This is a genomic window from Sphingomonas sp. GW821-FHT10C01, from assembly GCF_059415525.1.
Genome location: NZ_JBWKNK010000001.1, coordinates 1,179,145 through 1,236,429, shown reverse-complemented (window position 1 = coordinate 1,236,429; position 57,285 = coordinate 1,179,145). Strand labels below are relative to the sequence as shown.

General features: G+C 65.7%; 53 protein-coding genes and 1 tRNA gene (2 of these 54 cut by a window edge). 31 read left to right on the top strand and 23 right to left on the bottom strand.

Annotated features, from left to right (window positions below):
* Positions 1 to 1,359, top strand: partial view of an ATP-binding protein gene (locus AC07M1_RS06020; RefSeq protein ID WP_495161656.1) — the end only. 1,569 nt of this gene lie to the left of the window's left edge; 1,359 of the gene's 2,928 nt are visible here — the last part of the coding sequence; the start codon falls outside the window, past its left edge; it ends in the stop codon at positions 1,357 to 1,359.
* Here the strand turns inward: AC07M1_RS06020 and AC07M1_RS06015 are convergent.
* From AC07M1_RS06015 to AC07M1_RS06005, 3 genes are all read right to left on the bottom strand, one after another.
* Positions 1,340 to 4,903 (bottom strand): hypothetical protein, encoded by a 3,564-nt coding sequence (locus AC07M1_RS06015; protein ID WP_495161655.1) that lies wholly within the window; start codon positions 4,901 to 4,903, stop codon positions 1,340 to 1,342. The genes AC07M1_RS06020 and AC07M1_RS06015 overlap by 20 nt on opposite strands.
* 2 nt (positions 4,904 to 4,905) lie before the next feature.
* Positions 4,906 to 5,745, bottom strand: a complete 840-nt coding sequence (locus tag AC07M1_RS06010; RefSeq protein WP_495161654.1) for a hypothetical protein — start codon at positions 5,743 to 5,745, stop codon at positions 4,906 to 4,908.
* A gap of 131 nt (positions 5,746 to 5,876) precedes the next feature.
* Positions 5,877 to 6,569, bottom strand: a complete 693-nt coding sequence (locus AC07M1_RS06005; protein WP_495161653.1) for a Crp/Fnr family transcriptional regulator — start codon at positions 6,567 to 6,569, stop codon at positions 5,877 to 5,879.
* A 186-nt stretch (positions 6,570 to 6,755) separates the two neighbouring features.
* Here AC07M1_RS06005 and AC07M1_RS06000 point away from each other — a divergent pair, with 186 nt between their 5' ends.
* Genes AC07M1_RS06000 through AC07M1_RS05955 form a run of 10 tightly spaced genes read left to right on the top strand, consistent with a single transcriptional unit; the run spans position 6,756 to position 20,355 of the window.
* Positions 6,756 to 8,495, top strand: coding sequence for a DJ-1/PfpI family protein (locus tag AC07M1_RS06000; protein WP_495161652.1), 1,740 nt, complete (start codon positions 6,756 to 6,758; stop codon positions 8,493 to 8,495).
* Positions 8,496 to 8,500: 5 nt separating this feature from the next.
* Complete coding sequence (locus AC07M1_RS05995; RefSeq protein WP_495161651.1) at positions 8,501 to 9,010, top strand: gluconate 2-dehydrogenase subunit 3 family protein; 510 nt, start codon at positions 8,501 to 8,503, stop codon at positions 9,008 to 9,010.
* Between the two features lie 15 nt (positions 9,011 to 9,025).
* Positions 9,026 to 10,771: a GMC oxidoreductase gene (locus tag AC07M1_RS05990; RefSeq protein ID WP_495161650.1), complete on the top strand. Its 1,746-nt coding sequence runs from the start codon at positions 9,026 to 9,028 to the stop codon at positions 10,769 to 10,771.
* A complete protein-coding gene (locus AC07M1_RS05985; protein WP_495161649.1) occupies positions 10,768 to 11,103 on the top strand; it encodes a Dabb family protein in 336 nt (111 codons plus the stop codon). Before AC07M1_RS05990 ends, AC07M1_RS05985 begins: the two co-directional genes overlap by 4 nt.
* Positions 11,103 to 11,963, top strand: a complete 861-nt coding sequence (locus tag AC07M1_RS05980; RefSeq protein ID WP_495161648.1) for a uracil-DNA glycosylase family protein — start codon at positions 11,103 to 11,105, stop codon at positions 11,961 to 11,963. Before AC07M1_RS05985 ends, AC07M1_RS05980 begins: the two co-directional genes overlap by 1 nt.
* Positions 11,964 to 11,976: 13 nt before the next feature.
* Positions 11,977 to 13,554: a glycerophosphodiester phosphodiesterase gene (locus AC07M1_RS05975; protein ID WP_495161647.1), complete on the top strand. Its 1,578-nt coding sequence runs from the start codon at positions 11,977 to 11,979 to the stop codon at positions 13,552 to 13,554.
* Between the two features lie 3 nt (positions 13,555 to 13,557).
* Entirely contained in the window at positions 13,558 to 14,778 is a 1,221-nt protein-coding gene (locus AC07M1_RS05970; RefSeq protein ID WP_495161646.1) for a hypothetical protein, read from the top strand.
* A 1-nt stretch (position 14,779) separates the two neighbouring features.
* Positions 14,780 to 17,605 carry an amidohydrolase family protein gene (locus AC07M1_RS05965; protein ID WP_495161645.1) on the top strand — a complete coding sequence of 942 codons (2,826 nt, stop codon included), beginning with the start codon at positions 14,780 to 14,782 and terminating at the stop codon, positions 17,603 to 17,605.
* 9 nt (positions 17,606 to 17,614) lie between these two features.
* On the top strand, positions 17,615 to 19,906 hold the full coding sequence (locus AC07M1_RS05960; RefSeq protein ID WP_495161644.1) for a S8 family serine peptidase: 2,292 nt from the start codon (positions 17,615 to 17,617) through the stop codon (positions 19,904 to 19,906).
* A 29-nt stretch (positions 19,907 to 19,935) separates the two neighbouring features.
* The gene (locus AC07M1_RS05955) at positions 19,936 to 20,355 is read left to right on the top strand and encodes a GlcG/HbpS family heme-binding protein (protein ID WP_495161643.1); all 420 of its coding nucleotides are present in this window, start codon (positions 19,936 to 19,938) and stop codon (positions 20,353 to 20,355) included.
* Between the two features lie 36 nt (positions 20,356 to 20,391).
* Here the strand turns inward: AC07M1_RS05955 and AC07M1_RS05950 are convergent.
* A tRNA-Ser gene (locus tag AC07M1_RS05950) sits at positions 20,392 to 20,481 on the bottom strand.
* 131 nt (positions 20,482 to 20,612) lie between these two features.
* Here AC07M1_RS05950 and hspQ point away from each other — a divergent pair.
* The 4 genes from hspQ (at position 20,613) to AC07M1_RS05930 (ending at position 22,488) form a co-directional block, all read left to right on the top strand.
* Entirely contained in the window at positions 20,613 to 20,993 is a 381-nt protein-coding gene (gene hspQ, locus AC07M1_RS05945; RefSeq protein ID WP_495161642.1) for a heat shock protein HspQ, read from the top strand.
* A 114-nt stretch (positions 20,994 to 21,107) separates the two neighbouring features.
* On the top strand, positions 21,108 to 21,479 hold the full coding sequence (gene rplU / locus AC07M1_RS05940; protein WP_495161641.1) for a 50S ribosomal protein L21: 372 nt from the start codon (positions 21,108 to 21,110) through the stop codon (positions 21,477 to 21,479).
* Positions 21,480 to 21,492: 13 nt separating this feature from the next.
* Entirely contained in the window at positions 21,493 to 21,762 is a 270-nt protein-coding gene (gene rpmA / locus AC07M1_RS05935) for a 50S ribosomal protein L27 (RefSeq protein ID WP_495161640.1), read from the top strand.
* 171 nt (positions 21,763 to 21,933) lie between these two features.
* The gene (locus tag AC07M1_RS05930; protein ID WP_495161639.1) at positions 21,934 to 22,488 is read left to right on the top strand and encodes a GNAT family N-acetyltransferase; all 555 of its coding nucleotides are present in this window, start codon (positions 21,934 to 21,936) and stop codon (positions 22,486 to 22,488) included.
* 1 nt (position 22,489) lies between these two features.
* Here the strand turns inward: AC07M1_RS05930 and AC07M1_RS05925 are convergent, their stop codons facing one another.
* From AC07M1_RS05925 to AC07M1_RS05900, 6 genes are all read right to left on the bottom strand, one after another.
* Positions 22,490 to 23,035, bottom strand: a complete 546-nt coding sequence (locus tag AC07M1_RS05925; protein ID WP_495161638.1) for a thermonuclease family protein — start codon at positions 23,033 to 23,035, stop codon at positions 22,490 to 22,492.
* A complete protein-coding gene (locus tag AC07M1_RS05920; protein ID WP_495161637.1) occupies positions 23,032 to 24,336 on the bottom strand; it encodes an MFS transporter in 1,305 nt (434 codons plus the stop codon). The genes AC07M1_RS05925 and AC07M1_RS05920 overlap by 4 nt, the downstream gene beginning before the upstream one ends.
* A 125-nt stretch (positions 24,337 to 24,461) precedes the next feature.
* Positions 24,462 to 25,925, bottom strand: coding sequence for an efflux transporter outer membrane subunit (locus AC07M1_RS05915; protein WP_495161636.1), 1,464 nt, complete (start codon positions 25,923 to 25,925; stop codon positions 24,462 to 24,464).
* A complete protein-coding gene (locus AC07M1_RS05910; protein WP_495161635.1) occupies positions 25,922 to 29,107 on the bottom strand; it encodes an efflux RND transporter permease subunit in 3,186 nt (1,061 codons plus the stop codon). Before AC07M1_RS05910 ends, AC07M1_RS05915 begins: the two co-directional genes overlap by 4 nt.
* Before the next feature lie 12 nt (positions 29,108 to 29,119).
* On the bottom strand, positions 29,120 to 30,217 hold the full coding sequence (locus AC07M1_RS05905; protein WP_495161634.1) for an efflux RND transporter periplasmic adaptor subunit: 1,098 nt from the start codon (positions 30,215 to 30,217) through the stop codon (positions 29,120 to 29,122).
* A gap of 197 nt (positions 30,218 to 30,414) precedes the next feature.
* Positions 30,415 to 31,278: a metal-dependent hydrolase gene (locus tag AC07M1_RS05900; RefSeq protein WP_495161633.1), complete on the bottom strand. Its 864-nt coding sequence runs from the start codon at positions 31,276 to 31,278 to the stop codon at positions 30,415 to 30,417.
* Positions 31,279 to 31,324: 46 nt separating this feature from the next.
* Between AC07M1_RS05900 and AC07M1_RS05895 the strand changes: the two genes are divergently transcribed.
* From AC07M1_RS05895 to obgE, 3 genes are all read left to right on the top strand, one after another.
* Positions 31,325 to 31,948: a TetR/AcrR family transcriptional regulator gene (locus AC07M1_RS05895; protein WP_495161632.1), complete on the top strand. Its 624-nt coding sequence runs from the start codon at positions 31,325 to 31,327 to the stop codon at positions 31,946 to 31,948.
* Positions 31,949 to 31,951: 3 nt separating this feature from the next.
* The gene (locus AC07M1_RS05890) at positions 31,952 to 33,214 is read left to right on the top strand and encodes an alpha/beta hydrolase family protein (RefSeq protein ID WP_495161631.1); all 1,263 of its coding nucleotides are present in this window, start codon (positions 31,952 to 31,954) and stop codon (positions 33,212 to 33,214) included.
* A gap of 102 nt (positions 33,215 to 33,316) precedes the next feature.
* Positions 33,317 to 34,366, top strand: a complete 1,050-nt coding sequence (obgE, locus tag AC07M1_RS05885) for a GTPase ObgE (RefSeq protein ID WP_495161630.1) — start codon at positions 33,317 to 33,319, stop codon at positions 34,364 to 34,366.
* A 20-nt stretch (positions 34,367 to 34,386) separates the two neighbouring features.
* Here obgE and AC07M1_RS05880 read toward each other — a convergent pair whose 3' ends face one another.
* Positions 34,387 to 35,133: a class I SAM-dependent methyltransferase gene (locus AC07M1_RS05880; RefSeq protein ID WP_495161629.1), complete on the bottom strand. Its 747-nt coding sequence runs from the start codon at positions 35,131 to 35,133 to the stop codon at positions 34,387 to 34,389.
* 299 nt (positions 35,134 to 35,432) lie between these two features.
* Here AC07M1_RS05880 and proB point away from each other — a divergent pair, with 299 nt between their 5' ends.
* The 9 genes from proB to AC07M1_RS05835 all read left to right on the top strand — a co-directional run bounded on the left by proB (position 35,433) and on the right by AC07M1_RS05835 (position 44,413).
* Positions 35,433 to 36,536: a glutamate 5-kinase gene (gene proB / locus AC07M1_RS05875; RefSeq protein WP_495161628.1), complete on the top strand. Its 1,104-nt coding sequence runs from the start codon at positions 35,433 to 35,435 to the stop codon at positions 36,534 to 36,536.
* Positions 36,533 to 37,438: an NAD-dependent epimerase/dehydratase family protein gene (locus AC07M1_RS05870; protein WP_495161627.1), complete on the top strand. Its 906-nt coding sequence runs from the start codon at positions 36,533 to 36,535 to the stop codon at positions 37,436 to 37,438. The genes proB and AC07M1_RS05870 overlap by 4 nt, the downstream gene beginning before the upstream one ends.
* On the top strand, positions 37,435 to 37,932 hold the full coding sequence (locus AC07M1_RS05865; RefSeq protein WP_495161626.1) for a GNAT family N-acetyltransferase: 498 nt from the start codon (positions 37,435 to 37,437) through the stop codon (positions 37,930 to 37,932). The genes AC07M1_RS05870 and AC07M1_RS05865 overlap by 4 nt, the downstream gene beginning before the upstream one ends.
* Before the next feature lie 217 nt (positions 37,933 to 38,149).
* Positions 38,150 to 38,395: an acyl carrier protein gene (locus tag AC07M1_RS05860; protein ID WP_447728851.1), complete on the top strand. Its 246-nt coding sequence runs from the start codon at positions 38,150 to 38,152 to the stop codon at positions 38,393 to 38,395.
* Between the two features lies 1 nt (position 38,396).
* Positions 38,397 to 39,650 carry a serine palmitoyltransferase gene (gene spt, locus AC07M1_RS05855; RefSeq protein WP_495161625.1) on the top strand — a complete coding sequence of 418 codons (1,254 nt, stop codon included), beginning with the start codon at positions 38,397 to 38,399 and terminating at the stop codon, positions 39,648 to 39,650.
* Between the two features lie 40 nt (positions 39,651 to 39,690).
* The gene (locus AC07M1_RS05850; protein WP_495161624.1) at positions 39,691 to 41,661 is read left to right on the top strand and encodes an ATP-binding protein; all 1,971 of its coding nucleotides are present in this window, start codon (positions 39,691 to 39,693) and stop codon (positions 41,659 to 41,661) included.
* 85 nt (positions 41,662 to 41,746) lie between these two features.
* Positions 41,747 to 42,946 (top strand): LPS export ABC transporter permease LptF, encoded by a 1,200-nt coding sequence (lptF, locus tag AC07M1_RS05845; protein ID WP_495161623.1) that lies wholly within the window; start codon positions 41,747 to 41,749, stop codon positions 42,944 to 42,946.
* Positions 42,943 to 44,043, top strand: a complete 1,101-nt coding sequence (lptG, locus tag AC07M1_RS05840) for an LPS export ABC transporter permease LptG (protein ID WP_495161622.1) — start codon at positions 42,943 to 42,945, stop codon at positions 44,041 to 44,043. The genes lptF and lptG overlap by 4 nt, the downstream gene beginning before the upstream one ends.
* Positions 44,044 to 44,134: 91 nt before the next feature.
* Positions 44,135 to 44,413, top strand: coding sequence for a hypothetical protein (locus AC07M1_RS05835; RefSeq protein ID WP_495161621.1), 279 nt, complete (start codon positions 44,135 to 44,137; stop codon positions 44,411 to 44,413).
* 69 nt (positions 44,414 to 44,482) lie between these two features.
* On the opposite strand, the gene AC07M1_RS05830 is transcribed toward AC07M1_RS05835, so the two are convergent.
* Positions 44,483 to 44,974, bottom strand: a complete 492-nt coding sequence (locus AC07M1_RS05830) for a hypothetical protein (protein WP_495161620.1) — start codon at positions 44,972 to 44,974, stop codon at positions 44,483 to 44,485.
* 225 nt (positions 44,975 to 45,199) lie between these two features.
* A complete protein-coding gene (locus tag AC07M1_RS05825; protein ID WP_495161619.1) occupies positions 45,200 to 46,309 on the bottom strand; it encodes a fatty acid desaturase family protein in 1,110 nt (369 codons plus the stop codon).
* A 147-nt stretch (positions 46,310 to 46,456) separates the two neighbouring features.
* Between AC07M1_RS05825 and AC07M1_RS05820 the strand changes: the two genes are divergently transcribed.
* Entirely contained in the window at positions 46,457 to 47,614 is a 1,158-nt protein-coding gene (locus AC07M1_RS05820) for an N-acetyltransferase (RefSeq protein WP_495161618.1), read from the top strand.
* Between the two features lie 64 nt (positions 47,615 to 47,678).
* On the opposite strand, the gene AC07M1_RS05815 is transcribed toward AC07M1_RS05820, so the two are convergent.
* From AC07M1_RS05815 to AC07M1_RS05785, 7 genes are all read right to left on the bottom strand, one after another.
* On the bottom strand, positions 47,679 to 47,921 hold the full coding sequence (locus AC07M1_RS05815) for a hypothetical protein (RefSeq protein WP_495161617.1): 243 nt from the start codon (positions 47,919 to 47,921) through the stop codon (positions 47,679 to 47,681).
* A 183-nt stretch (positions 47,922 to 48,104) separates the two neighbouring features.
* Positions 48,105 to 48,878, bottom strand: coding sequence for an exodeoxyribonuclease III (gene xth / locus AC07M1_RS05810; RefSeq protein ID WP_495161616.1), 774 nt, complete (start codon positions 48,876 to 48,878; stop codon positions 48,105 to 48,107).
* 4 nt (positions 48,879 to 48,882) lie between these two features.
* A complete protein-coding gene (gene erpA / locus AC07M1_RS05805; RefSeq protein ID WP_495162818.1) occupies positions 48,883 to 49,224 on the bottom strand; it encodes an iron-sulfur cluster insertion protein ErpA in 342 nt (113 codons plus the stop codon).
* A 112-nt stretch (positions 49,225 to 49,336) separates the two neighbouring features.
* Positions 49,337 to 50,509 carry a peptidoglycan DD-metalloendopeptidase family protein gene (locus AC07M1_RS05800; RefSeq protein ID WP_495161615.1) on the bottom strand — a complete coding sequence of 391 codons (1,173 nt, stop codon included), beginning with the start codon at positions 50,507 to 50,509 and terminating at the stop codon, positions 49,337 to 49,339.
* Between the two features lie 113 nt (positions 50,510 to 50,622).
* Positions 50,623 to 51,417: a ferritin-like domain-containing protein gene (locus AC07M1_RS05795; RefSeq protein ID WP_495161614.1), complete on the bottom strand. Its 795-nt coding sequence runs from the start codon at positions 51,415 to 51,417 to the stop codon at positions 50,623 to 50,625.
* Complete coding sequence (locus tag AC07M1_RS05790; RefSeq protein ID WP_495161613.1) at positions 51,417 to 51,890, bottom strand: peroxiredoxin; 474 nt, start codon at positions 51,888 to 51,890, stop codon at positions 51,417 to 51,419. Before AC07M1_RS05790 ends, AC07M1_RS05795 begins: the two co-directional genes overlap by 1 nt.
* A complete protein-coding gene (locus tag AC07M1_RS05785) occupies positions 51,887 to 54,583 on the bottom strand; it encodes a bifunctional [glutamine synthetase] adenylyltransferase/[glutamine synthetase]-adenylyl-L-tyrosine phosphorylase (RefSeq protein ID WP_495162817.1) in 2,697 nt (898 codons plus the stop codon). Before AC07M1_RS05785 ends, AC07M1_RS05790 begins: the two co-directional genes overlap by 4 nt.
* 74 nt (positions 54,584 to 54,657) lie before the next feature.
* On the opposite strand from AC07M1_RS05785, the gene AC07M1_RS05780 reads away from it, so the two are divergent.
* Positions 54,658 to 54,846 (top strand): hypothetical protein, encoded by a 189-nt coding sequence (locus AC07M1_RS05780; protein WP_495161612.1) that lies wholly within the window; start codon positions 54,658 to 54,660, stop codon positions 54,844 to 54,846.
* Positions 54,847 to 54,868: 22 nt separating this feature from the next.
* Here the strand turns inward: AC07M1_RS05780 and AC07M1_RS05775 are convergent, their stop codons facing one another.
* The 3 genes from AC07M1_RS05775 to AC07M1_RS05765 form a co-directional block, all read right to left on the bottom strand.
* Positions 54,869 to 55,501 carry a sigma-70 family RNA polymerase sigma factor gene (locus AC07M1_RS05775; protein ID WP_495161611.1) on the bottom strand — a complete coding sequence of 211 codons (633 nt, stop codon included), beginning with the start codon at positions 55,499 to 55,501 and terminating at the stop codon, positions 54,869 to 54,871.
* A gap of 70 nt (positions 55,502 to 55,571) precedes the next feature.
* Positions 55,572 to 55,718, bottom strand: coding sequence for a hypothetical protein (locus AC07M1_RS05770; protein ID WP_495161610.1), 147 nt, complete (start codon positions 55,716 to 55,718; stop codon positions 55,572 to 55,574).
* A 60-nt stretch (positions 55,719 to 55,778) separates the two neighbouring features.
* Entirely contained in the window at positions 55,779 to 56,579 is an 801-nt protein-coding gene (locus AC07M1_RS05765; RefSeq protein WP_495161609.1) for a response regulator, read from the bottom strand.
* On the opposite strand from AC07M1_RS05765, the gene AC07M1_RS05760 reads away from it, so the two are divergent.
* On the top strand, positions 56,550 to 56,984 hold the full coding sequence (locus tag AC07M1_RS05760) for a NepR family anti-sigma factor (RefSeq protein ID WP_495161608.1): 435 nt from the start codon (positions 56,550 to 56,552) through the stop codon (positions 56,982 to 56,984). The two genes, AC07M1_RS05765 and AC07M1_RS05760, sit on opposite strands and share 30 nt — an antisense overlap.
* Positions 56,985 to 56,994: 10 nt before the next feature.
* Positions 56,995 to 57,285, top strand: partial view of a sensor histidine kinase gene (locus AC07M1_RS05755; protein ID WP_495161607.1) — the 5' portion only. It continues 1,278 nt past the right edge of the window; 291 of the gene's 1,569 nt are visible here — the first part of the coding sequence; it begins with the start codon at positions 56,995 to 56,997; the stop codon falls past the right edge of the window.

Below are 57,285 nucleotides of genomic sequence, written 5' to 3'. Positions count from 1 at the left end.
TTCACCCACCCCGCCTCGCAGCGTTCGACACATTTGCGTCATCACATCATCGCCGAGGCATGCGCGAACACGATTGGTCGCCAACGGCGGCGACAACTTCATGGCGCGGCGGTCGCGGCGCTGCTGTTGCGCCACCCCGATCTGGCGGGCCGATACGAACAGCTTGCCTTCCATGCCGAGGGTGCCGGCGACGACAGGGCGGCGCTCGACTATCTCTGGGAGGCGGGGCTGGAGGCTCGGCGGAGTTCGGCGGCGGCATCGCTCGACCTGATCTTCGACCGTGCGCTGTTGGCGATCGAGCGCATCGGCGAAGCCGCGGAGAGGAAGTATGTCGACTTCGTGCTGATGGCCTTCGCCTCGATGGTGCAGCTCGGCGAGTTCGAAAAGGTCAACCTTCACCTGCCGCAGGTGATGGAACGCGTGCGCCAGTTCGACCGGCCGGCGCTGACCTCCAGCACGCTTTCCCAGCTCGGCATGATCCGCTGGTTCGAGGGGCGGTACGAAGAAGGGCTTCGGGCCACCGAGGAAGGGATTGCCATTGCGCGGGCGCTCGAATCGCCGACGCTGATCTTCGCCAACCAGATCATGCAGTCCAACATCCTTCACGGTATGGGGGAGGTACGACGCGCGATCGCCGAGGAGCGTGCACTGTGCGACATGTTGACCGGCGATCTGGAAACCGCGCGGCTGGGCGCGGCCGGCATCCCCAGCGCGACCGCGCTGGCATTCATGAGCTGGTTTCTGGTCGATATCGGTGAACTCGACGAAGGGCTGGAGTACGCCGAACGCGCGCTGGCCATCGCCGTGCGGGAGCGAGACCCCTACTCCGAGGCGCTGGCGCGCAACGCATTGGGACGCAACCTCCTCCTCCTCGGCCGCAATGTGGAGTCGGCGGAATGCCTTGCGGTCGCGCGCGCGATCAGCGAACGTAATGGCTATGACGCGATCCGGCCCAATCTGATCGGCCGCGCCGCCGCGGCGCTATCACGCATCGGAAGGGCGGAAGAAGCGATCGAGATTGTCGAAGAATGTCTGCACCAGGGGCTGCACGAACGGACCGGACAACTCGAAGTGTACAACCTTCATATCGGCCATGCCGAGGCGCTCTATCGCAGCGGCGATATCGTGAAAGGACTGGCGAAACTCGACGAAGCGCTCGACATCGCGCGCCGGACCAACAGCCCATGCCTGATCGTCGATGGCCTGGGTCTTCGCGCCCGCCTGCTGGAGGAGACCCTGCCGGCCGATCCGCGCATCGCTGAAGACCTGGCCGAGCTCGACACGATCTGCGGCCATCACGGGCTGGTCGCAGTGCCGGCCTTCGTCCCGAACGGCGGTGTTACGAAGCAAGTCGCGTGAAACGCGCCAGCAGGCCGATCGTAACCTGAATGAGCTTCTGAGGCTCCCCCGCCCGCCCGGCCACCCGGCGAAGCCCCGTCAGGCGGCTGCACGCCCGGATACATTCCTGCAGGACAGGCATCGCGACACGGTTGCGGCCCCAGCAATCCTTGTTGCTTCCGGGAACACCGAACAGCAGATAGTCGTCGATCTTGCGCTCGGGACCTTCGCCGATCCCGGTACCCTTGAACGAGAAACGCAACGGATCGGTGAACTTGCGCGGATCTAGGTTCGCCGCGGCGACCAGCGCGGCGATCGAGTCGCCCGCGGCGATTCCCATCTGATTCGACCAGTCCGTATCGACTTCGCAATGGCGCATTCGCACAGGCAAATTGGGGTTGAGCCGTTCGGCTTCGTAGATCAGCGCCGCGATCTGATCGTTGCCAAGCGGAGGGAGCGCGGACAAAGGAATGCGCAGATTGAACAGGCTGGTCATTACCGACGCGAAGGTCAGCGGGATCACCGCCAGGGTCGATCCGATGATCTCGATCAGAATCATCGAGACGTCCTGATAATAATGGCTCCGCCAATCCTCACCGGTCGGCACCCCTTTGTAGAGGGCCTTAATCTCCTCAAGCGATTCATTCGCCACAAAGGCGCCGACCAGCGTTCCGGTAGCGTTGGCACGCCGACTCCGTACCTCCGCGAGCCGCGCATCGATATGGTTCAGCATCTCCGAACCCGCCTGACGCGACAGCGCGTGAAGTGCGCTCTGATTCTGGAGATTGCCGATCAGGTCGAGCACCATAACGGCAGACCAGACCTGCATCGTGGTGAGCCCCGGATCAGCGGTCCGCTCACCCTTGAACGCTGCTAGCCAGTCCGCGGGAAGGTCACCGACATGTTGGCGGGCGAACGGCAGCGCGACGCCAAGTTCGGTCACCCATGACGGCCCCGGAATACCGAAAAGATCGGTGACGATGCCATAGGCGGCCGGTGCGGCGACATCGGCGACTAGATCGATCCGGCGCGCCTGAGTCGTCCGCCGCAACGCCGCATCGAGCCGGCCCTTGGCGATGTCACGTAGCGCCACGTCGATTCCACCGCTTGGGTCGAAATGACGCGCCAATGATGTCCAGGCGAGGTCAAGGATCGGCCTCAACCGGTGCCGTGCCGGGCAGGTCGGGCCGCTCTCATCGGTACCGATCAGCATATCGCTGCCACGCGTGATCCGCCGCCCCGCAACATGATAGGGGCGGACCGAGAATTCGACACCGTCCTTGCCGTTCCGGTTGCTGAGAACCCGGGCGACGTCCTCGTGGCGGCCGACGAAACTGACGATCTGGCCGGTTCCCGGTGCGGTCACGCGAACGGCCCGCTTGGATGTGCCCAGCATTGTTCGCGCATAGGTCGTGAGGCGGCGTTCATTGTAGAGGGACGGCGTGAATGCGTCCCCCATGCTGTAGCCGCCATAGGGAAGCTGGTCTGCCGGCACGGCGAAGCGGTCGCCCTTGGCGAGTCCCTTCAGCGCCGCGACCCCCGGCAGAAAGAAATAATCCCCGCCCCGCGTGTGGACGAAGCGCGGAATCTCTGTGACGGGCGCGACGGCGCCGGCCTCAAAGAAACGGTCGGCAACCGTTCCGGCATTCGCACCGGTCAACGGACAGCGGCCAAGTCCAGCCTGACCCAGGAACTCGCCGTCATTGATCCAGTCCGCCTGAATCACCTCGAACTGAAGGTCGATCCGCGCATTGGCGGCCACGAACAACATGCCGCGCTTCTCGCCGTCGCCCGCCGAATTCTCGGGTAATAAGGCGCCGCCATAGCTGATCCCGCGGCGCAGGATGCGGTGCCGCCGCGTCTCGTTACGGCCACCGATGTCGCGTGGATTGGAGCGGCGGATATGCGCGCCCAGCGGGCATCGCCTGCCCTCCGGGTCGTCGACCGCGTAACGGAAGTCGTTGAGCGTCCCTTCCGCATCGGCATCGACATCGGGCTGTTGCCAGGGCGCGGTAACGAGAGGGGCCCCGTTCTTCCACCGCCCGACGATCTGGGCGCCGAGCGCGTCCTGTGCCTGCGGATCGCCAGGGCGCTGCCGGCCGAGGAACGACCGGAAACCCTGGACATCCTGTTCGAGCTTGCGGAACACGACGAAGGTCGATCCGCTGCGCAATAGCGGGTGGACGGGCAGCGCGTGCTTCTCCCCGTCCTCGTCCGGCTGGTCGAGGAATATCTCGCCCGGCGCGACCGGGGTCCAGCTGGATAGCCGTGACGCCGTGCCGCCGCCGGCCAGTGTGTCGCCAAGCCCAAGATCGACGAACGGCTGGCTCAGATTGTCGCGATAGCCGAAATGCTCGGTCCGGGGCGTCTGGCGGGTCGTCGCGTCGATCTGGGCCGCCCGGTCGTCATCATGTTGATGCGGGTCCTGGCCCAGTTCGATATGAACGATTTCCAGCCCCACCAGCCGAAACATCGCGCCGATCCATTCGCGAAGCTCCTCCTTCGCCTCGTCGGTGGCGTCATTGAAGGCGCGCACCTCGGCGCGCAGCCGCTTCCAGAAGGCTACCGAGGTTGGATAGGCACGCGTGCCGAACCCGCCGGTGAAATAGCCGTGCACGCTCTTTAGGCCGAGTTCGCCTTCCCAATATTCGGGCGCGCTGGGGCCGGTGTCCCGGAGCCGCCGCGCGCGCGCGGCCATGCCCTCCTTGAAGGCATCGGGAAAGGAGGCAAGCGTCGCCGGATCAAGTTGAAGCGTCTTCAGCCCGGCATGGGTGAAAGCGAAGCTGATCGGCATCCGATCGCCGCCGTCGTTCGTTTCACTGGCCAAAGCCTGTTGATCGGCCTCACTTCGGATCGCCGGCGGCAAGTCCTTGCCCGGCTCGAACGCCGGCGCGGACGTGCGAAGAAACTCGTAGAAGAGCAAGGCGGGCAACGCGAACCCGGTCGCCTCGTCGCTGGCAACCGCCCTGAAACTCGCCTGCGCGCGTTCAATCAGATTGGCGTAACCCGCTTCGGTCATGAAACCGCGCAACAGGCCGAGAACCGTCATCTCCGCACTGATTCCCGCGGTACCAGACGACAGATCGACATCCGCGACCATCGCAGCAGCGGTAGCCACCGCCGCCGCCGCGCCGCCGTCAGTCATCGCCGCGACGGTCAGCCCCGCTTCGAGCGCGTTGCTGAAGCCGGCGAGCGTCGCCCGCATCGGTTCGGGATCCTTCGCGATGAGCGCCGTGAGCCAGGCGCGGAACGCCTCGACTGGCGGCGCCACCGCTTCGGGATCGTCCAAAGCGGCATTGAGCATCCCCGGATGGGCGAGATCGAGCTTGAGCTTCGCCAGCGGCCCCAGCTCGCCGGGCAGTTGCTCCTTGCCGTCGTACAGTTCCAGAATCCGGTCGCGAGTGGCGGAGATCTCACCATCGTTCATGATCCGGAAGAAGACGAACAGCGACCAGTTGCGCGTCCACGGGTTCTCACCACCAGTCTTGGGAGTCCGCAATACGCTTGCCTGGATATTCGCGCGCGTCGTCGAAACCGCGTCCGGCGTTTGATCAGGCCCGTCCAAGGCTAGCCCCCTTCCGCAGCGTTGCGAGCGCGATAGACTCCGCCCGGCGACGGGAAGTCGCGGGCATATTGCTGGTTCTCGCGTAGAAACTCGTCGAACAGCTCATCCATCGACCGGACCGTTGGCCCGCTCGGCGAACGCACCCGCGCGACGAACTGGTCGAAGCGCCGTTTGAACGCCTCAAGATGCTTCAGCCGGGCGACGGATAGTTCGCCATAGGGCGCGTAGAACAGATCGGTATGGATCTGGTAGCGGCGGATCCATTGCCAGAACTGCTCGAACCGCCGCGTGCCCGGATAGTCCTCGCAATGGCGGAAGACCTTATCGAAGTCGGAATTCAGCGTGCGCGCGATGTCGCGCATATAGACTTTGAGATCGCCGTCGAACTCGACCAGCGTCAGGATCCAGGACCGGAACTGCGGAGCCAGCGAAGGCGCACTCGTCGCCATGACCTCCTGGAAATCGTCGATCTGCTGGGGAATCCGACGGCCCGGCGCGCCGGCGCGCTGCGCGGTCTCGTCCTCCTCATACGGCAGTCCTGCGATGTTCTCGGAATAGACGAGATACTGCTCGGGACGCAGGATGATCATCCGCCCGAAATGGATCGTTGGGACTTTATCGAGTTCGGAAGGCAGGCCCTGCTGCAACCGCTGCGTGATGTTGGCGATTGCCGCGCGCAGCGCTTCCTCATAGGTCGCCGTCTCCCCAGGAATACAGCCCTTCCGGATCGGTGCGAGGACCGCGATCTCCGACACATCGCCGGCGCGCTTCGACGTCGCCCATTGCATCCGCGAGCGGCCGAAATCGATCGCCTCGGGAACGGCTTTCCCTGAATCCGACATGTTGCCCCACCCCAGTCGTCATTGATTAGAGTTGCACGACGGTGGGTGAATCACAACAGGCCGCGCCACTATCAACGATGAGCCCGAGAACAGGGTCGAATAGACGACTTCTCAAGCCCTCAAGATCGCGGTTACCACCAGCCTGAATCGCCGGAAAGATCGTGGAGACTCGCCGCGACGACTTCCTCCAGTCCGGCGAGATCGACGAATTCCAGACGCCGGCGGCCGGCTCGAATGATCTTCCGCTCCGCAAGGATTGCGAGTTCCCGGGTCACCGCTTCACGATGCGTCCCGATCCGGTTCGCCAGCTCGGCGTGGCTCGGCGCGGCTTCGATGCTGTCATCGCGTGACCGGGCCAGCCGCAGCAGCTCGCAATGGAGCCGGGCGCGGACGTTGAGCGCGCTTAGCTCGAAGACGCGATCGGTCAGGCTGCGGACCTGCGCGGTCAACCGGCGGATCAGCCAGTCCGCCGCATCGGGTTGCTCCCGGATCGTTGCCCGGAACGCTTCCGCCGGAATGGCGAGCAAAGAGCCGTCGGTCGCAGCGACGATACCGATCGACCGCGCGGCGCCGTCGACTGCCGACAGCTCGCCGAACAACTGGCCTTCGCTCAGCTCGCGGAGCGAAACCTCGCGGCCATCGACCGAGTAGCGCACGACGTTGAAACGGCCTTCCTGGACGATGAATACGTCGCCCGAAGGCTCATTGCGAGCGACCACCGACTGGCCCTTTCGCACCCGGATCGTGCCCGAGCGGGCGAGCAACGCGTGGCGTGCCTGCGTACCCAGTATTTCGAGCAATCCGCGTCGTTCGTCTTGCTGCATCGCCCACCCCACCCGGCCTGAATAGACAGCAGCGGCAGGGACAAGGCAATGGCGAGCGGTCCAGTGCCGCACGCGCATTTGTCTCCGAATGTGCGAAAAATCACCGAACGAGCGTGCGCCGCCTCACCGCGCCCGGCGAACACCGCCGCTATCCCCGTTGCAGAACGCAAGCGGGGGCCGATTGCCGTGGTCAAAGCCATCTTCTTCGATGCGAAAGATACGCTGGGCTATGTCGACCGCCCGGGGCATCTCGTAACCTACAAGCCGTCGACCCAGACGCTGCTGGAAACCGTGGGCGGCACACTGGGCTGCCGAATCGGCATCATCACCAACCTGCCCAGGAACGTCGACAGCGCGGCGGGGCTGAAGATGATCACCGATGCCGGGATCGCCGGGTTCCTCGACCCGGCCGGCTTCATCACCAACCATGATGCCGGCGCCGACAAGCCTAGCGCCACGATCTACCGCTACGCAGCGGCGAAGCTGGGGCTTGCGCCCGAGGAGTGCCTGTTCGTCGGAGAGAACTTCCTCGAAGTGCTCGGCGCGCGCGCGGCCGGGATGCAGGCCGAACTCAAGCCGTGCCCGCCGGGCCGCGAGTTCCTGACCAAGGATATCGCCGCGCGCGCCTCCACCGAAACGGACAGCGGGCGGCTGGCGGAGCAGATCATGGAGGAAGATCACCTGATTGGCCGCCGGCTGGTCATGGCCTCCGCCGCGATCTCGAAGAAGATCGCCGCAGACGAGGCGCCGCCGCTGCGCGCAATGGGCCTGCTCGTCTTTCTGCTGCACGAATTCATCGATCGCTATCACCACGCGGTTGAAGAGCGCGTGCTGCTCCCGCTCGCCTTCGCCAATGGCTTTCCCGAGGCGGACGCCGCCTATGTCTATGCGGACCACGATGCCGGGCGGAAGCTGTTCGCGACGATGCGCGACACGCTGGCACGGATCCGCGCCGGCGATGCCGCGGCGACAATCCTGTTCCGCGAAGCACTGGACGCGTTCGTCGCGCTCTACCGCGAACATGCGCGCCGCGAGAATGACGAGACGTTGCCGGGGATCGGCAAGCACCTCGACGGCCATTCGGACGCGGTGATCGTCGAACTGATGGAGCGGTTCGGCCCGGGCGACCTTGGTCCCTGGCTGATGCTGATCGCCGACCTTGAACAGGAACTCCAACCGCAAACCGGGGGAAACCAGATGCCCGACATCAAGACCGTAGCCGTCATGGCCTATCATCGCTGCGGCGAGCAGGACACGCTCGTACCCTATGAGATCCTGAAGCACGCCACGATGGTGCTCGCCGAACAGGGCAAGCAGCTGCGCGTCCGGCTGCTGCGGGTCGAGGAGTCCGACCCCGAGGTGGTCGAGATGCAGATGGGCACCCGCGTCTTCACCGACGGCGCGGTCGAGCCCGAGGATCTGTTCGACCTGCTGTTCGTCCCCGGCGGCCTGGGCAGCGGCGAGGCGAGCAAGGACGAGCGACTGCTCGACATCGTCCGCAAGCATCACGCAGCCGGCAAGGTCGTCGGGACCAATTGCTCGGGCATCTCGATCCTGCATCGCGCCGGCATCCTGGGCGATACGCCGGTCACCTGCGCCGCGACGGTCTCGCGCCGGCTCAAGGAGGAAGGCGCCAACATTCTCCAGCCGCGCACGATGTGGGCGGGTCAGATCAACGGAAAGATCTGGACCTCGGCCGGCGGAAGCGGCGTCCATGGCAGCACCATCGCGATGATCGCCAATTATTTCGGGCGCGACGTCGGCCAGTATCTCGGCATGGGCTGGGACACCTACCCGGCGCTCGGCGAGCAGATCTTCGAAGAGCGCGGCCCGCAATATCTGAGTTTCCCCGCGCTTGAAGCCGGGATCCAGGACGCGCTCGAGGACATCCTGCTGCCGCGTCGCGCGCCGGCAGTGGCGGGCTGACCGTCATGGCCTGGGACATCGAATTCCGTCTTCCCGAGACGCGGTACTTCACCGATGCCGAGCGGGCGCAGCTGGCGGCGCTGTTCCGCGCGATCCAACCCCGCGACACGGCACGCGGAATCCCGGGCGCCGATGATTGCGGCGCGGTCGATTATCTCGACCGGTTCCTCGAGATGCGCGCCGACGGCCCGGTCAAGCTGCACGAGGATCTGGCGAGCTGGCAGGCGGGCTATCACGACTGGCTCGCCGCGCTCGACACCGCCGCCGCGACCCGGTTCGGGACGCCGCTGGCGCAGCTCGGGGCTGAGGACACGATCGCACTGATCGACCTGCTCGAACGCGGCGAACTCACCGGGATGGGCGCCGCGGCGGATCAGAAGCGGCTGTTCGACACGCTCTGGCGCCACTGCCTCCAGGGCTGCTGGGCCGACCCGCGATGGGGCGGGAACCGCAACCGGATCATGTGGCGCTGGCTCGGCTATCTCGGCGACGCCGAGAAGCTCGAGCTGGTCTGAAGGGGGAAGCGAACCATGCCGACCATCGACAAGCCCGATGTCATCATCGTCGGCAGCGGCGCCGGCGGATCGACCGCCGCCCGCGCGCTCACCCAGCGCGGGTTCAGCGTCCTCGTCCTCGAACGTGGCGGACCGAGCAACGCCGAGGATTTCATCCCGCTCGACGAGCTTCATTTCCTCGATCACAAGGCGATGGTCCCGTCGCGCCGCGACGATCCGATGCTCTATATCGACACGTCCAAGCCCGATGCGGAGCCGGTCTCCAGCGAGCGCTGGTGGATCACCAACATGGTCGGCGGATCGACCAACCAATGGGAAGCCAATCTTCCGCGCTACACGCAGGAGGATTTCTCGGTCACCCAGTATCTGCGCGACATCCCCGGCGATGTCAGCATGATCGACTGGCCGTGGACCTATCAGCAGTTCCAGCCCTATTTCGAGCGCGCCGAATGGGACTGGGGCGTATCCGGCCAGGCGCGGCAATCGCCGGCGCAGGAGCCGATGCGCGCGGGATACGACTATCCGATGCCGCCGATCCGCGAGCATGGATCGTCCCCGTTCCTCCGTTTCATCTTCAACAAGGCGGGAATGTTTCCCTATCGCAGCCCGCGCGGGATCAACTCGCGGACGAGCGACAGCCGTCCCGGCTGCCCCTTCTGCGGCTTCTGCCAGGGGTTCGGCTGCGCATCGAACTGCCGGTCGGGCGCCGCCGACACGGTCCTGCGCAAGGCGCTGGCATCGGGCCTTTGCGAGCTACGCACCGGCCATAATGTGCTGCGCCTGCTCCACGAGCCGGCACCGGGCAGCGAGCGCGGCCATCGCGTTGTTGGCGTCGAGTATGTGACCGAGCCGGGCGGCACGCCAAAGAGCATCACCGCGCCGATCGTGATCGTCTCGATCCAGGCGATCGAATCCGCGCGCCTCTATCTGCTGTCCGGCCTGCCCAATCCGAACGGGCTGGCGGGGCGCTATCTCACCTATCACACCAAGGGCGATCTCGAATTCACCTTCCCCAACCAGCCGGTCTGGGGATCGATGGACCCGACCTATCCCTATCAGCCGAGCACCTCGCTCGGCAGCCTTCAGCTCCGCGACCTGTACGTCATCAACGACAGCAATTCGCCGCTGAGCAAGGGCGGCAAATTCTCGATCTACGATCCGATCACGATCAATCCGCCGCTCAAGGCGCTGTACCGGACGGGGATGCCTGAAAAGGGGTCGCGCCTGTGGGGGCGGCATCTGCAGGAACGGCTGATCGAGCTACGCGAGAATGGCGGCGTTTCCTTCTCGTTCACCGGTGAGACGATGTCGAAATACGACAATCGCGTCGAGCTGGCCGACGGCCTGGGCGGGCGTCCGCTCAAGACCGATCCCTATGGTCAGCCGGTCGCGCTGACCTACTACCAACACCATCCCTATGACCTCGCGCTCAGCGCCTATGCGCTGGACCGCGTGGCCAACATCGTCGGCAATGCCGGCGGCGAACTTCGCGTCAACCGGCCGCAGACGCTTGCCAATCCGGGCTATGGCCACAACCATGGATCGCTGCGTGCCAGCAACGACCGGGCTGCGTCGGTGCTGGATGCCAATTGCCAGGCGCATGAGGTCGAGGGCCTCTACGTCATCGACGCCGCGTTCATGCCGACGGCGGGGGCCAGCAACCCGTCGCTGACGATGATCGCCAATGCCTATCGCGTCTGCGACCATATTCCCGAACCTGTCCAGCGGACCCGCGTCGGCGCAGGCGGCGGTGCGGCATGACCGCCTTGCTCTGCCACGTCGTCGTCTATCGGCTTGTCGAAGACCTCGACCCTCAGCGCCTGGCGCGGGTCGAAGCTCAGTTCGAGGCGTTGCCTAACGATATCGCCGATGTTCTTAACGTCGAAGCGGGCCGTAATGTCAGCCCGTCACGGCTCGCGCGCGGCTGGGATTTCGGCGCCATCATGACCTTTGCCGGAGCAGCAGAGCGCGATCGTTTCCTTGCCCATCCGGCGCATGACCGGCTGACCGAAGCGACCGCCAACGGCTTCTTCCGCGAAGCAATGGTGTTCGACCTTCCGATCGGCGGCACCGTGCTTCCGAGGAGGGCATGATGGTCGCGCTGCGCACCCATCTGGAGAGCTACCTCGCCAAGTGGCGAGACGATCTCAACCCCGCCTGGCTAAGCCTGTTCGACGGAGTCGAACTCGATTTCGACGCGATCCCGCAAGAGCTGACCTATGACGCGGAGCATCCGGTGATCCCGCCGCTCCGTTCCAAGCCGCTCGCGGGCACTCCAATCGGCGCGCATATCTTCCGCGCGTTCGATGGCGTCGTCCCCGACGCCGTTCGCGTGGTGCTGATCGGACAGGACCCCTACCCTCGCTTGTCGCGCGCCACCGGTCGCGCGTTCGAGGACGGCGCGCTGACCGACTGGCAAGGTTCGGTCGCGATCAGTCTGCAACGGCTGATGCAATCGGCGGTGGCGCTGCGCTATGGCGAGCCCGATTTCGCGCGGACACCCGGCGACTGGCAGAGGGTCCGGGCGGCCGCGGCCGCCGGCGACATCACGCTTGAGCCGCTCAGCACCTATTTCGACCGGCTCCAGGCAGGCGGCGTATTGTTCGTCAACGCCGGCTGGACGCTGACCCGTTTCGTCCCGGGCGGGGGCGAAGAGCAGAAAGCGCATATCGCGATGTGGCGCCCGCTGATGCGCCGTCTGCTCCAGGGGCTCGCCGAGCGGCCAGGACGCCCGACGGTGTTCCTGTTGCTCGGCGGCTTCGCCAAGAAACTGTTCGCGGAAAGCGGCGTCCAGGCCCTTGCCGAAGCCGGTGGCTATGCCGATCGCATCGCCACCGTGATCCACCCGCATCCAAACACCGTCGGGCCGACCGGTTATCTGGCGAGGGGCAATCCACTCGCGGCTGTGAATGCGGCGCTCGCCGGGCTCGGCGCGGCGGCGGTGGCCTGGTGAGGGAGGCGACAAGATGAGGATCATCGCACTGGGCGGAAACCGCCTCCATGCTCCCGCCAACAGCCTCGCGGCTTTGGTCAGCGCCTATACCGGCGGCGCCGATGCGCTGCTGATCGGGGTAAAACAAACCGCTGACGACATACTGGTTCCCGCCGGTGACGACCGCGTGCCCGGCACCACCGCGCTGATCTCGACCAGCAGCTTCGCCGATCTTCAGGCGCATGATTTCTCCGCCGGTTGGCTCCCGCGGCGGACGCCAGAGGGCAGCTTCCACTATTGCGATCCGGCGGTGCCGGCCCGTCGGCTCAAGCTTCCCCGGCTCGACGACGTCATCGACGCGCTGCCGCGCGACGCGACGCTGGTGCTCGATGCGGGCACAGCAGCCGAGCCGAGCCTCGCGCTCTGCGAAAGCCGGCGGCGGCTGGACGCGGTGATCCTTATCAGCGACTCGCTTGAACGGCTCACCGAAGCGCGAGCGCGCCGGACAACGCTTCGCACCGCGCTCTGGTCCAGCGACGCCACCGTCGCCGCCAGCGATGCTGATCTGCTGCTGCTGCCCGCCGAGCTCCTTCATGATGGCAATGGCTGGACGCCCGCCAGCGCCGATCTGCGCGACCGCAAGTTCGCGGGCGAATGGCCAATGGGCATCTGCGCGGTGCTTGACGACGACGGCACCGACGCGGCGACGCTCGACGCGCTGGCGGGTGCCGCCTGGATCTGGGGCGTCGGCACCGGGTCGACCTTCGATGTCGAGCGATTACGGCCCGGCTATATCCACACCGCGTCCGACTTCGCGGCGACCGAGATCGACCGGCGCCAATTCGCGCTCGGCTATGCCAAGGCGAACCGCTTCGCGAACGTCTATTGCGACGACGGGGTCCATCTCGACATCGTCCACTATGCCGGCCCGATGCCGGGCGGTGGCGGATCGGCGATCGAGCGCCGGGTCGATCGCCTTGAGTGGGACCTAATCAACGTCGCCAAGGAATGGCCCTTCTATTCTGGCGGCGGGGTCGGGACGGTGCGCGGCATCGGCGACGATTTCGCCGCCGAGGTGGACTATCGCGTCGCGCGCGTCGGCCAGGCGACCACGCTGGAAATGGCGATCACCAATGTCGACCCGGGTTCGCACCGGGCGGCACCGCCGCAAAGCTTCCGCGACAAGGACAGCTTCTACGATCCGCATGGGGCGCCGCCCTATGTCGGGGTGGAGCATGACGAGGATGACGGGTTCCGGATCAACTGGAACCTGGGGTCCGAATATGACAGCAACCAATATGGCCGGCCGGTGTCCGAGGGGCGCACGCCGCATGGCGGCCGCCTGCGTCTCGAACGGCGCGGCGCCTTTCACGCCGCCTATTATCGCGATCCCGTCGATGTAGAGCAGAATCCGGTGTCGCCGCGCGACTGGGTCTGCGTCGGCGTGGTCGCGAATGAGAGCCTGAACCGCACCGTCCATCTGCGCTGCGTCGGCAAGCGCTGGCGTCAGGAGCGGGAGTCGGACCCGTCGCAGTACGAACCGATCCTGCCCAACCATTTCGTCTTCCGCGACCTGCGGATCACCTGTTTTCCACCAGCCACATGGGGATAGATCATGCCGCAACCACTCCGTCCCGATCCCGCACGCGAGATCATCGACTTCGGCCTCGAGCCCGACGATTTCAGCCCGGTTGCCGTTGAGACGACACCCTTTCTCGACCTGGGTCTTCCTTGGCCCGCCGGTGCGCGCCCGATTCCCGAACCCTGGGACGCGAGCGATATGCCGCAACCCGGCGACGCCCTGCCCGAAGCCGATGTGCTGGTGGTGACCTGGACCGTGGCCGAGCATGAAGCACTCGCCGACGTGCTGACGCCGGGCTTCGGCCGCAACAGCTGGGCGCGCTATGCCCGCCGTTTCCAGGACCATTACGAGCCGCAGATCCGTAACGGCGCGCCCTCGCTGAAGGTCCGGCGTCTCGGCTCCTATTTCCGCACCACCATCGCCGGTCGCAAGATCCTCTGCTTCAAGTCGGAGCTACACCTCAACCAGGACGGCAAGCAAACCGCACCGGGCAAGGCGACCCTGCCGGTCCGCGACCTGTTCGAACAGATGATCGACGAGGTGAAGCCGTCGCTGGTGATCACCGTCGGCACGGCCGGCGCGACCTTCGCCCCCGATCAGACGCTGTCGGTCGGCGGGATGGACTGTCCGCCGCATGAGCTTGGCGACGTCATCATCACCCGCGGCGCCAAGTTCCGGCTGAGCCAGGAATTCGCCAACGAGGATTTCGCCCATACCGGCTATCGCTGCGAGAGCTTCACCATCCCGACCCAACGGCTCGATGCGGCGCGCACGTTGCTGGCACGCCATGCCGGCAAGCTGGTCGAGCCGGCCTTCGCGCCACCGCACACAAAATATCCCTGGCCACAGGGCAATCCCCTGCCGGGGTTCGCCAATGCACCCGATTTCAAGATCGACGGCGTCGACTTCCCCGCCTTCCACCCGATCCTGACGACCGACTTCTTCGAGTTCGGCACCTCGACCAATCGACTGTGGGAACAGGGCTCCGGGGTGGAAATGGGCGATGCGGTACTTGGCCTGGTGGTCGAGACGCGCCGGGCAGAGGGAAAATCCACCCCCGACTGGCTGGTCATTCGCAACGCGTCCGATCCGCAGATCAACGGGCGCCTGCCCAATCGCGAAACACCGGGGATCCCCCCCGAGCTGCGTCGCGGCCTCGACATGCAGGCGCATTGGGCGGTCTGGTATTATGAGACCTACGGCTATTGGACGAGCGTGAACAGCGCGATCGCCGTCTGGGCGATGGTCGCCTGACATGCCGCCGCCGCCCACCCGCACGCTCCCGGTGGAGGTCGAGCTGGCGCTGGAGGTGATGCCGTGCCAGGCGATGCGGCGCGCCTATGACGGCGTGGCCGCACCCCACCCTTGCGCGCATTTCGGCGAATGGGGGGCCTTCCACAGCTATGATTATCGTGAGGGCGGAGCGCCGCGGGAACCCGGCGTCGTCCAGCGGAGCGTCTATGCCGGAAAACGCCCGCTGATCCCTGAAATCCTGAGCGGCTGCCGCAAGGCGCCGATCCTCGCGGTCGGCATCAATCCGAACCTGCCGGGCTGGACCAACGGATCCCGCAATGCCGTCCACCCCTATTTTCAGGACTATCTGCAATACGCGCATCACTTCCGCTGGCGCGCGACAGAAAAGCTGCGGATCCCGATGGTGGAGTTCGATGCGCTGCTCGGCGGCCGTCCCGATGGCCCCTACGAGACACGCGGTCTGACGCGGGAGGGCGACGATATCCCGGTCGAGCCAGCACCGGTCACCATGTACCATGGCTATCAGTCGCTGCTCGACGCGTTCGCGCAGCGGATGGGCTGGACCAATCACCAACTCGCCGTCGGCGAGGACATCGCTTACGCCAATATGGTCGCGTGCGGATCGGCGCGCTGGACCACCCGGCCGGTCGCCGGCAATCCGCCGATGCCGGTAATGGGCGAAGCCGGCGCACGCGGGATCGTCAAGGAATGCTTCCATGACCGGCGCTATTTCCTGCGCCAGATGCTGCAGACGCTGCCGCGCGTCGTCATCGTGTTCAGCCAGACCACCGCCGATGCCTTTGTCATCGCGATGCGCGACCATTTCACCAAGGGCGATCCGCGCCCTGGCGAACCGATCGCCGAGCTGCTCAAGCGCGAGATCCGTCTAAGTTTCGGCCGGACGGAAGCGGGCGAGGAACTCGACGCGCGCATCGTCTTCTCGCCGCACGCCTCGGCGCGGCAGGAGGATTTCGACAAAGCGCGCGTCGCTATCGTCGATCATCTGGCGGCGGAGGTCGATGCCGGGAGACTGGCGCTCAGCCCGACCACCGGCCATCTGTCGCGCCCGCGCGGCGGATGCCTGTTCTGCGACAACGCGCTCTACCGCATCGGCGACTGTGCCTATCGCGCCGAACTACGACCGCTCGCCGGGGCGACGATCGACGCCATGGCCGATTCCGGCACTGCCGCGCCGCAGGCCGAGCGCGCCGAATATCAGCGGCTGGTGGCCGCCTTCACCCAAGGGAAGCCCGCAATGTCCGATACCGACGAGATCATGGCGTTCGACGATGCCGCACGCGACGCGCCCCGGCTGGCGCTACGCGGCAAGATCGTGCCGATGTCGGGTCCACCGATCGAGCGCGGCACCCTCTATCTCTATCGCGGATCCATCGTCGACATCCGCGACCCGGATGTGCCTGCTCCCGACGGGTTCGAGGGGGTGACGGCGGTCGATGTCGGCGGCGTGATCTATCCAGGCTTCGCCGATCTTCACAATCATCTGGCGTACAACGTCCTCAGCCTGTGGTGGCCCGACCCCAAATCGACCAACCGCTCGCAATGGCTGCGCAAGCCGTCCTATAAACGTGCCGTCGGCCTGCCGATGGAGGTGATCGCCAACCGCCAGGATTTGGTGAAGGCACTGATCCGCTATGTCGAGGTAAAGCTGTTGCTGGGCGGCGTCACCTCCGGCCAGGGGATGAAGAGCAAGTACAAGCACAGCGACAAGCTCTATCCCGGCCTCGTCCGCAATTTCGAAGCCTCCGACGACGCCGACCTGCCCTCGATCGGCCACGCCATCCTCGACCTCAAGGATCAACCCGAGGCGATCGAGAAGTTCCGCGCGTCGCTTTCGCGCGGCCGTCAGTTCTTCTTCCATCTGTCCGAGGGCGTGGATGCCAACGCGCATCGCCAGTTCGAGCTGTTGGCGAACAACAACCTGATCCAGCCGACATTGGTCGGCGTGCACAGCCTTGGCCTGAACGCACCCGATTATGCTGCGCTCGCCGCCGCGAGCGCATCGGTCGTCTGGTCGCCATTCAGCAACTCCGTCCTTTATGGCGAAACGCTCGACGTCGCGGCGATGGTCGGTTCCGGGGTGCGGTTCGCGCTCGGCAGCGACTGGACCCCGTCGGGAAGCCGCAACATCCTGGGCGAAATCAAGATCGCGTCGCTGACGGCGACCGCACAGGGGGCGCCGATCGCCGACGAGCGGCTCGCCCGTTCAATCACCTCGGATGCGTTCGCGATCGCCGGCTGGGGCGATCGGCTAGGTCAAATCCGCCCCGGCTATCACGCCGACCTAACCATCCTCGATGAGATCGATCCGGATCCCTATACGAACCTGCTACGCGCCAACGAGGCGCATGTGCGCCTAGTCGTGATCGCCGGCCATCCCCGCTATGGCGACCGCGCGCTGATGGCGGCGACGGGGTTCGACGGGCCGCGAACGGAGTCGATCATTGTCGGCGGCCGCGACCGGCTGCTCAACCTCGGCCACCCCTCCTCCCCCCTCAACCATATCGGCTTCGCGGCGGCGCGCGACGCGCTGGCGGCAGCGTTCGCCGATCTGCCGGCCGCACGCGACGCCACGGTGTTCGAACCGTTCGACGACAGTGCCGCGATCGAACTCGATCTCGACCTTCAGCCGCCCGAACCGGAATGGGGAGAGATCGAAGAGTTGGCCGACATCACCCTGCCCGACTCGGTGCCGTTCGATGCCGCCACCGTCATCGACGACCCCGACTATTGGACAATGCTCGACTCCATTCCGCACCTCCCGGCCTTCTTGAAAGGCCCAGGAGGGTTGCGGCGCTTCTACACCTAGGAGGGTTCCATGCTGGTCACCGCACTTCCGCTCAACAAGCGCGAACGCCGGATCGCTCGCGATATTCTCGGCAAGGACGCCATCGAAAACGGGCCATATCTGACCGCCAAGGCCGAGCAGTCGACGATGGCGGCGCTGCAAGCCGCCGATATCCTGTTCAACGCCAGGATGCCGTCTGAACCCAGCGACGACGCCGCGACGGCGGAAGAGATCGATGTCGGCAGGCCTCGATTTGAGAGCGCGAGCGGCGGAGCCGGCGCCGCTGCTGCGGCGGCTCCGGCTCCGATCGAGGAAAGCGCGGCAGAAGGATTGTGGGTCGCCACCGTCGAGGGACCACTTACTCCCGAGCGTCAGGCCTGGATCGAGGACCACGGCATCAGCCTCGATTCGCGGATAGGGCGGTCTCGCTTCCAGGTCCGCGCGCGCCGCGACGCCGTCAGGTCGGTCGATGCCGATGCCGACTGGCTGCGTGTGGGTTCCTACGGCTTGCGGGAAACCGTCGGCGAGCGCGTTGCCAGCGCGGTCGAGGTCACGCTGGCCGGCGGAGGGCTCATGAAGAGCGCCGACGCCCCCGAAGGACTGGCCGACATGACGGCCCCGGACGGGGAGCCCGCGCTCTACGATGTCCGCTGCACCGACGTGTCGAGGCTCGCGTCGCTGGCCGCACAACTTGAGCTCGATCCGCGCGTCGAACGGGTCGAGCGCGGCAGCGACCGGCTGCGCTATCACGTGACCCAGGGTCCCGACGCCGAGGCCGCGCTGCTCGCCGACATGGGTCGCGACGGCACGGTGGAGTTGGTCGAACGCTATGTGCCGCCCGAACCTCTGCTCGGCTATGCACTTGCCGGCTTGGTGGGTGGCAATATGCCGCTGACCGCACCGTTACCCTGGCAAGGCGCGGGCGAGACGATCGGCATCGCCGATTCGGGAATCGATGCCGGCCATCCCGATTTCGCCGGTCGCGTAACCGTCGTGCTTCGCGAAACCCCGCTCTCGCTGCGCGACCCCAAGGGACATGGCACACATGTCGCGTCGATCGCCGCAGGCAGCGGCGCGGGAAGCAACGAGCCGCTGAGCGGCGTGGCGCCCGCCGCACTTCTGTTCGTTCAGAGCATCGCCGACACGAATCTGACCTATCGCTTCGGCATCGGACTGACCGACATGCTCAAGCAAGCCTACACCGCCGGTGTGCGTATCCAGAACTACTCGTGGGGCGCCTATGTCGCGGGCCGATACACGCTCGATACGCTCGATATCGACGCGTTCGTCCATGAGAATCCCGACCTGCTCGTCGTCATCGCCGCAGGCAATAGCGGTGATCAGGACCCCAACGACCCGCATGGCCGGATCCGCCTGGGATCGCTCGCTTCGCCGGCGGGGGCCAAGAACGCGTTGACTGTGGGCGCGTGCTGTTCGCCCCGTCCGGACGGCCCATACGCCGCCTTGCGGTGGCGCGACTATGACGGGCAGCGCGCGCCCGCAAACCCGGCCATGGCGGACCTGCATCTCACCGGAGATATCAATGTCGTCGCCGCGCTCTCCTCCCGTGGGCCGTCCGACGACGGACGGATCAAACCCGACCTGGTCGCCCCCGGCGTCGGCATCGTCGCCGCCAGAAGTCACGATTCGGGCACGCCCGTTCACTCCTATCCGGCCAGCCCGGGCCTCTATCAGTACATGTCGGGGACCAGCATGGCCGCACCGCTTGTCGCCGGCGCTGCGGCGGTGGTGCGGGAATATTATCGCACGGTGCGGGGTCAGTCAGTCCCCTCTGCCGCGTTGCTCAAGGCGACATTGATCAACGGAGCCGAATGGATCGACCACGCGGTAGTCACCGACCCCGGTATCGGCAGGCCCAATTTCCATCAGGGCTTCGGTCGGTTGAACCTCGCCCATGCCATCCCGTTCGGCGACGACGCCGGCTTCGCGCTCGAGTTCGTGGACATAGATAACAACGCCCCGCAGGCATTGGTCGCGGGAACGATGGCCAGCGCGGTCTTCATCCGGAAGATCCATCTCCCGCAGCCTGGCCCGCTCTCGGTCACCATGGCCTGGACCGACCCCCCGGCGCGGTTCATCCAGCATAATCTCGATATGGTACTGATCGCGCCGGACGGCTCCAAGGTCGCCGGCAACCAAGACCTGAACCGTCTGCCGTTCGAGAAGTTCGACCGTTACAACAATGTCGAACAGGCGCGCGTGGCGGAAGCGGCCGCCGGCGACTGGACGATCAGCATTACCGCGCAGAACACATTCCGCGGACCGCAGGGTTTCGCGCTGGCGATCACCCTGCCGGCCTGATCCCCGCCGCTCGATACGAAAGGACCATCGTGCGCACCTACCTCACACTGACGCTCGACGATGCCCGAGCAATCATCGCCGCCGCCTCGGCAAAGGCGCATGCCGACAGCTTGCTCGTGTCGATCTGCGTCCTCGATGCGGGTGGGCACCTGCTGTGCTTCGAGCGGCTCGATGGCGCACCAGCCGGCTCGGTGGGTGGTGCTCAGGAAAAAGCGCGTACCGCGTTTCTCTATCGCGCACCGAGCCGGGTCCTGGAAGAAACCGTAGCCGGTGGGAGAGTCGCGATGCTGTCGCTCCCCAACGCAACCCTGCTCGAAGGCGGGCTGCCCCTGATAGTCGACGATGCCCTGGTCGGTGCGATCGGCGTATCGGGCGCCCGCGGCCCACAAGACGGGGTGATCGCTCTGGCCGGAGCCGCTGTGATCAATCGCGGTAGAAGCAAGCCCTGAGCCGTCCTCCTATCGAACGGGCCACGAGGCAGGAAGTGGCGGAGAGGGTGGGATTCGAACCCACGTTACGGTTCCCCGTAAACCGCATTTCGAGTGCGGCGCGATCGACCACTCTGCCACCTCTCCGCGAGGGGATTCGGGTACGGCGATTGCCGGTCCGATCAGTCGAGCGCGGGCCTCTAGACCAAAGATTCGAGCTGCACAAGCACCCTCCCGCACTTCTTGTGCGGCGCGCAAACCGCACTAGATTGAACGGCATGACTCGTGCCCATGACTTCGTCGACCTATCCACCGCTGGCGTGCCCGTTCCGCCGGTCGCGCACGCGCGCTTCAATGTGGGCGATGTGGTGCGGCACCGGATGTTCGATTTCCGCGGCGTGATCTTCGACATCGACCCGGTCTTCGCCAACAGCGACGAATGGTATGAGGCGATTCCCGAGGACGCCCGTCCCCGCAAGGACCAGCCCTTCTACCATCTGCTCGCCGAGAATGCCGAATCGAGCTACGTCGCCTATGTCAGCCAGCAGAATCTGGTCACCGACGACAGCGACGAGCCAGTCAATCACCCCGCAATCGGCGGACTCTTCGAACAGTATAGCGAAGGTCGCTACCAGCTGAAGCGTGAGCACCGGCACTAGGGCGGTTAAATCCACCCGCGAGGTTGACTTAGGGAAGCGATTCGCATAGTCGCGCCCTTCCTCCCGCCGGGTTTGTCCTGCGCGGGCACAAGCATTTGGAATTGAGAAAGAGCCATGTTCGCAGTCGTGCGCACGGGCGGCAAGCAGTATCGCGTTGCCGCAGGAGACAAGATCGTCGTCGAGAAGCTCGACGGTGAAGCCGGTTCGACGATCACCCTGGGTGACGTGCTGCTCGCTGGCGAAGGTTCGGAACTGAAGGCGACCGACGGCCTCACCGTCTCCGCCGAGATCCTCGCACAGGCGAAGGGCGAGAAGGTTATCGTCTTCAAGAAGCGTCGCCGTCACAACTATCGCCGTAAGAACGGCCATCGCCAGAACCACACGATCCTGAAGATCACCGCGATCGGTGCGCAGGAGAAGAAGGCGAAGGCGAAGAAGGCCGATGCGGCGCCGGCGGAAGCCGCTGCCCCGGCTGCGGAAGCGTAAGGAGTAACGCGAAATGGCACATAAGAAAGCAGGCGGCTCTTCGCGTAACGGCCGTGATTCGCAAGCAAAGCGCCTCGGCGTGAAGAAGTTCGGCGGCCAGGCGGCCATTGCCGGCAACATCCTCGTCCGCCAGCGCGGCACGCGCGTCTATCCGGGCGTCAATGTCGGCATCGGCAAGGATCATACGCTGTTCGCGCTTACCGACGGCCGCGTACGATTCCACGACGGCAAGCTCGGCCGTAAATTCTGCTCGATCGACATGATTGCGGAAGCAGCCGAGTAACATAGGGTAACCGACCGGGTTGCCCGCCAGGGCGATCCGGGTCCCCTCCTCAGGGGACCGCAAAAGGGAGACGGGTCGCCCCGGTCTCCCTTTTTCTTTGCTCCCTCCCACCCAGATCGTCGCAGTCCCGTCATCAAACCGGGCCAGTGGCGATCACGCGAGGAGAGTATGATGTTCGCGAGAACGCAAAGACTTATGCTGCGGCCCGGCTGGATCGAGGACGCGCCCGAACTGGCCCGCGCGATGGGCCATCACGAGGTGGTCCGGAATCTTGGCCGCGCGCCCTGGCCCTATGCGCTGGGCGACGCCCAGGCTTTTCTCACGGGCCAGCGGCAGGCGACCGACGCCAGCTTCCTGATCTGCGCGCTGGAGGATGGCACCAGCCGGATCGTCGGCGGCGTGGGCTTCGGCCCCTATGACGATGAGCCGTACGAGATGGGCTATTGGATCACTCCCGACGCCTGGGGCCGCGGCTATGCGACCGAGGCGGGCGAAGCGGTGGTCGCGATCGCCCGCGCGCTACGCGTCCCCCGGCTCGCCGCAGGCCACCATATCGACAACCCGGCTTCGGGCAGGGTGCTGCGCAAGCTGGGGTTCCGGCCCACGGGCCGCATCGTCCCGCGCTTCTCGCGCGGCCGCGGCGGCGAGGTGCAGTGCGTCCAGTACGAACAGCGCCTGTCGGACGAGGGCTGCAACGACGACCCTTACAGTCGAATGGCGGCCTGAACTAAGTTGCGGGAACCGATGGCGCGCTGCGCGGATGCGTGGCGCGCCATTGAGCCGGCCGCTCGAAGCTGCCGCGCCAGATCCCGTGCTTGGCGTCCCGAGCGGCCTGTTGCTGCGAAGCATAGCCTCCTTCCCGCTCACCATCGCCGCTGACCGCCCAGCCCTGCATCACCAGAGCCGCCCCAATATCCTCCACACCCCTGACCGAGCAGGTCGATAGCACTCGGCCGAACCTGTCGCTGGCATGCGCTTCGCAGGCCAGTTCGCCCTTGGCGACCAGCGTCGCCAACGCTTTGCGCGCCTCGACCCCACAGCGCCATTCAACGCCCCCTGCAGTACGGCAGGGCTGCTGATACTCCACCGCGTCGATCCCCTGCAGCCGGACGATCCGCGCGCCGACCCGCAGGCTGTCACCATCGATCGCCTGAATCGGGCCGCCATCCGCGGTGAAGCGCTCAGGCGGTGCGCGAAGCTTGGCGATCACGAACATCAGCAGGAACAACAGCGCCAGCACGGCCAATTGCCGTAGCCAGCGCCCTGCCTTCATGCGGCCGGCTCGTCCCGTGCATAGGCCGCGGACAGCTGGCGATAAGCGCGCGAATTGAACGCCGCGATCGCCACCAGCACGCCGATCACACCGGCAATGCTGAACACCAGCGCCATGCCGCGCTCAGGCCCGCGGCCATACCAGTCACCCACCGCCTCCGCGCCCGCGCCGGTCGTCATGAACGGGATGAACACGAATTGCGTCAGCGGCGCGATCAGGAAGGCGGTGAGCGGGGATGCGGCTTGCTCGATCGACTGGGCAAAGCCGAATACCCTGCCCTGCCGCTCAAACGGAACCACCTTCTGCAACGTCGTTTGCTCCGCTGCCTCGGCGTAAGGGCCAAGGAACAGCCAGATGAAACAGCCCGCCGCGAGCAGCGCGATCGAAGACTGGATCGTGAACACCGCCGCCACCGCCCACACGATCACATTGACCAGCAACAGGGTCTTCAGCGGATTCTTGCCGAGTCCGGTGCGGGAGATCAGCAGGCCTGAAAGAATGAAGGCGCATGAGGTGAACGCCCAGAGCAATCCCCATGCCTCGACCTTCATCAGTGACAGGCCGTACGCGTCCATCAGCGCCATGAACACGCCGCCGAGCAGGTTATTGAACGCCGCGAAGAAGATCAGCGCGAACAGCCCCGGCACTGCGGCCACGACCCGAATCGTGCCGGCAAGATCGACTCGCTTGGGCTCGTCTTGCGTTTCCGCCGCGACCTTCTCGTCCACCCGGATGAAGACGAGGTGGACCATCGCCAGCGCCGACAACAGAGTCGCAAAACCCAGGGTCGCCACCATCCCGCCCCACGCGACCAGGAAGCCGCTGATCGCCGACGTCGTCAGGAAACCGATGCCCGTGACCATGCCGACCAGGCCGTTGGCCTTGTCGCGCCGGCCCTCGGGCACCAGCAACGTCACCAATGTCGGCAGGGCGATATTGCGCAGATTGCCCGCGATCACGCCCAGCATCACCGCGAACAGGAACAGCCACAATGGCGCTGCCGCGATCCGCGCCATGCTGCCCTCGGGTGTCAGTAGAAAGCCGGCAAGCGAGAGCGCGTAGAGCAACAGCGATGCCGCGCTCGACACCATCATCACCCGCGTCTTGCGGTGATGATCGACCAGGCTGCCGAACCAGATCGCGAACGCGGCGGTCAACACCAGATACATGCCCGCGATCATGCCAGTCGCGAACACCGATTTGGTCTCGAGAAACACCCAGAAGGTCACCGCGAACCACACGGTGAAGTTGGTGATGTTCGCGATCAGATTGTTGATCAGCAGGTGGTGAAATGGGGTCATGGGGTCCTCGGGGTGACACGATGGCGATTTGCGCGCACCGGTGCCACCCCAAAGGACGGAGCCGGGTGCCCGCCACCGTCACGCAACACGGCGGGTATCCCTGCTCCTATGGTTCAAGGAAGAACCTATTGAGTCGTAACCGCGGCCTCGCGGCGCACCGGCGTGGGCGCGCCTTCCCAGCCGCCGCCCAGCGCCTTGAACAGCGCGACCTGCGCCTCGGCCAGAGCCGCGTTGGACTGGGCAAGCGCACCGCGCGCGCTCGCGCGATCCCGCTCGGCGTCGATCCGCTGGAGCAGGCTGTCACGGCCCGCGTCAAAGCGCAGGATTGCGATCCGCGCGGCATTGGTCGCCGCCGTATCAGCACGGCGCAGCGCGACGTTGCGCTCGATCTCGCCCGAATAGCGCGCCAGCGCCTGCTCGACCTCGCGCAGCGCGGTCAGCACAGTGCCGTCGAACGCCGCGAGCGAACCCTCGGCACCGGCCTCGGCCTGACGGATCTGCGCGCGCGCCGCGGTGATGTTCGGGAAGCTCCAGCTGAGCAACGGCCCAAGCGAGAAGTTGAACGACGAACTCTTGCCGAGGTTATCGAGGCTCTGTGAACCGAGAGATACCGACCCCAGCAAACGGATGGATGGATAGAGCGATGCGGTCGCCACCCCGACCCGCGCCGTGTCCGCCGCCAGCGCCCGCTCGGCCTGACGCACATCGGGCCGTCGCGCAAGCAGCGCCTGCCCGTCGCCAACCGGGATCAGGTCGGAAACGCCTGGGGGGGTGGCGCAAGCGTTCGCTTCGCTGTCCAGTTCGGCCGGCGGCTTGCCGGTCAGAGTCGCGAGCGCATAGAGGGCAGCGCGCCGTTCGGCCTCGAACGCCGGCACCTGCGCGCGAGCATTCTCGGTCAGCACGCGCGCCTGATCGATGTCGCGCGCGGTACCACGCCCGGCCTCGACCAACCGCTGGGTCAGGTCGAAGGTGCGCGTCTGCAACTCCACCGTCTCGCGCGCGACTTGCGCCTGCGCCGCGAAGCCACATGCCGCAGCATAAGTCCGCGCCGTTTCCGCCGCAACCGCCACGCGCGCGCCGTCCAGCGCAGCCTGCGCCGCTTCGGTATCGCCGCGCGACGCCTCAATCGAGCGGCTCACCCGCCCGAACAGGTCCACTTCGTACGACGCGTCAAAGCCCAGCCGGAAGAAGTCGTTCTCGACCCCGTTCACACCCGGCGGCAACGCACCCTGCGCGCTCTCCGCGCCCGTCCGCTGACGGGTATATTGGCCCTGCAACGTGGTGCCTGGCAGACGCTGCCCGCGCGATTCCGAGAGGATCGCCCGGGCACGCTTCAGGTTCGCCGACGCCTGACGGATGTCGGTGTTGTGGGTCAACGCCTCCACCACCAGCCGGTCGAGCACCGGGTCCTTGAACAGCCGCCACCATTCGCCCTCGACGGCGCCCGGTGACACCTTGGTCAGGCCTGGATCGACAAAGGCCGCAGCCGCGGCGGGCGGCGTCGCGGGACGCTCATAGTTCGGCCCCACCGCACAGCCCGCCAGCAGCGAGCCCGCCAGCAACGGAGCAATCAGACTGAGGCGCTTCATTCTGCAGGCTCCGCAACAGGATCTTGGGGTTTGTGACGCAGCGTCTTCATCTTGGCCGACGACCAGTCACCCAGCTTGCGACAGATGACATAGAAGGCCGGGGTGAAGAGCAGGCCGAAGATGGTCACGCCGATCATGCCGAAGAACACCGCGACGCCCAGCGCCTGGCGAAGCTCCGCCGCAGCGCCGCTTGCGATCACGAGCGGCAACACGCCCAGGATGAACGCGATCGACGTCATGATGATCGGGCGCATACGCTGGTGTGCCGCATGCTTGGCGGCCTCCCACATATCCATGCCCTCATCCTCGTTCTGGCGCGCGAACTCGACGATCAGGATCGCGTTCTTCGCCGCCAGGCCGATCAGCACGATCAGGCCGATCTGGGTCAGGATGTTGTTGTCCATCCCCATCACGTTCACGCCCAGGATCGCGGCGAGCAGACACATCGGCACGATCAGGATCACCGCCAGCGGCAGCACCAGGCTCTCATAGAGCGCGGCCAGCAGCAGGAAGACGAACACCACCGCCAGGGCAAAGGCCAGCACGCCGGTATTGCCCGCCTGACGTTGCTCGAACGCCAGCTCGGTCCATTCAAAGCCCATGCCGCGTGGCAGGGTCTTTGCCGCCAGCGCTTCCATCGATGCCAGCGTCTGACCGGTCGAATAGCCGGGCTTGGTGTCTCCCATCAGTTCGGCCGCCGGATAGAGGTTGAAGCGGACGACACGGTACGGGCCGCTATCGTTCTTCAGCGTCATCACCGAGCTCATCGGCACCATCTCACCCGATGCCGAACGCGTCTTCAACGCCTGGATATCCGACGGATCGTCGCGATAGGGCGCGTCTGCCTGTGCCGTCACACGGAAGGTGCGGCCCAGATAGTTGAAGTCGTTGACATAGGCCGAGCCCAGATACGAGCCGAGCGTCGAGAAGATGTTCTGCACCGGCACGCCCATGCGCTCCGCGCGCTCGCGGTCGACATCGGCGGTCAGGCGCGGCGTTCCGGTGTTGAACTGGGTGAAGGTGTTGGTGACGCTCTCCTGCTGGTTCGCGCCCATCATCATGCCCATCGCCGCCTGCGCCAGCGCATGATAGCCCTGCCCGCTGCGGTCCTGGACCATCATCTTGAACCCGCCGCCGGTACCGATTCCTGGCACGGGTGGCGGCGCGATGATGAACAGATTGCCACCCTTGATCCCCGCGAACGCGCCATAGAGCGCGCCCTGGATCTCATCGGCGGTCTGATCGCGGTCGGCGTGCGGCTGCAGGCCAAAGAACACGACGCCGGCGTTGGGCGCGGTCGAGAAGCTTGCACCGTCGAGGCCGGCGAAGCCCACCGAGTATTTCATCCCCGGCACCTTGTTGGCGGCGGCAATCGCCTCACGCACCACTGCATCGGTGCGCTGGAGCGACGAGCCCGGCGGCAACGACACCACGCCGATCAGGTATCCCTGATCCTGCGCCGGAATGAAGCCCGACGGGGTCGCCGTGAAGCGCCAGCCGGCGACGAGGATCAGCGCGACATAGACTACGCCGACCAGCATCAGCGCGCGAACGAGCTTCGCGGTGAGCTGGCCATACTTCTCCGACAACCAGTTGAAGCCGTCGTTGAACTTCTTCCCGGCCCGCGCGGGCAGCCCGCGCCAGCCTTGCGGCACGTCGGAATGATGCCCCTTATGCTTGAGCACGAGCGCACACATCGCCGGCGAAAGCGTGAGCGACACAAAGGCCGAGATGATCGTCGCCGAAGCGATGGTGATCGCGAACTGTTGATAGAAGGCTCCGGAAATGCCCGGGATGAACATGGTCGGGATGAACACGCCGACCAGCACCAGGCTGATCGCGATGATCGCGCCGGACACCTCGTCCATCGTCTCATGCGCGGCTTCGCGCGGAGACAGGCCCTTCTCCTCCATCAATCGTTCGACATTCTCGACCACGACGATCGCGTCGTCGACGACGATACCGATGGCCAGAACCAGGCCGAACAAGGACAGCGTGTTGAGCGAGTAGCCGAAGATGAGCAGCACCGCGAAGGCGCCGACCAGCGACACCGGGATCGCGATGATCGGGATGATCGCAGCGCGCCAGCTCTGGAGGAACACGATGACCACCAGGACCACCAGGATCAGCGCTTCGATCAGCGTCTTCTCCACTGCGGTGATCGACTCGTCGATATACTCCGTCGGGTTATAGTCGATCGAGTATTTCATCCCCTGCGGGAAGTCCTTGGCGAGGGTGTCGAGCTCGGCCTTCACCGCCGCGGCGGTTGCCAGCGCGTTCGATCCGGGCAGCTGGAACACACCCACGCCGACGGCGCGCTTGTCGTTCAGATAGCCGTTGAAGCTATAGTCCTGCGCGCCCAGCTCGATGCGGGCGACATCGCGCAGATGCGTCAACTTACCCTCGGCATCGCGCTTGATGACGACGCTGCCGAACTCTTCCGGAGTGGTCAGGCGGCCCTTGGCCTGCACGCCCAGCTCGAACGCGGGGCTGGCCTTGCCATAGGGCGGCTGGCCGACCGCGCCGGCAGCGACCTGCACGTTCTGCGCTCGGACGGCGTTGACCACCTCGTCCACGGTCATGTCGCGCGCGGCGGCAAGACCAGGATCGATCCACAGGCGCATATTGTAGTCGCGTCCACCGAACGCCTGCGCCTGGCCGACGCCCGGAATACGCGCGATGCGGTCCTGCACCTGCAGGGTCACGTAGTTCGAGATATACTGGATATCGAGGCTGTTGTCGGGCGAGGTGAAGAACGCGACCATCAGGAAGTCGGGCGAGTTCTTGTTCACCGTGATGCCCATACGCCGGACATCCTCGGGCAGGCGCGGTTCCGCCTGCTGGACGCGGTTCTGCACGAGCACCTGCGCCTGATCGACGTCGGTACCCTGCTTGAACGCGATGGTGATCTGCGTCTGGCCGTTACCCGTCGACGATGATGTCATGTACATCATATTCTCGACGCCGTTGATCGCCTGTTCGATCGGCGCGGCAACGGTCTCCGCCAGCGTTTCCGCGCTCGCGCCCGGATAGGTGGCGGTCACCACCACCGTCGGCGGGGCGATGTTCGGATATTGGGCGATCGGCAGCGACGGATACGCGATGGCGCCGACGATCACGATCAGGATCGAGAGCACCGCCGCGAAGATCGGCCGCTCGATGAAGAAATGCGGAAATTTCATCGTGTCGGTCCCTTAGCGGACGGTGGCTTGGCCGGATTCCGGTTCGGCGGTCGGGGCGGTCGGCGCAGCCTGCTTGGCGGCATCCGGCTTGATCTCGCCCTTCTTCGGCGTGACCGGCATTCCCGGCTGCAGCATGCCCATGCCGGCGATGATCACCCGGTCGGTCGGGGCAAGCCCGTCGCGGATGATGCGCAGACCTTCCACCTTTGCTCCAACCTCGACGGGACGCGGGGTCGCCTTGTTGTCCTTGCTGACGACATAGACGAGACGGCGGGTCTGGTCGGTGACGATCGCCTCATCAGGGACCAGCATCGCCTTATAGGTGCCCGATCCCAGCAGGCGCGCGCGGCCGAACATGCCCGGCGTCAGGAAGCGCGTCGGGTTCGGCACCACCGCATAGGCGCGGATCGTGCCCGAATTCGGATCGACGGCGCTGTCCAGGAACTCCATCTTGCCGTTCCAGCGATACTCGTTCTCGTCGGCGAGCTGGATCTGGACCGGGTTGGCGGTGTTGCGCGAAGAGCCGCGCTCGCCGCGCTGATCCTGGCGCAGGTTCTTGAGGTAGAAGCTCTCGGCGCCCTCGAACTCGAACCGGATCGGGTCGATCGAAACGATCCGGGTCAGCACCGTCTGGCCGTCGGCGACCGAGTCGCCGATGCTGACCTTGCGGTCCGACATGCGGCCGCTGAACGGCGCGCGCACGGTGGTGAAGCCCAGGTTGAGCTGCGCCGCATTCGCGGCTGCGCGGCCCGCCGCCAGATCGGCAGCCGCGGCACGCTCTGCCGCGACGTTGGTCTCAAGCTCTTCCTTGCTCACCGCCTGCGCACTGGCGAGGGCGCGGCTGCGCGCGGTCACCTGGCGGGCGTTGGTCAGCGCGGCCTGCGCGCGGGCGATCTGCGCCTGCGCCTGGGCGAGCTGTGCCTGATAGGGGCGGCGGTCGATCGTGAAGAGCGGCTGACCCTGCACCACGTCCTGACCGTCGCGGAAATGGACCGCGGTGATGACACCGTTGACCCGCGCGCGGATCTCGACGTCCTGCGGCGCGACGAAGCGGCCGGTATAGTCGTCCCAGTCGACGACTTCACGCTGCAAGGGGTTTGCAACCGTCACTTCCGCCGGAGGCGGCGCAGGGGGCGGCGCTGCGCCTCCGCAAGCCGAAAGCACAGTGAGAGCCAGGATGGCGATTGCAGATCGCATTGTTCTTATTCCCCTTTGCTGCGTCGCGGCAATTGGGGGGACGAAGCGGTGGTTTCAACCCCGCAACGTCTAATTTCTGAAATTTTCCGTTCAGTAATTCGAAGGCAGTGTCAGGCTGCTGCCACAACGCTGGGCATAAGTGCCGCTGAATACTCGCTTTCCGCCAGCTGGATCAGCTTGCGGTCGTCATGATTCCACGGATGGAATCCGGGCAGGAAATAGCTCGACCAGGCCGGGATCATGCGACGCACGACCCCCGGCGAGACCAGCAGATACTTCGCCAGCGCCGCCTTCGCGCGCCAGCCGGTGACCCCGTCCTGCGCCATCAGGTCCAGCGTGCCTTCGATCCGGTGCTTCCAAAAGGTGCCGCTGATCAGCAGCATCGTCAGCGACTTGATCTTCCACCGCTTCCAGCGGCTCATATGCCGGGTCGCATGAAGGAAGGTGTCGTACGCGACCCCCTTGTGCTCGATCTCCTCGAGCGCGTGCCAGCGCCACAAGTCACGGCTCTCGCTGTCGGCGCCCGCCAGATGCCTGGGATTGCTCAGCAATTCGGAGGCGATGATCGCGGTGTAATGCTCCAGCGCCATCGTCGCGGCCAGCTGGACGATTGCCGGGCGCGCGCGCGCGATCTCCAGTACCTGGTCGATCCGCGCCTCCAGCCCACTGATGTCATAGCCATGGTCCAGCACGCGCTTGTTGAACGCGACATGCTCGCGGCTGTGCACGACTTCCTGGATCGTGAACGCCTTGATCTCGCGCGCAAGCTTCTCATCGACGCCCTCGCGGAACGCCTTCACGCTCTCGATGAAGAACGCCTCGCCCTTGGGGAAGGTGACCGACAGCGCATTATAGAATGCCGTCCCCACCACATCGCCACCCAGCCAGAGCCGGTCCTGCGCCTGCCCACGTCCAAAGCGGCGGTCGCGCGGGTTGATCGTCAGATCAGCGGGAGTCTTTGCGTTCGCCACCATTTTCCTCCAAGGCAGTTGCGAGCGAAATTATGCACTACTTACACTTATGTCAATAACCACTCTTCCCGAGCGCAAACGCCTCACCCCGGAGGAATCACGCGACGCCGCGCTCGAGGCCGCGCGCGCGATCCTGATCGAGGCGGGGCCGCAGGCGGTGACGCTGAAAGCGGTGGCCGCGCGCATCAACCGCACCCACGCCAACTTGCTCCATCATTTCGGCTCGGCCGCGGGCCTCCAGCGCGCGCTCGCGCGCAGCCTGGCGGAGAGCGTCTGTACCCGCATCGCCGGACTGATCCAGGAGGCCCGTGCCGACCAGAGCGCGCGCAGCGAGGACAAGCCGCGGCAGGTCGTCGATCTGACCTTCGACGCGTTCGATCGCTCGGGCGCCGGCGCGCTGGCCAGCTGGATGATCCTCTCCGGCAACGAGGACGCGCTCGACCCGATCCTCGAGACGGTCCACCAGCTCGTCGATCAGATCGCCGAGGGCGAGGAAGAGGAATGCCGCGTCGACTTGCGCCAGGACACGCTCAGCCTGGTCCTGATGGCGCTGGGCGACGCCCTGCTCGGCGAGCCGCTCGCCAAATCGCTCGACCTTCCGCGCGGTGCGGCACGTGAGATCGCCTTGCGGCAGCTTACCGCTTCGCCGCGTTTCCAGAAGATGTGGGGCTAAACCATGTTGCTTGCCGTGATGACCGCCGGCCTGTCCGTTGCCGCGCCCGCTTCCCCGCCCTGCGTCCCCGGTGTCTATGCCGGCCCGCAGAGCCGCTACCGTGTCGTGATGGAGCGGACCGACACCGCTCAGACCGGCGCATGGCGCTGGGCTGCCGAGGATGGCCGCTTCGGCCTCACCAATGACGGCAGTGTCACCTGCAGCGGCGACACGCTTGAGGTGAAGGATGGCACAGCGGTCGTGCGCTATTCGAAGGTCGCGCTTCGCCTCACGCCGACCACGTTCAGGAGCGGTGAACTGACGCTCAACGGCCTGTTGATCGAACCGCCGGCCACATCGGGCAAGAAGCCGCCGCTGGTCGTCGCCGTCCATGGGTCGGAGCGGACCCCGGCGGTCAAATACGCCACCTACCCCTGGATGCTCGCCGCACAGGGCATTTCCGCATTCGTCTACGACAAGCGCGGCACCGGTCTGTCGCAGGGCAGCTACAATCAGAATTTCCATGCGCTCGGTGCAGATGCCGCCGCGGCCTCCAAGGAAGCGAAGCGACTCGCCGCCGGCCGCTATTCGCGCTTCGGCCTGCTCGGCGGCAGCCAGGGCGGCTGGGTCGCGCCGCGCGCCGCGAATGACGCAGGCGCCGATTTCGTCGCCATCGGCTTCGGTCTGCTGATCGATCCGCTCGAGGAAGACGCCTCGCAGGTTGCCGCCGAACTGACCGAGGCGGGCTATGGCGCCGATGTCCTTAAACAGGCGCGCGAGATCACCGACGCGACCGGCAACGTCATGGCCGAACATTTCAAGCAGGGCTATGAGCAGCTTGCGGCGGTCAAGGCGCGCTACGCTACCCAGCCCTGGTTCGCGAAGATCAAGGGCGAGTTCACCGGCGACGTCCTCGCGCTCGACGAGGCGACGCTGCGTCGCGAGGGCGCCGCCAAGTTCGACAATCTCGAACTCGACTGGCGCTATGATGCGATGGGCTGGCTGCGCAAGGTCAAGGTGCCCCAGCTCTGGGTGATCGCCGCCGAGGACCGCGAGGCGCCGCCCCAGACCACGATCGACCGCCTCCAGACGCTACGCCGCGAGGGGCACCGCATCGACATCGTCCGCTTCCCCGCCACCGATCACGGCATGGTCGAATTCACTCAGGACGCGTCGGGCGAGCGCACCACCACCCGCATCACCGACGGTTATTACCGGCTGCTCGGGGACTGGATCAAAGGCACGAGCCGCCCACCCTATGGCCGCGGCGAATTTTTGACTAAGTAAGGCCGCACCAGCCCGCTCCCCCACCCCGGCCACCCAACGCCAGTATTCTGTGGATGGCCGGGTGGGGAGCGGGCCGGTGCCGCAAGCCAATCAGGTACCACCATGCATTTTCTCGACCAGGCAAAGATCTACGTGAAATCCGGCTGGGGCGGCGGCGGCGCCGTCGGCTTCCGGCGTGAAAAGTACATCGAATATGGCGGCCCCGACGGCGGCGACGGCGGCAAGGGCGGCGATATCATCTTCGAAGCCGTGCCCGGTCTCAACACGCTGATCGACTTCCGCTACACCCAGCATTTCCGCGCCCAGCGCGGCCATGGCGGATCGGGCAGCAACAAGACCGGGGCGGGCGGCGACGATCTCGTCATCAAGCTGCCGGTCGGTACCCAGATCCTGGCCGACGACGAAGAGCGCACCCTGCTCGCCGACCTGACCAAGGCGGGCGAGCGCATCGTCTTCCTCCGGGGCGGCGACGGCGGCCGCGGCAATGCCAGCTACAAGACCAGCACCAACCGCACCCCGCGCCAGCACGGCACCGGCTGGCCGGGCGAGGAAATGTTCGTCTGGCTGCGGCTCAAGCTGCTGGCCGATGCTGGGCTGGTCGGCCTGCCCAATGCCGGCAAATCGACCTTCATCAACGCCGTCACCAACGCCCAAGCCAAGGTCGGCGCCTATGCCTTCACCACTACCCGCCCCCAGCTCGGCGTGGTGCGCCACAAGCAGAATGAATTCGTGATCGCCGACATCCCCGGCCTGATCGAGGGCGCGGCGGAAGGCGCCGGGATCGGCGACCGCTTCCTCGGCCATATCGAGCGGTGCAAGGTGCTGCTCCATCTCGTCGATGCGAACGACGAAGACGTCGCCACCAGCTACCGCATCGTCCGTGACGAACTCGAAGCCTATGGCGCGGGCCTGCTCGACAAGAAGATCATCATCGCGCTCAACAAGATCGACATGCTCGACGATGAGCTGATCGCCGCGCTGTCCGCCGAGCTGGAGGAAGCCAGCGGGGCCGAGGTCATCGCCATCTCCGGTGCGGCGGGCATCGGCGTCGACTGGGCGCTCGACAAGCTGCTTGAAGCGATCGGCCCGGACCACGCCCGCGTCACCGACGACGACGAGGGCGAGGACGAGATCGAATGGTCGCCGATCTAAAGGCTAAACCCTAGGCGGGATCAGGCCGGATTGCGCGCGGTCACGACCCAGGCCGCGCCCTGAATCATGACACGGCCGTCGCGGACCCGCTCCGCGAAGACCTCTCGCACGGCATCGATGGCGCGTTGCTGGATGCCTTCGGACTGCCCGGCCAGCGCGCGCGAAAACGCGCCGACTTCGATCACCATGTTCACCGCGTCGTCGACTGCCGCCCGGTCATCCTCACCCTGCCCGAACGTAATCGCATGATCGAAGCGGGATAGCGCAACTTCGGCGAAGCCCGCATCGCGCAGAGCCGACTCGACATAGCGCTCCTCCGCAAACGCATAAGGCCCCGGCATACCCGGCGCCGGCGGCGGAGCGGGCGGCAAGATATCGCGCGCCGCGCCCATCGGTACCCGCACCCAGTCATTCTCGCCCGCGCCGCGCCAGCACACGAATGCGAGCCGCGCGCCCGGTTTCAGCGCCGCCCGCAAATGGATGAATGCATCCACCGGTGCGTCGAAGAACATCACGCCCAAACGGGAATAGAGCAGGTCGAAACTTCCCGCTGCAAGCGGTACGGTCGCGGCATCCCCCAGCCGGAATTCGACCGGCGATCCAGCCGGCGCATCGCGTTGCGCGCGTTCGATCAGCGATGCGGAGATATCCAGCCCCAGCACCCGCCCCGTATCGCCAACGCGCTCGGCCAGGGCGAAACTGGTCGACCCGGCCCCGCATCCGATGTCGAGCACATGCTCTCCGGCCGCCGGCATCGCGGCGATCATCGCCGCATCGCCAAATGGCGCCATCATCGCATCGAGCCTTTGCTGGTGGATCACCCACCGCTCGCCGGTTACCCCGGTCCAGTCATTGGCCCGCACCGCGATCTCACCTGCCGGCTCGCCCATCTGGTTCACCCCGCCTTGTTGCGATTCAGTCGCAACACGCTTTGCCACCGATCATACGCATTGCCTAGTGCTTGCCAGGGCGTCCCGGCCATCGTCACGCGGAACAGCCAGCCTTGGTCCAACGCAGGATAACATCATTGGCGCAGGCCGTGCGTCCGCGCTAAGCGCCCCTTGTCATGCACTTGTTTCCGCCCGCTTCCTGCCCGCGTCTCGTCGTCAAGATCGGTTCGGCGCTGCTCGTCGACCCGGAGGGCGCGATCTGGCGCGACTGGCTTGAAGGGATCGCCGCCGACATCGCCGCGCGCGTCCAGGCGGGGCAACAGGTCGCCGTCGTCTCCTCGGGCGCGATCGCGCTCGGCGCGCGCCGGCTGAAGCTCGCCAAGGGCGGCCGCTCCAGCCTCGAGGACGCGCAGGCGGCCGCCGCGACCGGCCAGATCGCGCTGTCGCAGGTCTGGGCCGAAGTCCTGGCCGCCAACGGCCTCACCGCGGCGCAGATGCTCGTGACGCTCGACGATCTCGAGGATCGCCGCCGCTATTTGAACGCCTCCGCCACCCTCGGGCGACTATTGTCACTCGGCGTGGTGCCGGTGATCAACGAGAATGACAGCGTCGCCACCGCCGAAATCCGCTTCGGCGACAATGACCGGCTCGCCGCGCGTGTCGCTCAGGCTGCGGATGCCAGCGGCGTCGTGCTGCTCAGCGATATCGATGGCCTGTACGACCGCAACCCGGCGCTCCCTGGCGCGGTCCATATCCCCGTGGTCGACCGAATCGACGGTCGGATCGAGGGGATGGCCGATCGCGGCTCCGCCTCGGGCATGGGTTCGGGCGGCATGGTCTCGAAGATTGAGGCGGCGCGCATCGCCGCGTCGGCCGGCGTGTCGCTTGCCATCGCCAACGGCCGGATCGGCCGCCCGCTCTCCGCCGACGTACGCCACACCGTCTTCCTCCCCGAGAAGCGGACGCGCGCGCGCAAGGCTTGGCTCGCAGGCCGCCTGACTGCGAAGGGCAGCATCTCCGTCGACGCGGGTGCGGCGCAGGCGCTGACCGAGGGGCGCAGCTTGCTGGCGATCGGCGCGACCGCGATCCGCGGCGTGTTCTTTCGCGGCGATCTTGTGACGATCGAAGGGCCCAACGGCCCAATCGCGCGCGGCCTCTCCGAATATGATGCACCCGACGCGCAGGCGATCCTCGGCACGCGCAGCGACGATCAGGGCGACATCCTCGGCTACGCGCCCCGCTCCACGCTGGTCCACCGCAACCATATGGCGCTGCTGTGACGACGCTCGCGCTCACCGGCGCCACCGGCTTTGTCGGCAAGGCGGCGGTCGAGCATGCGCTGGCCCGGGGTATCCATGTCCGCGCGCTCACCCGGCGCGAACAGCCGGCGCGCGACGGCGTCAGTTGGATCGCAGGCGATCTGGAGCATGAAGAGGCGCTGGCCCGGCTCGCCAGCGGTGCCGATGCGGTGATCCACATCGCCGGGGTAGTCAACGCGCCCACGCCTCAGGGTTTCATTCGCGGCAATGTCGACGGCACCCGCCGCATGACCGCCGCAGCTGTATCGATGGGGGTCAGGCGCTTCGTCCATGTCTCTTCCATGTCGGCGCGCGAGCCGCAGCTTTCGCAATATGGCCACTCCAAGGAGCTGGCCGAGCGGGAGGTACGCGATTCCGGTCTCGACTGGACCATGATCCGGCCGCCCGGCGTCTATGGTCCGGGCGACATGGAGATGCGCGACATCTTCCGCATGGCGAAATCGGGGTTCGTGCTGTTGCCGCCAGCAGGCCGCATCTCGCTGGTCCATGTCGCCGATCTCGCACGGCTGCTGGTCACGCTCGCGCTCACCGATCCGGGCCGCCACATCTATGAGTGCGACGACGGGGTCGACGGCGGCTATACCCATGCGCAGTTCGCGCGTCTCGTCGGCGACGCAGTGGGCAAGCGCCCGCTCCCCCTTTCGGTGCCCCGCGGCCTGCTCCATCTGGCCGCCCGCGCCGACCGCTTCTTCCGCGAAGCGAGCGCCAAGCTGACGCCTGATCGCGCGGCCTATCTCAGCCACCCCGATTGGACGACCGACCCAAGCCGCCGTCCGCCGGTCGAGCTATGGGCACCGCAGATCGCCACCTCGGCAGGTCTCGCCCAGACCGCCGCCTGGTACCGCGCCGAAGGATTGCTGTGACCGATTTCCGGATCCGCTCGTTCGAGGATCGCGACTGGCCGGCGGTCCGCGCGATCATCGATCATGTAGTCGAGAGCGGTACCAGCTACACCTATGATTCAGACCTGTCGGACGAAGCCTATCGCGCACTCTGGGTCGCGACCGCACCGGGCGGGACCGTCGTCGCCGAGGATGCCGACGGCACGATCCTCGGCACCGCCAGGCTCAGCCGCAATCAGCAGGGGCCGGGCGATCACATCGCCAATGCCAGTTTCATGGTCGCGCCCGATGGTCGCGGCCGCGGTGTCGGGCGGCGACTTGGCGAGCATGTCGTCGCCTGGGCGAAGGAGGCCGGGTTCCGCGCGATGCAATTCAATGCGGTCGTTTCGGACAACCAAGCGGCGGTGGCCTTGTGGAAATCGCTCGGTTTCGCGGTGATCGGCACCGTCCCTGAAGCCTTCCACCACCGCGACGGTCGCTTCGCCGACCTGCTGATCATGTACCGCCGGCTCTGACCAGACTTGCAATGTTGGAGTTCGCCTGCTCCGCTTTGCTCGCCCGTGGATCCTGCAATCGGTTGACACCGCGCGCGAGAAACATGCGTTTCGTGTCAACTTCTCCAGAGAGGCCTGTCAACTTCGCTCACTTTGAGTAGGCCGATCCCGCCCCGGCTTCACCCCGTTTCCGCCGCAATCGCTTGGCACTTGGCGTTGGGCAAATTAAGGACCACCCATGAGCGACCGCAACGACATCTTCACCACCGTCTCCGGCCTGATCGAACCCTTCAACAAGAAGGGCATCGAGCTCGCCGATTCCACCACCTTCGCCGGCGACCTGGAGTGGGACAGCCTCACCGTCATGGACTTCGTCGCGGCGATCGAGGACGAATTCGACATCATCATCACGATGAACATGCAGGCCGAGATCGAGACCGTCGGCCAGCTCGTCGATGCCGTTCAGAAGCTCAAGGCCGCCTGACATGACCGATTCGATCGCGACCCCCGACGCCCCTGACGTGCCCGTCGGCGCGCAGGGCGACCTGATGAGCAAGTTCGACGGCCTGATCGCCGAGCGTCAGGCCCTGCTCGACAGCGGCGTTACCGATCCGTTCGCGATCGTGATGGAACAGGTGAAATCGCCGACCGAGGCGGTGATCAAGGGCAAGGACACGATCCTGCTCGGCACCTACAATTACATGGGCATGACCTTCGACCCGGACGTGATCCAAGCCGGCAAGGACGCGCTGGATCAGTTCGGCAGCGGCACCAATGGCAGCCGCATGCTCAACGGCACCTTCCGTGACCATATGGAGGTCGAGGAAGCGCTGCGCGATTTCTATGGCACCACCGGCGCGATCGTCTTCTCGACCGGCTACATGGCCAATCTCGGCATGATCGCGACGCTGGCCGGCAAGGGCGACTATGTCATCCTCGATGCCGACAGCCACGCCAGCATCTATGACGGCTGCAAGCAGGGCTATGCGGAAATCGTCCGCTTCCGCCACAACAGCGTCGAGGATCTCGACAAGCGCCTCGGCCGTCTGCCCCCGGAGGCAGGCAAGCTGGTGGTGCTCGAGGGCGTCTACTCGATGCTCGGCGACGTCGCGCCGCTCAAGGAAATGGTCGCGGTCGCCAAGAAGCACGGCGCGATGGTCCTCTCCGACGAAGCCCACTCGATGGGCTTTTACGGCCCCAATGGCCGCGGCGTATACGAAGCGCAGGGGTGCGAGGGCGATGTCGACTTCATCGTCGGCACCTTCTCCAAATCGGTCGGAACCGTCGGCGGCTTCTGCGTCTCGAACCACCCGAAGTTCGAGGCGATCCGCCTCGCCTGCCGCGCCTATATCTTCACCGCATCGCTGCCGCCCAGCGTCGTCGCCACCGCGGCGGCATCGATCCGCAAGCTGAAGCACGCCCACAACAAGCGCCAGCATCTGTGGGAAAACGCACGCGCGGTGCATAGCGGCCTCACCGAAATGGGCTTCAAGCTCGGCACCGAGACCTGCGACAGTGCGATCATCGCCGTGATCCTGAACGATCAGGAACAGGCGGTGATGATGTGGCAGGCGCTGCTCGACAACGGTCTGTACGTCAACATGGCGCGACCGCCAGCGACTCCGGCGGGCACCTTCCTGCTCCGCTGCTCGCTGTGCGCCGAACACACGCCGGAACAGGTCCAGCGCATCCTCGCCATGTTCAAGGCGGCGGGTCAGGCCACGGGCGTCATCGCCTGAGGGCTGGCCAGCACGGCGTTGCGGCCCTAGCATCGCCGCCATGAGCGAGAGTAACGGACTGGCGCAGCGTATCGCGCGGCTCGACTGGCGCGCCGTCATGATGATCCTGATCGCCGTTCTTGGGATCGGGGTGCTCGCGGCGCTGATCACCAACCAGCGCGCCGCCGATGCCGAACGCGACGCGGCGCTCGCGCGCCAGTCGCAAAGCTATGAGGTGATGATCCTCGCCCAGAGCCTCGCCGGTACGATCGCGAGCGCGGAGGCGACGCTGGCCCGCTATGTCGTCAGCGGCGAGGAAAGCGTCGGCCGGGATTATGTCGCCGAATGGCAGCGCGCCGAAGGCCAGCTCACCCTCCTCACCCGCCGCACCCGCGATCACGATCCCGAAAAGAGCCTGATCGTCGACCTCCGCGCCGCGGTGGAAGCGCGTGGCAAGGAACTGTCACAGATCGCGCTCAACACCCGCTTCAAGCGCAACCAGGCGGCCTATGCCTATTTCGACGAGGCGCGCCGCTCACCCACCCTCCCACGCATCCGCAGTCTGCTCGACCAGATCGTTGCGGCGGAGCGCAGGTTGCTCAACGAACGGTCGCGGCGCGCGCGCTTCACCTCCGCCGCTGCGGAAGAGGAAACGCGCAACCTGATCCTGTTCGGGATGCTGATCGTGCTCGGCGCGATGGTCCTAGGCTGGCTCAATATCCGCGCGATCCGCGAGCGGGCCGCCTCCGCCGCCGAAGCCCAGGCCCAGCGCGAACGCGCAACGGAACTCGAGGCCGCGGTCGCCGCCGCCACTGCCGGGCTCCAGGAGGAAGCGCGCGAGCGCGCCGCCGCCGAAGCCCAGCTTCGCCAGGCGCAGAAGATGGAAGCCGTCGGACAGCTCACGGGCGGGATCGCGCACGACTTCAACAACATGCTCGCGATCGTTCTTGGCGGTCTCGAACTCGCCAAGCGCCACTTGCCCGAAGACGCCACGCAATCCGCGCGGCACATCGACAATGCGAGCGAGGGCGCCAGCCGCGCGGCGACACTCACCCGTCGCCTGCTCGCCTTCGCCCGCGCCGAACCGCTCACGCCACAGGCGATCGCGCCTGTCGAATTGATCGCCGGCATGACCAACCTGCTCGAACGCACTTTGGGCGAAGGGATCAGCGTACAGACCCGCACCGACGCGTCAGGCTGGCACGTCTGGGCGGACCGGCATCAGCTCGAGAACGCGCTGCTCAACCTCGCCGTCAACGCGCGTGATGCGATGGACGGACGTGGCACGCTGACCATCGCGACCGGCTACGCCGCGCTCGAAGGGGAAGCCGGGACGGAATGCGCACCGGGCAACTATGTCACCATCGCCGTCTCCGACACCGGCGCAGGCATGACGCCCGACGTCGTTGAGCGCGTGTTCGAGCCCTTCTTCACCACCAAGCCGGTCGGCAAGGGCACCGGCCTCGGCCTCAGCCAGATCTTCGGCTTCGTACGCCAGTCAGGCGGCGAGATCCGGATCGATTCGACGCCGGACGCGGGCACGACCGTCACGCTCTTCCTCCCCTGCCATGGCGCCATCGAACCGGCTGTTCCGGACACGGCAAGGAAGATCGGCCCGCGTACCGAACCGCATCGCGCGCTCGACATCCTGCTGGTCGAGGACGATCCGCGCGTCCTCGCCGCCACACTCGCCGCGCTGGAGGAACTCGGCCACCGGCCCGTCGCATGCGATGATCCGCTTGCCGCACCCCGTATCGTTGCAGGCCTCCATTCGCTCGATCTGGTCGTCAGCGACGTGATCATGCCCGGACAGACCGGGCCGGAGATGATCGCCGCGCTCGAACCGCAGTTGGATGGCGTCGCGGTGCTCTTTGTCACCGGCTATGCGGGCGACGCGGCCGATCACGACCGCTTCGGCGGCCGCCCCGTGCTGCGCAAGCCCTTCACCCTTGCCGCGCTGGAGGCCGCGATCGCCGACGCGATCACCATCCCCGCCGATACTGAGGCCGCGCCGGCAACGGCGGCGGGCTAGATTTAACCGTGCCGTACGATATAGCGTTGGATCGCAGCCGGTTCGCCGGCACCACCATGAAGATCAGGCCGCAGACCCTCCCCGCATGACCGCACTCGACCGGTATATGGCGCGCCTGATCGCGGTTCCGCTGATCTCGACGCTACTGATCTCAGCGATGCTGCTGATCCTCGACCGGATGCTTCGCCTGTTCGACTTCGTGGCGAGCGAGGGCGGGCCGGTCAGCGTGGTGTGGCGGATGCTCGCCAACCTGCTGCCGGAATATCTCGGTCTCGGCATCCCGGTCGGACTGATGCTCGGCATCCTCCTCGCCTTCCGTCGTCTCGCCACCAGTTCCGAGCTTGATGTGCTGCGCGCAGTGGGGATGAGCTATGGCCGGATGCTGCGCGTCCCCTTCATGTTCGCGATCGCGCTGGCGGGCCTGAACCTCGCCATCGTCGGCTTTATCCAGCCGCTCGCCCGCTACAATTACGAAGGGCTGCGGTTCGAGCTGCGGACTGGCGCGCTCGGCGCCTCGATCAAGGTCGGTGAGTTCACCAACATGGGCGACCGGATGACCCTGCGGATCGAGGAGAGCCGCAACGAGGGCACCGATCTGTCCGGCATCTTCGTCAGCGCCCGCGCACCCAATGGCGACATCGTTTCCGCGACCGCCGAAAAGGGCCAGTTCCTGCGCACCGACGATCCCGATGTGATCATCTTCCGTCTGACCCGGGGCACGCTGATCCATCAGTCGCCCAAGTTCAAGGTTCCGCGCGTCCTGACGTTCGACGCGCATGATCTGCCGATCGATCTCCCCCGCTTCGAACAGTTCCGTCAGCGTGGCGAGAACAGGCTCGAACTCACCTTGCCGCAGCTCGCAACGCTCGGTCGCGATTCCAAGGTGCCGGAAGCCCAGCGCGCGGTCACCCGCTCCGAATTCCACTTCCGCGTGGTCGAGGTCGCGACAATGCTGCTGCTGCCGTTCCTGGCACTGGCGCTCGGCGTTCCACCCAAACGATCGACCTCGGCGCTCGGCGTCTTCCTGTCGATCGTGATGATCGTCACCTATCACAAGATCAACCAGTATGCCCAAGGCGTGGGCGCTCGCGGCGTGATCGATCCGATCATTGCGCTATGGGGGCCATTCGCGATCTTCGCGGGACTGGTGTTCTGGATGTACTACACGATCGCCTATGTTCCTGGCGGCCAGCCGATCGGCGCGCTGGAGAAATTCTTCGCCAAGGCATGGAAAGCCATTGCCAAATGGCTGCCCGGACGGAAGCGCAGGGTGGCAGGCGCATGAACCCGATCACAGGATTCTTCCCGTCGCGGACAATCTCGCTCTACATGGCGAAGTCGTTCCTGATCAGCACCTTCGCCTTTCTGTTCGGGCTGGTGCTGATCCTGCAGACGCTCGATCTGTTGAGCGAATCCGGTCGTATCCTCGCGCATGCTGGCAATGGCGACGCGCAAATCTGGCGCTATGTCGGCCTGCGCACGCCCCAGATCATTTCGACCTTCCTGCCCTTCTCGGTGCTGCTGGGCACCATCATCACCCTCTCGACGCTCAACCAGAACAGCGAGGTGATCGCGATGAAGGCGTCAGGCCTCTCCGCGCATCAGGTGCTGGCACCGCTGATGATCGCGGGCCTGGGCGTTGCCGCGATCTCCTTCACCTTCAACGACCGTATCGTCTCCCGCGCCAGCGCCACGCTCGCGCAGTGGAAGAAGGTCGATTACGGCGTGCTGCCGATCGATCGCGGCGATCGCAGCAACGTCTGGGTCCGCGACGGCTCACACCTGATTCATGCCCAGCAAATCAAGGGTCGGGGCGAGAGCGCACAGCTGCTCGACGTCACGGTCTATGAACGTGACGGCGCGGTGCTGAAGTCGCTCGTCCGCGCCAAAACCGGGCGACGCGACGGTATGGGCTGGCGCGTCGACAATGCCGAACGCTTCGACGTTACCACCGGCCAACTCACTCCGCTGGGCAGCACCATCGTCGGCGAAGGCGTTCGCCCCGATCAGTTCACTCTGTCCAATGTCGATGCCGAATCGATGTCGTTCCGGGAGCTCAAGGAAGCGATCGACGATCTCCAGGCTGCCGGTCGCCCGACTAAGGCGCTCGAGGGGTCGTTGTGGCACAAGCTGTCCGGCCCGCTCTCGGCGGTGCTGATGCCGCTACTGGGTGCCGTAGCCGCGTTCGGCATCGCGCGCTCGGGCAAGCTGTTCGTCCGCGCGGTGATGGGGATGGGCCTCGGCTTCCTCTATTTCGTCGCCGACAATTTCGCCTTGGCGATGGGCAATCTCGGCGCCTATCCGCCCTTCCTCGCCGCCTGGGCACCGTTTCTTCTGTTCGCGATGATCGGCGAAGCGGTTCTGCTGAAGACCGAAGAATAGGACAGCTGCGCAACGCGATTGCGTTACGACTATTTTCCGGTCAGTGCTTGATGTAGATCACACAGTATCTTTGGATCGAGCGGAGAGAATGATGATTTCGAATCTGATCGTGGTTGCACTTGGGCTTGCCACACCAGCTCTTCCCGCGACCGTTGCAGAGCCCCAGCCAGCCGCCGCCCAAGCAGATGGCCCGGCTGCGGATGCCAAGAAGGTCTGCCGTCGGATCACCGCTACCGGGACTCGGCTGCCCAAGCGGGTTTGCCGCACCAAGGCGGAGTGGGACCGCGATGCGGCTCAGGTGAAGCAGGACATCCGGACCGGTCCCGGCAATGCCGGGCGCGACCCGTTTATGGCCGACAAGCCGTTCTAAGACGCGGCCCGCATGCGGATAGTGGGCGTCACGCAGCGTGTGGAACACGCCTGCCTGACGCCCGCGGTTTCAGGATGCGCCGGTCGGATCGATCGCCTGCCTAAGACCGCGATAGAAGGCGGTCGCAGCCAACGCCCGCATTGACTGCAGATCGACCACGCCCGCTTCCCCCGGATTGGTACAGGATGGTACGCCAAGTGCCAGCTGCTCGCCGGCCGCCCGCTCCGCGTCGCTGCCCGGATTGCTCATCACCAGATCCTGCGCAGCCTGCGAACGCCGTGCCACGATGCACAGCGCGAAGTCTTCAGACGTATTTCGCGATGAAACCCGGTTCAGTTCTGCGGATACCCGCTTCATGCCGACCTGAGCTAGATCCTCCTTGATAAGCTCCTCGGCAATTCCCGCGACGATGCTGGAATGGCGAAGCGTGATCTCCATCGCGCGGTTTCCGGAACAGCTATCGTCGCCGGCTCCGATCGAATCCAGCAGATCGGTCTGCCCCTTGCTGAGATAGGGTTGCGCCAGCACCTGCCGCGCCCAGCGCGGGCGCTGGCGCGCCATGCACTTGGAGAACGCGCGGACCGCAGCCCGCTCCGCTGTCGAGTCAGCGTTGGGTTTCAGCGTCGGGACGGGCGCGGCGCCCTGCAAGCCCCCACCAACGCTGGTCGCTATGAAGAGTGCAGCTAGAGTGAGCATCGATGGACCCCCATGGTTATCACCGGGGCATCATGCGCCGCAATTTTCCACCCGACAAGATCGGGAAATACCGGGCAGCGGCGCGAGAATTCAGCTCGCGCGCTGCTTCATCGTGCTGGTCGCCAGCCGGCCCACCAGGCCGCGCAGCGTCGGGTAGTTGGCGCCCTCGTAGATCGAGTCCTGCCCCAGCGCGGCCGAGATACGGCGATGCGCCTCGCCCAGCGCGTGGTAGGGCACGCTCGGCAGCAGATGGTGCAGCGCATGGAACCGCAGCCCCACCGGCGCCCAGATATAGGGCAGGAAGCCGCCGGGCACGTTGACGCTGTCGAGATATTGCGCGGTCACCGTCAGCGGCTCGCCGTCATTCTCCCACAGATGCGCGACCAGCGTGCGGACCTGGTTTAGAACCGCGGTAGCCGAGATGACGCCGAGGAAGATCGCGAACGCCTTGAACGGGATCACGCCGGTCGCGACCAGAACGATGAGCGCGATCGCCCACAGGCTGGCGCCGATTTCCTGCCAGCGCCACTGCTTGGCGAACTCGCCCTCGGGCGCGCGGCGCTCATAGGCCGGGTTGATCTGAAGTCCCGAATAGCGACCCACGACCAGCTTGCGCAGCTTGGGCGACAGCATCGACAGTGGCCCCAGCACGCCGAAACGCAGCAGCAGGCCGATCGGCATCAGCACCGACACCAGCAGGAACACCGGCAACGTCCACGGCTTCATCAGCGCGAGCGGAAGATATTCCGGGTCCTCGACCGTGCCATATTTGGTGCGGCTGTGATGAATGGTGTGGATGCCCTCATACATGAATGACGGCAGCATCATCGGAATGCCGAGCAGCAGGTTCCAGCCGACGCGGAAGCCCGGCAGCAGCGAATGCTTGAGATGCGTGATCTCATGGATGAACAGGCTCGCGCGATAGAGCGCGATCACCGCGAGCACGGCGCTGGCGATCGCCCAGCCGGTCGACGGCAGCAGGATCGCGCCGGCGAGCGCGCCATAGCCGATCGCCGCGGAACCGAGGAAATCGCCCCAGTAGATCAGCGGATTCGGCGTCTGCAGATCGCGCGTCAGCTCCGCCGCGGTACGCAGCATCGCGCGATCGTCGGCAACGCCGGACAGGCGGATCTTCGCGCCCTGAACAGGCGCGCCGGTATCGGACGCATCAAGGGTAAGCGTATTCATGGGTTCGGCCATTCGCATCAGATAGTGGCCATTGCGTGGCATTTCATCGGTCTCTCCGCCCATGTGCGCGCGACGATTGACTTGGCGGGCGCAATGCGGGACCGCTTTGACCGCCATCAACCCTGATCAACGATCGCGCATCAACGAAAGGCGCCGCGCTTGGCCAACCCTCCCCTCACCGTCCGTCCGGTCAAGACCAAGACGGATACCCGCGACTTCATCGAACTCGCCTTTCGCCTCAACCGCGGCGATCCCAATTGGGTGCCACCGCTGCGCAGCGAGGTTGCGGGCACGATCAATCCCAAGAAGAATGGCTGGTTCAGCCATGCCGTGGCGCAGCTCTTCCTCGCCGAACGTCAGGGCCGCATCGTCGGCCGAATCTCCGCGCATATCGACAAGCTCGCGCTCGAAATGCCGGCCGAACAGGGTTTTGGCCCCGGCACCGGCTTCTGGGGACTGTTCGAAGCGGAGGACGCCGAAACGGCGCGCATCCTGATCACCACCGCCGAGGATTGGCTGCGCAACAACGGTATGACCCGCGCCATCGGACCGGTCTCGCTGTCGATCTGGGAAGAGCCCGGCCTGCTCATCCAGGGCCATGATCACCCGCCGATGGTGATGATGGGCCATCACCGGCCCGCCTATCAGGGCTGGATCGAGGCGCTGGGCTATCTGCCGGCCAAGCAGTTGCTGACGTACGAGCTCGACATCACCCAGGACTTTCCGCCGCTCGTCCAGCGCATCGTCGCGATGGGCGAGAAGAGCGACCGTATCCGCATCCGCATGGTCGACAAGTCGCGCTTCGACCAGGAAGCCGCGACGATCCTGGCGATCCTCAACGATGCCTGGTCGGACAATTGGGGCTATGTCCCGCTGACTCAGCCCGAGATCGACGATGTCGGCAAGAAGCTCAAGCCGCTGGTGTTCGAGGATCTGATCCGCATCGCCGAGCTGGATGGTGAGCCGGTGGCGTTCATGATCACTTTGCCCGACCTCAACGAAGCGATCGCGCCGCTCAACGGCAATCTGTTCCCGTTCGGCTGGGCAAAGCTGCTGTGGTGGCTGCGCAAGCCCAACGTACGCGGGATGCGCGTTCCGTTGATGGGCGTAGTCAAGCGGCTTCAGGGGTCGCGCATGGCGAGCCAGCTCGCCTTCATGATGATCGAATATATCCGCCGCTCGGCGATCGCCAATTATGGCGCGGTTCGCGGCGAGATCGGCTGGGTCCTCGACGACAACCAGGGCATGGTCGCCATCGCCGATACCATCGAGAGCAAGATCAATCGCGTCTATCAGGTTTACGCGAAACAGCTTTGAAAGAGGGTTGCGGCCCGCGGTTTAGGGGTCCCGCGGGCCGCGCCCCTCATGTCTCAGGATCCCGTCACTTGGGATCGAGGGGATCGAAACCCTGCTTCAGCCATTCGGCACGCGTGCGGCAATCCTTCAGAACCCGCGAACCGGTGAGGTTGCCCGCGATGCAATAGCGCTTATCCTTCACCGGCTGCGCCTCGGCGGTCGCCTGGGCGGCCGGTGCGGAAGTGCCGGGCTTGGTCTCGGCATGGGCGGTCGCGGCCATGCCGACAGCGAAGACGGCAGCGGTGAAACCTTTGAACATCGAACGCATATACAGCTCCTCTTCTGCGCCTTTGCGGGTCGAAGGGTGACTGCATCCCGCCCGCCTCTGTGTTAGTGCATTATGCGTGCCAAACACTGAGACTAAGCAATATCAATGACTTAGCTTGTTCGAATTGTTACGATCCGGAAATAGTTCACCGAAACATGGTGAAATACACCAATCAGCGGGCAATCATCCGCGAAGGCTCGCCCAGGTCGGCGCATGGTCGCTGGCCTTCTCGCGGCCGCGATACTCCTTGTCGACGCCCGCGCCGATCAGGCGGTCCGCCGCGATCGGACTGAGCAGCAGATGATCGATGCGGAAACCCGCATCGCGCTGCCATGCGCCCGCCTGATAGTCCCAGAAGGTCCAGATGCCGCCCGCCGGAAAGCGGGTGCGCAACGCATCGGTCCAGCCCTGCGCGAGCAGCGCGCGATAGCCTTGGCGCGACTCGGGTTGCATCAGCGCGTCGTCAGCCATGGCCCGGACCGAGAAGACGTCGTCGTCATTGGGGATGACATTATAGTCCCCCGCCAGCACGACCGGAACTTCCTCGGCCAGCAGTTCGCGCGCATGCGCCGAAAGGCGCTCGATCCAGCGCAGCTTGTAATCGAACTTGGGCCCCGGCACCGGATTGCCGTTGGGCAGATAGATCGACGCAACAACCACGCCGTTCACCTCGGCTTCGATATAGCGGCTATGCTCATCCTCGGGCTCGCCATCCAGGCCGCGCTTGCGCTCAACCGGATCGACACCCTTGGCGAGGATCGCGACCCCGTTGAAGCCTTTCTGGCCGTGCCATAGCGCGCCATAGCCGGCCTCGCGGATGTCCTTCTCGGGAAACCCCTCGTCCGCCGACTTCAACTCCTGCAGGCAAACCACATCGGGCTGCTGCTCGGTGAGATACTCGATCAGGCGCGGCAGACGCGCCTTGATGCCGTTCACATTATAGGTAACGATCTTCAAGGCGTCAGACCGAGAAGCTGGTGCCGCAGCCGCAGCCCGATGCGGCATTGGGGTTGGTCACGCGGAACGCGGCTCCGCCGAGCGATTCGACGAAGTCGACGCTTGCGCCACGCACCAGATCAAGGCTGACCGGATCGACCAGAAGCCGCACGCCGTCCGTCTCGGCGATCGCATCGTCGGCGTCCGCATTCTCCGCCAGCTCGAACTTATACTGGAAGCCCGAACAACCGCCCCCTTCGACCGAAAGGCGCAGGATGGCGGGCTTGCCCTGCTTCGTCGCGATGGCGGCAATGCGCGCCGCCGCCGACGGCGTCAGGCCGATCTCGGGGGAAAGGGTGGTGACCATGGGGTTGAGATAGGGAAGCGCGGCGCCACCCGCAACCGAAAGGACCACAACAGGAAGGGGCCGCCCGGACATGCCGGACGGCCCCTCGCCCTCTCCTGTTATCTCTTGAAGCTCAGTTGCCGGTCGCTGCGGTCAACTGGACAGGCGCGGCGCGCTGCTGAATCTGATCGAACACATTGGCGTTCTGCATGAACGGCATCGGATTTACCGCCGCGCCGTCGATCCGCACTTCGTAGTGAAGGTGGCTGCCGGTCGAGCGGCCGGTCGAACCCATCAGGCCGATCAGCTGACCGCGACGAACGCGCGTGTTGCCGGCAACGAGGATCTTCGAAAGATGCCCGTAGCGGGTTTCGATGCCCTTGCCGTGGTTGACGGTGATAAGGTTGCCATAGCCGCCGAAACGACCGGCGCGGCCGATCACGCCATCGGCGGTCGCATAGATCGGCGTGCCGACCGGACCCGGGATATCGATCCCTGCGTGCATCGCGGCGCTGCCATGGAACGGATCGGACCGAACGCCGAAGCTGCTCGTCAGCCGCACATTCTCGACCGGCTGCATCGACGGGATCGCGATCACCGTCTGCTCGAGCACGTCAAGCTTCTGCCAGGTCTGGAAGAGCGAGCGGAACTGCGCGTCCGCGCTCACCTCGACAGCGGCTGCCGCTTCGGCCGAGACCGGCTCGTACGGACCGCCCATGCCGCCGGCGACATAGCGCTCGGGCTTGATGCCCAGGCTGCGCAGATGACGCTCGGTCAGATGAAGACGAACCTGCGCGGTCTTGCGCGCCTGCTCGGCAAGCTTCGCCTGGCGGGCCTCGACCTCACGCAGCGGCGCCAGCACTTCGCGGGCCATCGCGTTGTCGGAAACCTGGGCGGCGGGGAGCGGCGCGCCGACATCCTCGGGCGAACCCTTGCCGGTCATGACGCCGGCAATGATCTTCTGACGCTGCTCGACACGCGCGGCGTGGAGCTGGGCGGCCTGCTTTACCGCGGCGACATCGGCTTCCATCTTCGCGACTTCGGCCTGCATCTTCGCCAGCTTCGCCTCGGGGGTCGAAGCCTCGCCGGCGATGCCGCTCGCCTGCACCGCGCCGAACGCGGCCTGCGAAACGCCATAGGCGGAGAAGGTCACGGTGACGGCGGCAACACCGGCGAGGATCGCCTGGGTGCGCCCAGCAACGCTGAAACGCTTCAGGTCGCGGCCATCATGGAAAATGAAATCACGGGTAGTGAAGAAGTTGCGGAACCGTGTGGCGAGGTTCGCGTTGAGTGCAGTGCTGACCATGAGTCCCCGGCAACTACAGACACGCGCCAACAGCGGCACACGCCTCGTTAAAATCCAAACCCTGTCGAGGAGCAGCCCCTCCGCACCTGACGAGGCTGGTTAGAACCGCCCGATCACTCCGGGGCAAGCGCCGCGTAATATTCCCGCGTTAAACCGGCTGTCGCACGCGCCGAGTCGTTGAACGGCGGCTTAACCGACCCTCCGAAATAGCGTTCGAGCAGGGATCGCCACTCCGTCTCGGGCGTGATTCGACGCTCGGCGCAATGGGATTCGAACCAGCGCGTACCCGCCGCGACATGGCTCACCTCGTCGCTCAGGATCCGCCGAAGAATCCGCGCCGTCACCGCATCGCCGGCCGCCTCGAACCGCTCGATCATCATCGGCGTCACGTCGAGCCCGCGCGCCTCCAGTGCCATCGGCACTACCGCCAGCCGCGCGGCCGCATCCCGGGCGGTTGTTTCGGCCGCTTCCCACAACCCCGCATGGGCGGGCATTGCGCCATAATGGCTGCCGAGCCGGCGCAATCGCCGGTCCAGCAGCGCGAAGTGCATCGCCTCGTCCGCACCGACCCGCATCCAGTCGTCGGTGAATTCGCGCGGGAATTGCGCACCGAATCGTCCCGCCATGTCGAAGGCGAGGTCCATCGCGACAAATTCGATATGCGCGATCGCGTGGATCAACGCGACGCGCCCGCGTTCCGATCCGCCGCGCCCGCGCTTGGGCATCCGGCTGGGCGGGAGCAGCTCGGGCTCAGCGGGCCAAGCTGGCCGATCCGGCATCGCGACGTCAAAGCCATGCTCCAGCCGCCCCAGCCGCCAGTCGCGCGCGGCCTTACGCGCCGCCGCGACCTTGGCCATGGGGTTCGCCGTCAGCAGCACATCACGCGCCGCCTGAGCCACCGTTTGCATCAGCGCGCCGCCAGTTCCTTCGCCGCTGCCAGCACCGCCTCGACATGGCCCGGAACGCGAACCTTGCGCCATGCCTGTGCGAGCTTGCCATCCGCGCCGAACAGGAAGGTCGAACGGTCGATCCCCATATATTTGCGGCCATAGAGCGACTTTTCGACCCAGCTGCCGAACGCCTCCAGCACCTTGCCGTCAGGATCGGAGGCGAGCGGTATCGTCAGCTCATATTTGCCGATGAACTTGCGGTGCTTCGCCGCGGTGTCGCGCGACACGCCCAGGATCCTGACGCCCAGCGCGTCGAACGCCGCTTTTTCCGCGCTGAACTCCTGCGCTTCGCGCGTACAGCCCGCCGTATCGTCCTTGGGATAGAAATAGAGCAGCAGCGGCGCCCCGACGTAGCGATCCAGCATGAAGGGCTTGTCGTCACTGTCGAGCAGTTCGACCGCCGGAATCCCGTTTCCGATTTCGATCGTCATGCACGTTGCTCCTGCTGTTGCGATACGGCTTCCCAAGCCCTCGCCACCTCCTGCCGATGTTGCTCGAGCGCGGCAAGCACCGCTTCCCAGTCCCGAACGCCCACGGCATGGGCGACCACCGGCCGGGTCGCGGGCGCGGGCGGCTTCACATCGGGCGCGACCAGGCGAAGCGTCACCAGCAGGCGGGTGAGGAAATCATGCGCCTCGACCAGGTCGCCCGGCAGCAATCCCTGCTCCGCCAGCGATTCGATCGCCCGGCGCAGATTCGGATCGAAGCCGGTTCGGCTCGTCAGCTGACGGGTGTGCACGGCGAATTCGAGATCGACCAATCCGCCCGGAAGCAGCTTGGCGTCGAGCGGCCCGCCGGGCGGCTTGTGCGACGCCATGTCCGCGCGCATCTTTCGCGCGTCGGCCACGATATCGCGTTCGCGACGGTCGCCGTTCAGCACGGTATCGATCACCGCCTGCACCTGCGCGCGGGCTTCCGCCGACCCGAACACGGCGCGCGCGCGGGTCAGCGCCATATGCTCCCAGGTCCAGGCGTCCTCGCGCTGGTATTTCGCGAATCCGTCGAGCGACACGACCAGCGGCCCCTGCCCGCCCGAGGGGCGCAGCCGCGTATCCACTTCGTAGAGCGCGCCCGCCGCGGTGGCGACCGACAGCGCCGCGATCACCCGCTGCGCCAGCCGGTTGTAATAGGTGACCGCGCCCAACGGCTTCTCGCCATCGGACTCGGCCATATGATCGCCGGTGAACAGGAAGATCAGGTCGAGGTCGGACGCATGGGTCAGCGCCCCACCCCCGAACCGCCCGAGCGCCAGCACGACAAGTTCACTGTCCGCTACTCGTCCATGACGCACCGCAAACTCGTCCTTCGCCGCGCGCGCCAGCACCTGAAGGGCGGCCTCGGCCACGCGCGCATAGCCCGCCGAAACGTCAAGCGGATCGCTGACCCCGGCCACAATCTGCGATCCCAGTGCGAAGCGCTTCTCGCCCACCAAACGGCGCACGCGATCGAGCAACCGCTGATAGTCGTCGCCCGCTTCGATCGCGCCCAGCTCGGCGGCAAGGGATTCGACATCGCCGACCGGGGCCAGCGCCGTCGCATCAATCAACCCGTCGATCAGTTCCACCCGCCGCGCCAGTGCGCCAGCAAGCGTCGGGGCGTGGCTCAGGATCGTGCTGAGCAACTCGGTCAGCCGGGGCCGCGCCTCGAGTAGATTGAACAGATTGAGCGCACTCGGCAGCCGCGAGAGGATCGTGTCGAGCCGCGCCAGCGCCTGGTCGGGATCGGGCGCGGAGCCCATCGCCCCGATCAACCGCGGCAGCACCGTTTCCAGCGCCGCCCGCGCCGGAGCGCTGCGCAACGCGGGATAACGCGCATCGCGCCATCCCGCGACCAATCGCGCCGCCGCCTCGGTGTCCGCGAATCCGGCGGTCGCGCATGCCTGTTCGACGCCGGATTCATTTGCAACCACCCGCCCCCCGCCTTCGGGCGCGTCGTCGAGTGAGTCATAGATCCGACCGACGAATTCGACATGTGGGCGCAACAGATCGAGCAGGGCCGCGCCATCCGGCAGCCCATGCAGCCGTGCGACCCGGTCGATCCCCTCGCCTTCGGGCAGCTGATGCGTCTGCCGGTCATCGATCATCTGCACCCGATGCTCGATCGTGCGCAGCAGAATATAGGCATCGGCGAGCTTCGCCGCGTCGCCCGCATCGATTCGTCCTTCGCCTGCCAGAGCCGCGAGCGCATCGAGCGTGGCCGGCGCACGCAACGCCGGGTCGCGACCGCCATGGATGAGCTGGTGGATCTGCGCGAAGAATTCGATCTCGCGAATACCGCCGCGTCCACGCTTGAGGTCATAACCCGGCCCGAACGCTTGGCCCTGCGCGTGATGGTCGCGGATCCGGCGAGAGATGCCGCGTATCTCGCGAATCGTTCCATAGTCGAGTGCACGTCGCCACACGAACGGCCGGATCGTCTCCAGGAACTGGTTACCCAGCCGCGTGTCTCCGGCAGCCGCTCGCGAGCGGATAAACGCGGCCCGCTCCCACGGCAGCGCCTGCGACTCATAGTAGGTGATCGCCGCCTCCACCGGCAGAACGATTGGCGTCACTTCGGGTGAGGGCCGCAGACGCAGATCAATCCGCAGCACATAGCCGTCGGCATCGCGTGCCTGCAGAAGTTCGACCACCCGCCGCCCGACACGCACAGCCGCTTCCTCCGGTGCCTCGCGCTCGCGATGAGGGAAGGTCTCGGGATCGAAGATCAGGATCGGATCGATGTCCGAGGAATAGTTGAGTTCGCGGCTGCCCTGCTTGCCCAACGCGATGGCGGCAAAGCCGTCCGGCCCGGCTTCCGGTACGCGTTCGGCGACGGCAGCGCCAATCGCGGCGTCGAGCGCGTAGTCGGCGAAATCGGACAACGCCTGGGTTGCGGCTCGAAAATCGAGCAGCCCCGCTAGGTCGCCCAGCGCCACGCTCAGCGCCAGCCGCCGCCGCTCGACGCGCAGCCGCTTTCCCACCGGCATTGCCGGATCGTCGATCCGCACCCCCGCGAGCGGATCAGCCAGCACCTCGGGCACCCGTCCGATCAGCTCGGACTCGCGCTCGATCAGGTGCGCCAGAAAGGGCGACCACAGCCGCGCCCGCTCAATCGCGTCGCGCAGCGCGCCCGCATCGCCGTTCATCCCATCCATCGCAAACCGGTCAGGCAATGAAAGTGCGCGATGTCAAGCAACAAAACCGGCGATCGGTCGTTTGGATGTTCATGGTTCGTCACGCGTCTCAGCAGGCCAATGCGCAACAGTCGCTCAGCGGTTATCGCGTCGAGTTGCCGCGCCCGCATGATGCGATCGGCGTCGTGCTGCGCGACACCTATTTGCGCGATATCGAGCTGCCCGACGACATGAACCTGCTGCTGCGTCGAATGAACGGCAACCACTGCCCGTAACATCCGAAGTCAGCTGCGCCGCTCAGCGTTCGCGGCTCAGCTGATCGACTTCATCCATGATTGTGTCCAGCGCGGTGCGGCCGTCGCTTTCGCTGTCGCGGCGCGACGGTAGTTCGCCGTTGTTCATGAGCGCCTCGAGCGCGACGCGCCCGCGTGCGACGCGACTCTTGATCGTGCCGACGGCGACACCGCAAATCTCGGCCGCCTCCTCATAGGCAAAACCGCCCGCGCCAACCAAAATCAGCGCTTCGCGCTGCGGCTGGGGCAGATGCAACAATGCGCGCTGCATATCCGCGAGATCGACATGCTTGTCCTGCGACGCGGGCGCGGCGAGCAGTCGATCCGCGACCAGATCGTCCCATTCACCACGAAAGCGGGAGCGGCGCATCTGGCTGAGATACAGATTACGCAAGATGATGAAGGTCCAGGCGCGCATGTTCGTGCCCGCTTGGAACCGCTTGCGCGCGGCCCATGCCTTGAGCAGTGTTTCCTGCACCAGATCGTCGGCGACATCGCGGCTACCCGACAGCGATCGCCCAAATGCGCGCAGATGCGGGATCACGGTCGCGAGCTGCTCCTTGAACTCCGGGTCGGAGAGCGAAACATGCTCGGCCGGCGGCGTCCCCTCTTCGCCTTCCTGGTCGGTATCGGTCATTCGGTTCCGTTCTTGTTCGCCGTCGGAATGCGGCTTCGCTTCAGAAAGATACGCTGGGCGCACCCGCCTCTCAACCCGCTCGAATTAGCAGGTACACGGCGTAGATGATGATGATCAGAACCAACGAGACCGACAGGATGTATCGGGTCATATGCGGCGTCGCCCCGGCGCGGGCGCGCTCGGCGTCGATGTGCATGGGTTCGTTCGGATCGACCATGCAGCATCAACACGCGAGAACCGTTTTGGCTCCGTAAGAAATGGAACCCGGCGTCCAATCCTAGTGCGCCGGCACCGTCGACTGGTCGAAGAACAGGGCCTGGCTGATCGCCGCCTTGACCGTCGACCGCTGGAACGGCTTGGTGATCAGGAAGGTCGGCTCCGGCCGCTCGCCCGTCAGCAGGCGTTCGGGGAAAGCGGTGATAAAGATCACCGGCACGTTGAATTGCGCCAGGATGTCCTTCACCGCATCGATGCCCGAGCTGTCGTCGGCAAGCTGGATGTCAGCCAACACCAGTCCCGGCCGGTCATCCATCGCCAGCGCCACGGCTTCGTCGCGGGTCACGGCTACTCCAGTCACGTCATGCCCCTGGTCGCGCACGATCGTCTCCAGATCCATCGCGATCAGCGGCTCGTCCTCGATGATAAGAACGCGCGCACGCGTCTGACTGTCGATCTCGGCAAGTGCATCGGCAACCAGACTATCCACGGTCTCCGGCGTCTCTTCGAGCAGATAGGCGGCATCTTCGCTGGTGAACCCCTCCATCGCGGTCAGCAGCAATGCCTGGCGCGAACGCGGCGCCAATCGGGCGAGGCGCGCCCGCGCGATCGCTTCATTATCGTTGAGCGGATCGCTGTCCTCCACACGGTCGTCGAGATGCGTCGAGCCCCAGATCGCCTGGAAGGTGCGATAGAGGCCTAGCCGGGGATCGACCTGGCGCGGAAACTCTTCAGGCGCAGCGACGATCGCTTCCAGCGTCGCACGCACATAACGATCCCCTTCCGCCTGGCTCCCAGTGAGGGCGCGACCGTAACGGCGCAGAAACGGAAGATGGGGAGCGAGCTGCTGTCCAAGCGACATGATGTTGTTATTCTCCTTCGGGTTGCCGTCCTTTGTGCTGACGGCAATCTGGCAATGCAAGTCGTGCTGCTGCGTCCGAAGAATGCCCCTCCCCGGATTTCGCATCGCCTTGTGGAACCAACGAGCCGCAAATTGGTTTCACCGGTCGCGCACATGTGTACTTGTGCGTTTCTGGCCGCTTGCGGTCGGCAGTGTTTTTGTGCATCCGCCCATTCCCAGGGCTTTGAGGGGGACGAAGTGCGTTCGGCCGATCAGAACAAGAAAGAGCCGCTGGGGCGGACAGGCGGCGAGACGGCCACACGCAAGGACCGCAACATCGGCGAGGCGCTTCGTCGCGTCTATCAGGACGCTGCGGACGAACGCATTCCCGACGATCTTCTCGATCTTCTGACCAAGCTCGATTAACCATGTGACAATGGACGGGGACGACCAGACGCGCCGCAACCGCGGTCGGCCCATCGCCGCGATCGCGCGAATGCCGACCGGCGCCAAGGTTTTCCTGATTCTCAGCGCCGGCCTGTTGCCGCTTGCGCTCATCGCCTTCTTTGCCTCGATTCAGACCACACGTCTCGCAGACCAGGAGGTCCGCGGACGCCTTCGCCTCGCCAGCGCCGAGTCCGCACGCGCCCTTCGGAGCGAAATCGCCTGGGAACTCCGTGAGCTGCGCGGCGCCCTCCCCGCGATCGAAGGCGCCGCCCCGAACTGC

Coding starts and splice junctions, on each gene's coding strand:
- AC07M1_RS06010 (WP_495161654.1), bottom strand. CDS start 5,745: ATGTCGGATTCAGGGAAAGCCGTTCCCGAGGCGATCGATTTCGGCCGC.
- AC07M1_RS06005 (WP_495161653.1), bottom strand. CDS start 6,569: ATGCAGCAAGACGAACGACGCGGATTGCTCGAAATACTGGGTACGCAG.
- AC07M1_RS05995 (WP_495161651.1), top strand. CDS start 8,501: ATGGCCTGGGACATCGAATTCCGTCTTCCCGAGACGCGGTACTTCACC.
- AC07M1_RS05990 (WP_495161650.1), top strand. CDS start 9,026: ATGCCGACCATCGACAAGCCCGATGTCATCATCGTCGGCAGCGGCGCC.
- AC07M1_RS05985 (WP_495161649.1), top strand. CDS start 10,768: ATGACCGCCTTGCTCTGCCACGTCGTCGTCTATCGGCTTGTCGAAGAC.
- AC07M1_RS05980 (WP_495161648.1), top strand. CDS start 11,103: ATGGTCGCGCTGCGCACCCATCTGGAGAGCTACCTCGCCAAGTGGCGA.
- AC07M1_RS05975 (WP_495161647.1), top strand. CDS start 11,977: ATGAGGATCATCGCACTGGGCGGAAACCGCCTCCATGCTCCCGCCAAC.
- AC07M1_RS05970 (WP_495161646.1), top strand. CDS start 13,558: ATGCCGCAACCACTCCGTCCCGATCCCGCACGCGAGATCATCGACTTC.
- AC07M1_RS05965 (WP_495161645.1), top strand. CDS start 14,780: ATGCCGCCGCCGCCCACCCGCACGCTCCCGGTGGAGGTCGAGCTGGCG.
- AC07M1_RS05960 (WP_495161644.1), top strand. CDS start 17,615: ATGCTGGTCACCGCACTTCCGCTCAACAAGCGCGAACGCCGGATCGCT.
- hspQ (WP_495161642.1), top strand. CDS start 20,613: ATGACTCGTGCCCATGACTTCGTCGACCTATCCACCGCTGGCGTGCCC.
- rplU (WP_495161641.1), top strand. CDS start 21,108: ATGTTCGCAGTCGTGCGCACGGGCGGCAAGCAGTATCGCGTTGCCGCA.
- rpmA (WP_495161640.1), top strand. CDS start 21,493: ATGGCACATAAGAAAGCAGGCGGCTCTTCGCGTAACGGCCGTGATTCG.
- AC07M1_RS05930 (WP_495161639.1), top strand. CDS start 21,934: ATGTTCGCGAGAACGCAAAGACTTATGCTGCGGCCCGGCTGGATCGAG.
- AC07M1_RS05925 (WP_495161638.1), bottom strand. CDS start 23,035: ATGAAGGCAGGGCGCTGGCTACGGCAATTGGCCGTGCTGGCGCTGTTG.
- AC07M1_RS05920 (WP_495161637.1), bottom strand. CDS start 24,336: ATGACCCCATTTCACCACCTGCTGATCAACAATCTGATCGCGAACATC.
- AC07M1_RS05915 (WP_495161636.1), bottom strand. CDS start 25,925: ATGAAGCGCCTCAGTCTGATTGCTCCGTTGCTGGCGGGCTCGCTGCTG.
- AC07M1_RS05910 (WP_495161635.1), bottom strand. CDS start 29,107: ATGAAATTTCCGCATTTCTTCATCGAGCGGCCGATCTTCGCGGCGGTG.
- AC07M1_RS05900 (WP_495161633.1), bottom strand. CDS start 31,278: ATGGTGGCGAACGCAAAGACTCCCGCTGATCTGACGATCAACCCGCGC.
- AC07M1_RS05895 (WP_495161632.1), top strand. CDS start 31,325: ATGTCAATAACCACTCTTCCCGAGCGCAAACGCCTCACCCCGGAGGAA.
- AC07M1_RS05890 (WP_495161631.1), top strand. CDS start 31,952: ATGTTGCTTGCCGTGATGACCGCCGGCCTGTCCGTTGCCGCGCCCGCT.
- obgE (WP_495161630.1), top strand. CDS start 33,317: ATGCATTTTCTCGACCAGGCAAAGATCTACGTGAAATCCGGCTGGGGC.
- AC07M1_RS05880 (WP_495161629.1), bottom strand. CDS start 35,133: ATGATCGCCGCGATGCCGGCGGCCGGAGAGCATGTGCTCGACATCGGA.
- proB (WP_495161628.1), top strand. CDS start 35,433: ATGCACTTGTTTCCGCCCGCTTCCTGCCCGCGTCTCGTCGTCAAGATC.
- AC07M1_RS05860 (WP_447728851.1), top strand. CDS start 38,150: ATGAGCGACCGCAACGACATCTTCACCACCGTCTCCGGCCTGATCGAA.
- spt (WP_495161625.1), top strand. CDS start 38,397: ATGACCGATTCGATCGCGACCCCCGACGCCCCTGACGTGCCCGTCGGC.
- AC07M1_RS05850 (WP_495161624.1), top strand. CDS start 39,691: ATGAGCGAGAGTAACGGACTGGCGCAGCGTATCGCGCGGCTCGACTGG.
- lptF (WP_495161623.1), top strand. CDS start 41,747: ATGACCGCACTCGACCGGTATATGGCGCGCCTGATCGCGGTTCCGCTG.
- lptG (WP_495161622.1), top strand. CDS start 42,943: ATGAACCCGATCACAGGATTCTTCCCGTCGCGGACAATCTCGCTCTAC.
- AC07M1_RS05835 (WP_495161621.1), top strand. CDS start 44,135: ATGATTTCGAATCTGATCGTGGTTGCACTTGGGCTTGCCACACCAGCT.
- AC07M1_RS05830 (WP_495161620.1), bottom strand. CDS start 44,974: ATGGCGCGCCAGCGCCCGCGCTGGGCGCGGCAGGTGCTGGCGCAACCC.
- AC07M1_RS05825 (WP_495161619.1), bottom strand. CDS start 46,309: ATGGCCGAACCCATGAATACGCTTACCCTTGATGCGTCCGATACCGGC.
- AC07M1_RS05815 (WP_495161617.1), bottom strand. CDS start 47,921: ATGCGTTCGATGTTCAAAGGTTTCACCGCTGCCGTCTTCGCTGTCGGC.
- erpA (WP_495162818.1), bottom strand. CDS start 49,224: ATGGTCACCACCCTTTCCCCCGAGATCGGCCTGACGCCGTCGGCGGCG.
- AC07M1_RS05800 (WP_495161615.1), bottom strand. CDS start 50,509: ATGGTCAGCACTGCACTCAACGCGAACCTCGCCACACGGTTCCGCAAC.
- AC07M1_RS05795 (WP_495161614.1), bottom strand. CDS start 51,417: ATGCAAACGGTGGCTCAGGCGGCGCGTGATGTGCTGCTGACGGCGAAC.
- AC07M1_RS05790 (WP_495161613.1), bottom strand. CDS start 51,890: ATGACGATCGAAATCGGAAACGGGATTCCGGCGGTCGAACTGCTCGAC.
- AC07M1_RS05785 (WP_495162817.1), bottom strand. CDS start 54,583: ATGAACGGCGATGCGGGCGCGCTGCGCGACGCGATTGAGCGGGCGCGG.
- AC07M1_RS05780 (WP_495161612.1), top strand. CDS start 54,658: ATGTTCATGGTTCGTCACGCGTCTCAGCAGGCCAATGCGCAACAGTCG.
- AC07M1_RS05775 (WP_495161611.1), bottom strand. CDS start 55,501: ATGACCGATACCGACCAGGAAGGCGAAGAGGGGACGCCGCCGGCCGAG.
- AC07M1_RS05770 (WP_495161610.1), bottom strand. CDS start 55,718: ATGGTCGATCCGAACGAACCCATGCACATCGACGCCGAGCGCGCCCGC.
- AC07M1_RS05760 (WP_495161608.1), top strand. CDS start 56,550: ATGGGGAGCGAGCTGCTGTCCAAGCGACATGATGTTGTTATTCTCCTT.
- AC07M1_RS05765 (WP_495161609.1), bottom strand. CDS start 56,579: ATGTCGCTTGGACAGCAGCTCGCTCCCCATCTTCCGTTTCTGCGCCGT.